This window comes from Roseateles sp. GW821-FHT09G09, from assembly GCF_059415965.1.
In genome coordinates, this window is record NZ_JBWKOG010000008.1 from 1 (window position 1) to 55,669 (window position 55,669).

51 protein-coding genes are annotated in these 55,669 nt (G+C 68.4%); 20 read left to right on the forward strand and 31 right to left on the reverse strand.

Annotated elements, in window-relative coordinates:
• A partial coding sequence (locus tag AC07O8_RS20940; RefSeq protein WP_495049867.1) for a hypothetical protein occupies positions 1-180 on the forward strand: 180 nt, incomplete at its 5' end.
• Positions 181-450: 270 nt separating this feature from the next.
• Here AC07O8_RS20940 and AC07O8_RS20945 read toward each other — a convergent pair.
• From AC07O8_RS20945 to polA, 10 genes are all read right to left on the reverse strand, one after another.
• The gene (locus AC07O8_RS20945) at positions 451-1,959 is read right to left on the reverse strand and encodes a tripartite tricarboxylate transporter permease (RefSeq protein ID WP_495049868.1); all 1,509 of its coding nucleotides are present in this window, start codon (positions 1,957-1,959) and stop codon (positions 451-453) included.
• A 10-nt stretch (positions 1,960-1,969) separates the two neighbouring features.
• A complete protein-coding gene (locus AC07O8_RS20950; protein ID WP_495049869.1) occupies positions 1,970-2,437 on the reverse strand; it encodes a tripartite tricarboxylate transporter TctB family protein in 468 nt (155 codons plus the stop codon).
• Between the two features lie 213 nt (positions 2,438-2,650).
• Positions 2,651-4,540, reverse strand: a complete 1,890-nt coding sequence (gene tfpB, locus AC07O8_RS20955) for a type IV pilus assembly ATPase TfpB (protein WP_495049870.1) — start codon at positions 4,538-4,540, stop codon at positions 2,651-2,653.
• A gap of 2 nt (positions 4,541-4,542) precedes the next feature.
• Entirely contained in the window at positions 4,543-5,394 is an 852-nt protein-coding gene (locus AC07O8_RS20960; RefSeq protein WP_495049871.1) for a spermine/spermidine synthase domain-containing protein, read from the reverse strand.
• Between the two features lie 40 nt (positions 5,395-5,434).
• Entirely contained in the window at positions 5,435-5,971 is a 537-nt protein-coding gene (locus AC07O8_RS20965; protein ID WP_495049872.1) for a DNA-deoxyinosine glycosylase, read from the reverse strand.
• Positions 5,964-6,797 carry a TatD family hydrolase gene (locus tag AC07O8_RS20970; RefSeq protein WP_495049873.1) on the reverse strand — a complete coding sequence of 278 codons (834 nt, stop codon included), beginning with the start codon at positions 6,795-6,797 and terminating at the stop codon, positions 5,964-5,966. The genes AC07O8_RS20965 and AC07O8_RS20970 overlap by 8 nt, the downstream gene beginning before the upstream one ends.
• 61 nt (positions 6,798-6,858) lie before the next feature.
• Entirely contained in the window at positions 6,859-7,749 is an 891-nt protein-coding gene (gene purU, locus AC07O8_RS20975) for a formyltetrahydrofolate deformylase (RefSeq protein WP_495049874.1), read from the reverse strand.
• A 92-nt stretch (positions 7,750-7,841) separates the two neighbouring features.
• Positions 7,842-8,558: an ABC transporter ATP-binding protein gene (locus AC07O8_RS20980; RefSeq protein ID WP_495049875.1), complete on the reverse strand. Its 717-nt coding sequence runs from the start codon at positions 8,556-8,558 to the stop codon at positions 7,842-7,844.
• Between the two features lie 10 nt (positions 8,559-8,568).
• Positions 8,569-9,837, reverse strand: a complete 1,269-nt coding sequence (locus AC07O8_RS20985; protein ID WP_495049876.1) for a lipoprotein-releasing ABC transporter permease subunit — start codon at positions 9,835-9,837, stop codon at positions 8,569-8,571.
• 315 nt (positions 9,838-10,152) lie between these two features.
• Positions 10,153-12,930: a DNA polymerase I gene (gene polA, locus AC07O8_RS20990; protein ID WP_495049877.1), complete on the reverse strand. Its 2,778-nt coding sequence runs from the start codon at positions 12,928-12,930 to the stop codon at positions 10,153-10,155.
• Positions 12,931-13,042: 112 nt separating this feature from the next.
• On the opposite strand from polA, the gene AC07O8_RS20995 reads away from it, so the two are divergent.
• The 4 genes from AC07O8_RS20995 to AC07O8_RS21010 all read left to right on the forward strand — a co-directional run bounded on the left by AC07O8_RS20995 (position 13,043) and on the right by AC07O8_RS21010 (position 17,737).
• Positions 13,043-13,393 carry a hypothetical protein gene (locus AC07O8_RS20995; protein WP_495049878.1) on the forward strand — a complete coding sequence of 117 codons (351 nt, stop codon included), beginning with the start codon at positions 13,043-13,045 and terminating at the stop codon, positions 13,391-13,393.
• Positions 13,394-13,447: 54 nt separating this feature from the next.
• On the forward strand, positions 13,448-14,431 hold the full coding sequence (locus tag AC07O8_RS21000) for a homoserine kinase (protein WP_495049879.1): 984 nt from the start codon (positions 13,448-13,450) through the stop codon (positions 14,429-14,431).
• Complete coding sequence (locus AC07O8_RS21005) at positions 14,428-15,273, forward strand: BPSS1780 family membrane protein (protein WP_495049880.1); 846 nt, start codon at positions 14,428-14,430, stop codon at positions 15,271-15,273. The genes AC07O8_RS21000 and AC07O8_RS21005 overlap by 4 nt, the downstream gene beginning before the upstream one ends.
• Positions 15,274-15,511: 238 nt before the next feature.
• The gene (locus AC07O8_RS21010; RefSeq protein ID WP_495049881.1) at positions 15,512-17,737 is read left to right on the forward strand and encodes a PhoX family protein; all 2,226 of its coding nucleotides are present in this window, start codon (positions 15,512-15,514) and stop codon (positions 17,735-17,737) included.
• 129 nt (positions 17,738-17,866) lie between these two features.
• On the opposite strand, the gene AC07O8_RS21015 is transcribed toward AC07O8_RS21010, so the two are convergent.
• The 3 genes from AC07O8_RS21015 to AC07O8_RS21025 all read right to left on the reverse strand — a co-directional run bounded on the left by AC07O8_RS21015 (position 17,867) and on the right by AC07O8_RS21025 (position 22,002).
• Positions 17,867-19,117 carry a HipA domain-containing protein gene (locus AC07O8_RS21015; protein WP_495049882.1) on the reverse strand — a complete coding sequence of 417 codons (1,251 nt, stop codon included), beginning with the start codon at positions 19,115-19,117 and terminating at the stop codon, positions 17,867-17,869.
• Positions 19,114-19,431: a helix-turn-helix transcriptional regulator gene (locus AC07O8_RS21020; RefSeq protein ID WP_088408724.1), complete on the reverse strand. Its 318-nt coding sequence runs from the start codon at positions 19,429-19,431 to the stop codon at positions 19,114-19,116. Before AC07O8_RS21020 ends, AC07O8_RS21015 begins: the two co-directional genes overlap by 4 nt.
• A 138-nt stretch (positions 19,432-19,569) precedes the next feature.
• Entirely contained in the window at positions 19,570-22,002 is a 2,433-nt protein-coding gene (locus tag AC07O8_RS21025) for a UvrD-helicase domain-containing protein (RefSeq protein ID WP_495049883.1), read from the reverse strand.
• A 37-nt stretch (positions 22,003-22,039) separates the two neighbouring features.
• Between AC07O8_RS21025 and AC07O8_RS21030 the strand changes: the two genes are divergently transcribed.
• Together AC07O8_RS21030 and AC07O8_RS21035 are read left to right on the forward strand one after the other, a co-directional pair.
• The gene (locus tag AC07O8_RS21030) at positions 22,040-22,498 is read left to right on the forward strand and encodes a YchJ family protein (protein WP_495049884.1); all 459 of its coding nucleotides are present in this window, start codon (positions 22,040-22,042) and stop codon (positions 22,496-22,498) included.
• A 301-nt stretch (positions 22,499-22,799) separates the two neighbouring features.
• Positions 22,800-23,495 (forward strand): pseudouridine synthase, encoded by a 696-nt coding sequence (locus AC07O8_RS21035; RefSeq protein ID WP_495049885.1) that lies wholly within the window; start codon positions 22,800-22,802, stop codon positions 23,493-23,495.
• A 119-nt stretch (positions 23,496-23,614) separates the two neighbouring features.
• Here the strand turns inward: AC07O8_RS21035 and AC07O8_RS21040 are convergent, their stop codons facing one another.
• Positions 23,615-24,697 carry a WD40/YVTN/BNR-like repeat-containing protein gene (locus AC07O8_RS21040; RefSeq protein ID WP_495049886.1) on the reverse strand — a complete coding sequence of 361 codons (1,083 nt, stop codon included), beginning with the start codon at positions 24,695-24,697 and terminating at the stop codon, positions 23,615-23,617.
• A gap of 99 nt (positions 24,698-24,796) precedes the next feature.
• Positions 24,797-25,066 carry a ubiquitin family protein gene (locus AC07O8_RS21045; protein WP_495049887.1) on the reverse strand — a complete coding sequence of 90 codons (270 nt, stop codon included), beginning with the start codon at positions 25,064-25,066 and terminating at the stop codon, positions 24,797-24,799.
• 71 nt (positions 25,067-25,137) lie between these two features.
• On the opposite strand from AC07O8_RS21045, the gene rarD reads away from it, so the two are divergent.
• Positions 25,138-26,043: an EamA family transporter RarD gene (rarD, locus tag AC07O8_RS21050; protein ID WP_495049888.1), complete on the forward strand. Its 906-nt coding sequence runs from the start codon at positions 25,138-25,140 to the stop codon at positions 26,041-26,043.
• 210 nt (positions 26,044-26,253) lie between these two features.
• On the opposite strand, the gene ahpF is transcribed toward rarD, so the two are convergent.
• From ahpF to lysA, 3 genes are all read right to left on the reverse strand, one after another.
• Positions 26,254-27,807, reverse strand: a complete 1,554-nt coding sequence (gene ahpF / locus AC07O8_RS21055; RefSeq protein WP_495049889.1) for an alkyl hydroperoxide reductase subunit F — start codon at positions 27,805-27,807, stop codon at positions 26,254-26,256.
• A gap of 205 nt (positions 27,808-28,012) precedes the next feature.
• Positions 28,013-28,576, reverse strand: a complete 564-nt coding sequence (gene ahpC / locus AC07O8_RS21060; RefSeq protein WP_067283909.1) for an alkyl hydroperoxide reductase subunit C — start codon at positions 28,574-28,576, stop codon at positions 28,013-28,015.
• Positions 28,577-28,799: 223 nt separating this feature from the next.
• Positions 28,800-30,071 carry a diaminopimelate decarboxylase gene (gene lysA / locus AC07O8_RS21065; protein ID WP_495049890.1) on the reverse strand — a complete coding sequence of 424 codons (1,272 nt, stop codon included), beginning with the start codon at positions 30,069-30,071 and terminating at the stop codon, positions 28,800-28,802.
• A 142-nt stretch (positions 30,072-30,213) separates the two neighbouring features.
• Between lysA and AC07O8_RS21070 the strand changes: the two genes are divergently transcribed.
• Positions 30,214-31,158 (forward strand): LysR family transcriptional regulator, encoded by a 945-nt coding sequence (locus tag AC07O8_RS21070; protein WP_495049891.1) that lies wholly within the window; start codon positions 30,214-30,216, stop codon positions 31,156-31,158.
• Between the two features lie 39 nt (positions 31,159-31,197).
• Here the strand turns inward: AC07O8_RS21070 and dxs are convergent, their stop codons facing one another.
• From dxs to xseB, 3 genes are read right to left on the reverse strand one after another with little or no spacing between them, the layout of a single operon-like run.
• Positions 31,198-33,153 (reverse strand): 1-deoxy-D-xylulose-5-phosphate synthase, encoded by a 1,956-nt coding sequence (gene dxs, locus AC07O8_RS21075; RefSeq protein ID WP_495049892.1) that lies wholly within the window; start codon positions 33,151-33,153, stop codon positions 31,198-31,200.
• Between the two features lie 60 nt (positions 33,154-33,213).
• Positions 33,214-34,074: a polyprenyl synthetase family protein gene (locus AC07O8_RS21080; protein WP_495049893.1), complete on the reverse strand. Its 861-nt coding sequence runs from the start codon at positions 34,072-34,074 to the stop codon at positions 33,214-33,216.
• A gap of 27 nt (positions 34,075-34,101) precedes the next feature.
• A complete protein-coding gene (xseB, locus tag AC07O8_RS21085; RefSeq protein WP_495049894.1) occupies positions 34,102-34,362 on the reverse strand; it encodes an exodeoxyribonuclease VII small subunit in 261 nt (86 codons plus the stop codon).
• 298 nt (positions 34,363-34,660) lie between these two features.
• On the opposite strand from xseB, the gene AC07O8_RS21090 reads away from it, so the two are divergent.
• From AC07O8_RS21090 to AC07O8_RS21105, 4 genes are all read left to right on the forward strand, one after another.
• Entirely contained in the window at positions 34,661-35,791 is a 1,131-nt protein-coding gene (locus AC07O8_RS21090) for an aromatic ring-hydroxylating oxygenase subunit alpha (protein ID WP_495049895.1), read from the forward strand.
• Between the two features lie 119 nt (positions 35,792-35,910).
• Positions 35,911-36,807, forward strand: a complete 897-nt coding sequence (locus AC07O8_RS21095; protein ID WP_297529793.1) for a DMT family transporter — start codon at positions 35,911-35,913, stop codon at positions 36,805-36,807.
• Between the two features lie 6 nt (positions 36,808-36,813).
• Positions 36,814-37,770 (forward strand): sulfurtransferase, encoded by a 957-nt coding sequence (locus AC07O8_RS21100; protein ID WP_495049896.1) that lies wholly within the window; start codon positions 36,814-36,816, stop codon positions 37,768-37,770.
• A gap of 178 nt (positions 37,771-37,948) precedes the next feature.
• Positions 37,949-38,401, forward strand: a complete 453-nt coding sequence (locus AC07O8_RS21105) for a universal stress protein (RefSeq protein ID WP_495049897.1) — start codon at positions 37,949-37,951, stop codon at positions 38,399-38,401.
• 24 nt (positions 38,402-38,425) lie between these two features.
• Here AC07O8_RS21105 and AC07O8_RS21110 read toward each other — a convergent pair whose 3' ends face one another.
• A complete protein-coding gene (locus AC07O8_RS21110) occupies positions 38,426-39,202 on the reverse strand; it encodes a ZIP family metal transporter (protein WP_331617335.1) in 777 nt (258 codons plus the stop codon).
• An 88-nt stretch (positions 39,203-39,290) separates the two neighbouring features.
• Positions 39,291-40,220: a dienelactone hydrolase family protein gene (locus tag AC07O8_RS21115; RefSeq protein ID WP_495049898.1), complete on the reverse strand. Its 930-nt coding sequence runs from the start codon at positions 40,218-40,220 to the stop codon at positions 39,291-39,293.
• 114 nt (positions 40,221-40,334) lie between these two features.
• On the opposite strand from AC07O8_RS21115, the gene AC07O8_RS21120 reads away from it, so the two are divergent.
• Positions 40,335-41,849 carry a Ppx/GppA phosphatase family protein gene (locus AC07O8_RS21120; protein WP_495049899.1) on the forward strand — a complete coding sequence of 505 codons (1,515 nt, stop codon included), beginning with the start codon at positions 40,335-40,337 and terminating at the stop codon, positions 41,847-41,849.
• Positions 41,850-42,025: 176 nt separating this feature from the next.
• On the opposite strand, the gene ppk1 is transcribed toward AC07O8_RS21120, so the two are convergent.
• Positions 42,026-44,086, reverse strand: a complete 2,061-nt coding sequence (gene ppk1 / locus AC07O8_RS21125; RefSeq protein ID WP_495049900.1) for a polyphosphate kinase 1 — start codon at positions 44,084-44,086, stop codon at positions 42,026-42,028.
• A 157-nt stretch (positions 44,087-44,243) separates the two neighbouring features.
• Entirely contained in the window at positions 44,244-45,131 is an 888-nt protein-coding gene (locus AC07O8_RS21130; RefSeq protein ID WP_495049901.1) for a UDP-2,3-diacylglucosamine diphosphatase, read from the reverse strand.
• 63 nt (positions 45,132-45,194) lie between these two features.
• Between AC07O8_RS21130 and AC07O8_RS21135 the strand changes: the two genes are divergently transcribed.
• Together AC07O8_RS21135 and recJ are read left to right on the forward strand one after the other, a co-directional pair.
• The gene (locus AC07O8_RS21135) at positions 45,195-46,127 is read left to right on the forward strand and encodes a hypothetical protein (RefSeq protein WP_495049902.1); all 933 of its coding nucleotides are present in this window, start codon (positions 45,195-45,197) and stop codon (positions 46,125-46,127) included.
• Positions 46,124-47,872, forward strand: a complete 1,749-nt coding sequence (recJ, locus tag AC07O8_RS21140; RefSeq protein ID WP_495049903.1) for a single-stranded-DNA-specific exonuclease RecJ — start codon at positions 46,124-46,126, stop codon at positions 47,870-47,872. Before AC07O8_RS21135 ends, recJ begins: the two co-directional genes overlap by 4 nt.
• 60 nt (positions 47,873-47,932) lie before the next feature.
• Here recJ and trxC read toward each other — a convergent pair whose 3' ends face one another.
• Positions 47,933-48,391 carry a thioredoxin TrxC gene (gene trxC, locus AC07O8_RS21145; protein ID WP_495049904.1) on the reverse strand — a complete coding sequence of 153 codons (459 nt, stop codon included), beginning with the start codon at positions 48,389-48,391 and terminating at the stop codon, positions 47,933-47,935.
• A 212-nt stretch (positions 48,392-48,603) separates the two neighbouring features.
• Between trxC and AC07O8_RS21150 the strand changes: the two genes are divergently transcribed.
• Positions 48,604-49,065, forward strand: a complete 462-nt coding sequence (locus tag AC07O8_RS21150; protein ID WP_297531017.1) for a host attachment protein — start codon at positions 48,604-48,606, stop codon at positions 49,063-49,065.
• 33 nt (positions 49,066-49,098) lie between these two features.
• Here the strand turns inward: AC07O8_RS21150 and AC07O8_RS21155 are convergent, their stop codons facing one another.
• Positions 49,099-49,668 carry a type II toxin-antitoxin system MqsA family antitoxin gene (locus AC07O8_RS21155; protein ID WP_495049905.1) on the reverse strand — a complete coding sequence of 190 codons (570 nt, stop codon included), beginning with the start codon at positions 49,666-49,668 and terminating at the stop codon, positions 49,099-49,101.
• Positions 49,669-49,676: 8 nt separating this feature from the next.
• Positions 49,677-50,090 carry a hypothetical protein gene (locus AC07O8_RS21160; protein WP_495049906.1) on the reverse strand — a complete coding sequence of 138 codons (414 nt, stop codon included), beginning with the start codon at positions 50,088-50,090 and terminating at the stop codon, positions 49,677-49,679.
• A gap of 291 nt (positions 50,091-50,381) precedes the next feature.
• Here AC07O8_RS21160 and AC07O8_RS21165 point away from each other — a divergent pair, with 291 nt between their 5' ends.
• The 3 genes from AC07O8_RS21165 to AC07O8_RS21175 all read left to right on the forward strand — a co-directional run bounded on the left by AC07O8_RS21165 (position 50,382) and on the right by AC07O8_RS21175 (position 53,926).
• The gene (locus AC07O8_RS21165) at positions 50,382-52,220 is read left to right on the forward strand and encodes a bifunctional diguanylate cyclase/phosphodiesterase (protein WP_495049907.1); all 1,839 of its coding nucleotides are present in this window, start codon (positions 50,382-50,384) and stop codon (positions 52,218-52,220) included.
• 101 nt (positions 52,221-52,321) lie between these two features.
• Positions 52,322-53,188, forward strand: a complete 867-nt coding sequence (locus AC07O8_RS21170) for a 3',5'-nucleoside bisphosphate phosphatase (RefSeq protein ID WP_495050137.1) — start codon at positions 52,322-52,324, stop codon at positions 53,186-53,188.
• 87 nt (positions 53,189-53,275) lie between these two features.
• Positions 53,276-53,926 carry an L-threonylcarbamoyladenylate synthase gene (locus tag AC07O8_RS21175; protein ID WP_495049908.1) on the forward strand — a complete coding sequence of 217 codons (651 nt, stop codon included), beginning with the start codon at positions 53,276-53,278 and terminating at the stop codon, positions 53,924-53,926.
• Positions 53,927-54,030: 104 nt separating this feature from the next.
• Here the strand turns inward: AC07O8_RS21175 and AC07O8_RS21180 are convergent, their stop codons facing one another.
• Genes AC07O8_RS21180 through AC07O8_RS21190 form a run of 3 tightly spaced genes read right to left on the reverse strand, consistent with a single transcriptional unit; the run spans position 54,031 to position 55,664 of the window.
• Positions 54,031-54,381 (reverse strand): RidA family protein, encoded by a 351-nt coding sequence (locus AC07O8_RS21180; RefSeq protein ID WP_495049909.1) that lies wholly within the window; start codon positions 54,379-54,381, stop codon positions 54,031-54,033.
• Positions 54,378-55,154, reverse strand: coding sequence for a glycerol-3-phosphate 1-O-acyltransferase PlsY (plsY, locus tag AC07O8_RS21185; protein WP_495049910.1), 777 nt, complete (start codon positions 55,152-55,154; stop codon positions 54,378-54,380). The genes AC07O8_RS21180 and plsY overlap by 4 nt, the downstream gene beginning before the upstream one ends.
• A gap of 6 nt (positions 55,155-55,160) precedes the next feature.
• The gene (locus AC07O8_RS21190; protein WP_495049911.1) at positions 55,161-55,664 is read right to left on the reverse strand and encodes an aminoacyl-tRNA deacylase; all 504 of its coding nucleotides are present in this window, start codon (positions 55,662-55,664) and stop codon (positions 55,161-55,163) included.
• Positions 55,665-55,669: the final 5 nt, after the last annotated feature.

The window sequence follows — 55,669 nt, forward strand, 5'->3', positions numbered from 1 at the left end:
CTTAAAGAACATCGAAGCAACTCTTCGCCTCAGGCTCTTCGCCTTCCGCCTTGCTTCGTCGCGTCGCTGATTTGTCGCCAGCAGCGCAGAAGCGAGATTATGAACGATTTCTTTCGAATCCGTCAAGCAGTCAGTGAAATTATTTTCTTCGTCGACTGCGAGAATCTCGCCGCCAAATGAGAATCGGGTCGAGCCCGGTTAGTCATTTGACATCCCCGACAGTTCCTTCGGGGACCGCTGCAAGACAGATGTCTGTGCAGCGAAGACAGCGACTGTAGCACGGCTGCGGAAAGGCTCGCAAGAACTACGAGAGAAAAGTACCTGACAGCCGGCCGCCCTTCGCACGGAGCAACGCTAAGCCCTTGTTCCTGTTCAAAGCACGGCCACGGTACGCAAAGAAAAAGACCCGCCGAGGCGGGTCTTCGATGAGGCTAGGACCTTGAGCTCTGGTCAGTCCGCGTCCTGGAACGCTTCCTCGCGCTTGTTCTTGATGGAGGGCAGCATGACCACCACCACCATGAGTGCTGCGGCGATCAACAGGCCAGCCGACAGCGGCCGGGAAAGGAAGGTGCTCCAGTCGCCACGCGACAGCAGCAACGCTCGGCGCAGGTTCTCTTCCATCATCGGACCCAGGATGAAGCCGAGCAGCAACGGCGCCGCCTCGCAGCTCAACTTGTAGAAGATGTAGCCCACCACCGCGAACGCCGCCGTCATGAACACGTCGAAGTTGTTGTTGTTCAGCGTGTAGGTACCGATGCAGCAGAACACGACGATCGCCGGGAACAGGAAGCGGTAGGGCACTGTCAGCAGCTTGATCCAGATGCCGATCAGCGGCAGGTTCAGGATCACCAGCATCAGGTTGCCGACCCACATCGAGGCGATCAGCCCCCAGAACAGCTCTGGGTTGCTGGTCATCACCTGAGGACCGGGCTGGATGCCCTTGATCGTCATCGCGCCCACCATCAGCGCCATCACCGCGTTGGGCGGGATGCCCAGCGTCAACATCGGGATGAAGGAGGTCTGCGCGCCGGCGTTGTTGGCCGATTCGGGACCCGCCACGCCCTGGATGGCGCCCTTGCCGAACTTCTCCGGCGTCTTGGAGATCTTCTTCTCCAGCGTGTAGGCGGCGAACGAGGCCAGCAGCGCGCCGCCGCCAGGCAGCACGCCCAGCACCGAACCGAGCGCCGTACCGCGCACCACCGCCGGCCAGGCGTCGTGGAAGTCCTGCTTGGTCGGCCACAGGCCCTTCACGCTCTTGGTGAAGACCTCGCGATGCTCCGCCGGCTGGCCGAGGTTCGCGATGATCTCGCCGAAGCCGAAGATCCCCATCGCGATCACGACGAAGTTGATGCCGTCGGTCAGCTCTGGAATGTCGAACGAGAACCGTGGCGTCCCCGAGATCACGTCGGTGTTGACCTGTCCGAGCAGCAACCCCAGCAGGATCATCGAGATCGCCTTGACCAGCGAGCCCGAGGCCAGCACCACGGCGCCGATCAGGCCCAGCACCATCAGCGAGAAGTACTCGGCGGGGCCGAACTTGAAGGCCAGCTCGGTCAGCGGCGGCGCGAAGGCCGCGATGATGATGGTGCCCACGCAGCCGGCGAAGAACGAGCCCAGGCCCGCGGCCGCCAGGGCGGCGCCGGCGCGGCCTTGACGAGCCATCTGGTAGCCGTCGATCGCGGTCACGACCGACGAGGACTCGCCAGGCACGTTGATCAGGATGGCGGTCGTCGAGCCGCCGTACTGCGCGCCGTAATAGATGCCGGCGAGCATGATCAGCGCCGGCGTCGCGTCCAGCGAGTAGATCGACGGCAGCAGCATCGCGATCGTCGCGACCGGGCCCAGGCCTGGCAGCACGCCGATCAGGGTGCCGAGCACCGCGCCGCCGAAGGCGTACAGGAGGTTCTCCGGCGTGAACGCCGTGCCGAACCCCATCATCAGGTTGTTGATCAGATCCATGCGTGACTCCTCAGCCGCCCAGGAAGGTCGGCCAGATGGGGATCACGAGATTCAGACCCCAGATGAAGATCGCGTAGCTGCCCGCGGTCAGGACGACGCTGCTGAGCAGCGCATCGCGCCAGCGGAACTCGTCGCTGGCCAACGAGGAGATGGTGATCAGCAGCGGCAGCGTGATGATCATGCCCAGTCGCGGCAAGGCGAAGCCGAACACGATGATCGCGCCGACGACGATGAGCAGCGGCTTCCAGGCGAAGGCGCCGACAGGCTGGCCGCCCTCCGACTCGATCGTCAGTGCCTTGAACAGCACCACCGCGCCCAGCACGGCGAGCAGCACGCCCAGCCCGAAGGGAAAGTAACCAGGCCCGGGGCGGGCCGAGGAGCCAAAGCTGTAGTTCACTGCCGAGCCCCACGCGAACGCGACGCCAACGACCACGAACATCAGCCCTGACCAGAAGTCGCGTTGACTCTTGATCTTCATCGAGGGAACCTCTATCGGCTTGAATTGGCGCGATTCTAGGAATCGGGTCCCCGTCAGGGTCTGTGGTTATCACGTAAGGGGAGACGCCGCGCATCGCACGGGGCGTATGGCGATCTTCACGCGCCCCGTGGGCACGGGCTCCGCGCGCTGTCTGCACGGGCTTACCCGCCCCCGCGAGCCTGGGGGGCGGTCCACGGACAGCGCCGGCTGGGCTCAGGTTTCCCAGGTCGGGGTGCTGCGCAGCACCTCATCCATGGTCGTGAGGCCTTCGGCGACCTTCATCGCGCCGCCCAGACGGAGCGGACGCAAGCCTTCCTGCACCGCCTGGCGGCGCAGTGCCGTCATGTCCGTGTTCGGGTGCAGGTGCTTTCGGATGCTGTCCGTCAGCAGGAGCAGTTCATACAGCCCGGCGCGCCCCCGGAAGCCGGTGTTGCGGCAATCCAGGCAACCCACGGGCCGGTAGGGCTTGACGCCGCCGTTCAGTCGCCACGGTTTGAGCATCTCGTTGAGCGACTCGCGCGTGACGTCCGGATCCGGTTCCTTGCAGTTCGGGCACAAGGTGCGCACGAGCCGTTGAGCCAGCACGCCGATCACCGTCGCGTCGATCAGGTAGTTGGGCACGCCCAGGTCCACCATCCGCGTGATCGCCGAAGCGGAATCGTTCGTGTGCAGCGTCGAGAACACCAGGTGACCGGTCAGCGAGGCCTGGATCGCCATCTCGGCGGTTTCCAGGTCGCGGATCTCGCCGACCATGATGATGTCCGGGTCCTGCCGCATCAGCGCCCGCAAGCCCTCGGCGAAGTTGAAGTCGATGGCCGGCTGCACCTGCGACTGGTTGAACGCGGGCTCGATCATCTCGATCGGATCCTCGACGGTGCAGACGTTGACCTCGTCGGTGGCCAGGCGCTTGAGCGTCGAATACAGCGTCGACGTCTTGCCGCTGCCGGTCGGACCGGTCACGAGGATGATCCCGTGGGGCCGCGCCGTCAGGCGGTTCCAGCGTTCGGCGTCATGGGTGGAGAACCCCAGCTGCGACAGATCCTTGACGGCGGTGTCGGGGTCGAAGATCCGCATCACCATCTTTTCGCCGAAGGCGGTCGGCAGCGTCGACAGCCGCATTTCCACCTCTTCGCCGGCCGGGTTGCGCGTCTTGATGCGACCGTCGAGCGGCCGGCGTTTCTCGACCACGTCCATGCGCCCCAGCAGCTTGATGCGCGCGGTCATCGCGCCCATCACCGTGGGCGGCAACTGGTAGACCGTGTGGAGCACGCCGTCGATGCGGAACCGGATCACGCCCATCTCACGACGCGGCTCCAGGTGGATGTCGCTGGCGCGCTGGTCGAAGGCGTACTGCCAAAGCCAGTCCACCACCTGCACCACGCCCTGGTCGTTGGCGTCGAGCTGGCGGTTGCTGCGGCCCAGCTCGACGAGTTGCTCGAAGCTCGCCTGCTGGCTCGACTCGCCGGATTTCGTCGCCGCACGCACCGACCGCGCCAACGTGAAGAACTCGGTCGTGAAACGCGCGATCTCCTGCGGATTCGCCAGCGCGAGCTTCACACGCTTGCGGGTGTGCGACTCGATCTGCGGCACCCAGCCGGTGTCGTTCGGCTCGGCGACCGCGATGGTCACCTCGTTCAGGCCGACCTGGATCGGCAGACATCGACGTGCCTCGGCGTAGCTGGCGGACATCACGTCGGCGACACGGCCGACGTCGACCTTGAGCGGATCGATCCGGACGTAGGGCAATTTCAGACGGCCCGCGAGCCATTCGGTCAGCGTCTCGGCATCCAGCACGCGGCCATTCGCGACGCGCACCAGTCCCGCGGCGCCCAGCCGCGTGAGCGGATGCTGGGCGCTGTGGCTGGTGCCGAAGCGGGCTTCGGTGCGCTGGACCTGTTCCTGGTCGATGACACCATCCTCGGCAAGCCAGTGCAGCAGTTGGCGCCATTCCAGGCGTGCGCCGCCTTCCGCGGCCTTGGGCTTGGCGGCCGCGGCGGAAGGCACCGGGGCAGGCACGCTCGACTTGGCCGCGGTCGCGGCCACGGGAGCGGACGCGGCAGCACCGCTCTTGTCCTTCGAAGGCGTCGACGTGTTGGGTTTCATGGTCACTCGTCGGAGTCTTGTGCCGCGCCGGCCGCAGCCGCGTGGAGCTGGTGGATCACGTTCATCGGCAGGGGCCGGACCAGCTTGAGCCATTTGGTGGCCGGCAGATCATGGCGGGATTCGATGTGGGCGGCGCGCTGCTCGAGCACTTCGCGCGCCGGCACGGCCACGCCGCGTCCTGCGACGACGATGGTATTGCCCTCGCGGGTCGGCGTCAGGTGCCACACCTGGTCAGAACCGAACACCTTCGCGATCCGCGCCGCGCTGCGCGTGAAGCTGGCGCTGCGGCCGAAGAGGTTGACCGTCATCAGCCCGCCGTCGGCGAGCACGCGATGGCAGTCGGCGTAGAAGGCCTCGTCATCGAGGACCGGCGCGGCCGCCTCATGGTCGTAGAGGTCGACGTTGAGCACCTGCGCACTGCCCCAGTGGTCCGCGTCGGCCACCCACGCGCCGGCATCCTCGTTGATCACGCGCAGCCGGTCGTCGTCGTCGGGCAGATGGAACCAGTGCCGGTTGGCGCTGATGACGGTCGGGTTGATCTCGACCGCCGTGGTCTTCATCTTCAACTGCTTGCGGCAGAAGCGCGTCAGAGCGCCGGCGCCCAGGCCGAGCTGCACCGCCTGCCCGCTGGTCATCTCGCCGGCATCGCGCCACAGCATCCAGACCATCATGCGCTGGACGTACTCCAGCTCCAGCTTCTCGGGCTTCTTGAGCCGCATCGCGCCCTGCACCCAGATCGAGTCGAGGTGGAGGAAGCGCACGCCGTCGAATTCGCTCAGCGTGGCCTCGACCCATTCCGCCGATTCGGCCCTTCTGCCGCTTTTGTTGCCCTTCGAGTCCCGTTGCTTGCTCACGGCTGCCGTTCCCATGCCGGGTCCGCGGGGCCCGGTCTCGTCATCTGTCGATCGAAGGCCCGGCAAGCTCTCGCCAGGCGCGAAGCTTGTCATCGTAGGGCATCGTGTAGGCGGGACTGGAGCTGGGCAGTCCCAGCACGCGGTAACGGGCTGCAAGCGGTCCGAGCTGCTTCAGCCCCAACCGCAACGCCGTGCCGCCATTGAAGCCGATCGTGTGCAGCGCCGGCAGTTGCTGGATGAGACGGCCCAGGTCGCTGGCGAAGGGATTGCGGATCGCGCTGTCGAGGCTGCCCTCGCGCTCGGTCTCGGTGATCACGTCCCAGACGGCGACCCGGTGGGCGCGCAGCGCGGCGAGGCGTTCGGCATAGGCCATCGCGACCAGATCGACGCCGAAGACTTCGCCGACCAGCCGCCAGAACTGGTTGCGCGGATGGCCGTAATACTGCTGTGCGCGCAGCGAGGCGACGCCGGGGAAGCTCCCCAGCAGCAGCCAGTGCGCATCCGGCGCGTGGACCGGCGCCAGCCCCTGCCAGCGGGCCGGCTCGACGGCCTCGTGAGAATCCGGCGTGTCAGCCATGCGGCCGCAAGGCGTCCAGCGCACCCAGTCGCGGCAACGCCGCACGCGCATTGCGGCCGGTGATCGCCGCGGCTTCTTCCACCGTCCAGCCACGCAATCCGGCGAGCACCGCGCCGATGCGCGGCAGCTCGCCGGGCTCGTTGCGCGAGGTGGCCCCGGCGGCGCGCTCCTCGGCGCTGCGGTACAGCCAGTGCGGCGGGATGTCCGGCGCATCCGTCTCCAGGACCAGCGCCTCGGCCGGCAGCTCCGCGGCGAGGCGGCGGATCTGCAGCGACCGGTCGAAGGTCAGCGTGCCGCCGAAGCCCAGCTTGAAGCCAAGCTTGAGGAAAGCATCCGCCTGCTGGCGGCTGCCATTGAAGGCATGCCCGATGCCGCCGGTCCGCAGCCCGATGCGGCGCAGGCCGCCCAGCAACGGGTCGGCGCTGCGGCGCACATGGAGGATCACCGGCAGCTGATGCCGCTTCGCGAGCTTGAGTTGCTCGACATAGAAATGCTGCTGCGTGGCCGCGTCGAGGCCCTTGACGAAGAAATCGAGGCCGATCTCGCCGATGCCGACCAGGCGCGGATCGTCGCGGCACTCGGCCAGCATCCGGTCGAGGCGGCCGAGGTCCTCGTCGCGCGCGTGCATGACGTACAGCGGATGAATGCCCAGCGCATAGCTGAAGCCATGCGCATGCGCGAGCGCCCGCACCTGCTCGAAGTTCCCCGCGACGACGGCCGGGATCACGACCTGCGACACGCCCGCCGCCAGCGCGCGCGCGACGACGGCGTCGCGGTCGACGTCGAACTCCGAGGCGTCGAGGTGGCAGTGCGTGTCAGTCCACATGGCGACCGCTGGAGAGGTGAAAAGGTGGAACGGTGGAAAGGTCGACGGACGCTCGCGGCGCTCAGCGGAAGACGACCGTGCGATGGCCGTTCAGCAGCACGCGGTGCTCGGCATGCCACTGGATCGCGCGGGCGAGCGTCACGCACTCGACGTCACGGCCGATCGCCACGAGCTGGTCGGGCGTCATCGAATGGTCGATGCGGGCCACGTCCTGCTCGACGATCGGTCCTTCGTCGAGGTCCGAGGTCACATAGTGCGCCGTCGCGCCGATCAGCTTGACGCCGCGCTCGTGCGCCTGGTGATAGGGCCGCGCGCCCTTGAAGCTGGGCAGGAAGCTGTGATGGATGTTGATCGCGCGCCCTTCCAGAAAACGGCACATCTCCGGCGACAGGATCTGCATGTAGCGCGCGAGCACGACGAGGTCGATCTGCTGTTCCTCGATCAGCTCGCGGAGCTTGCGTTCCTGGGCCTGCTTCTGTTCCTCGGTCGCCTGCAGCAGCGGCAGGTGGTGGAAGGGAATGTCGTGCGAGGCGGCCAGTTGATAGAAGTCGCGATGGTTCGAGACGATCGCGGGAATCTCGATGGCCAGGTGGCCGGTCTGGACGCGGAACAGCAGGTCATTCAGGCAGTGCCCGAGCTTGGACACCAGCAGCAGCACACGCGTCTTGCGCTGCGCGTCGACCAGTTCCCAATCCATCGCCAGCCGCGCGGCCAGCGGCGCGAACGCTTCGCGCAACACGGCCGCCGGGCGGGCTTCGGCGCACTCGAACTCGATGCGCATGAAGAAACGGCGGTGATCCGCGTCGCCGTGCTGGGCCGAGGTGAGGATGTTGGCGCCCTGCTCGAGCAGGACGCCGGTCACGGCGTGGACGATGCCGGCCTGGTCGGGGCAGCTGAGCTTCAGGATGAAGCGGGTGGACGGGGATTCCGGGGAAGGCTTCGAGGCGGTCATGATGACCTGCATCGTAATCGAGCGGTCACGCCGCGCCGGACCAGACCCGAGCGCAACGGCCGCCCGCGGCCTCGCGATCGGGCAACCCTGCCTCAGCCGCCCAACGGCTGCAAGGCGCCACCGACCAGCCGGCGCTGGTGCTCGCAGCGCGCGGCCAGCTCCTGGTCGTGCGTCACCATGACGAAGGCGGTCCCCAGCTCGCGCGCCATCTCCAGCATCAGGTCGAAGACCGTCGCGGCGGTCGAGCGGTCGAGGTTGCCGGTGGGCTCGTCCGCCAGGACGCAGGCGGGTCCCGTGACCAGGGCGCGGGCGATCGCCACGCGCTGGCGCTCGCCGCCGGAGAGTTCACCGGGACGATGCAGCACCCGCGGGCCAAGGCCAACGCGCGCCAGCACGCGCTCGGCCTGTTCCCGGGCCTGCGCCTGCGGAACGCGACGGATGCGCAGCGGCATCGCCACGTTGTCCAGCGCGCTGAATTCCGGCAGCAGGTGGTGGAACTGGTAGATGAACCCGAGGTGCTGGTTGCGCCAGTCGCCGCGGGCCTTCTCGCCCAGCTCGCCGAGGTCGCGCCCCATCAGTTCGACGCGTCCGGCGGACGGCTTGTCCAGGCCGCCGAGCAGATGCAGCAGCGTGCTTTTCCCCGATCCCGAGGCGCCGAGCACCGCCAGCGTCTCGCCGGCCTTCACGCTGACGTCGAGGTTGTGGAAGACCTGCACGTCCAGCGGTCCTTCGACGAAGCGCTTGCCCAGGCCCTGGCCTTGCAGCACGACCTGTCCGGCGGGCATGCGGGTGCCCGTGGGCGGGACCATGTTCTTGGCCTCATTCATAACGCAGCGCCTCCGCGGGCTGGACGCGGCTGGCGCGCCAGCTCGGATAGACCGTCGCGACGAACGCCAGGATCAGCGAGGTCACGGTGATGGGCACGATATCGGACCACTGCGGATCGCTGGGCATGTGGCTGATGACGTAGATGCTGGCCGGCAGGAAGGTCGTGTGAAGCAGTTTCTCGATGAACGGCACGATCACGTCCAGGTGGTGGGCGACGACCAGCCCCAGACCCAGCCCCCCGAGCGTGCCGATCACGCCGGCCAGCGCGCCCTGGATCATGAACACGCCCATGATCGAGCGCGGACTCGCGCCCAGCGTGCGCAGGATCGCGATGTCGGCCTGCTTGTCGGTGACCGTCATCACCAGCGTCGACACCAGGTTGAACGCAGCGACCGCGACGATCAGCGTCAGGATGATGCCCATCATCCGCTTCTCGACCTGGACCGCGTCGTACCAGTTGGCATTGGTGCGGGTCCAGTCGCGGACGTAGATCGCCTGCCCCGCCTGCAGCAGGTCGCGCTGCAATTGGGCGCCGACCTGGCGGGCCTGTTGCACGTCGCGCAACTTCAGCTGCACGCCGCTCGGCGTGCCGGTGCGGAACAGCCTCGCGGCATCGCCCACATGGATGAGCGCCAGGCCGCTGTCGTACTCGTAATGGCCGGCTTCGAAGACGCCCACCAGCGTGAACTGCCGCAGCGTCGGCTGCACGCCCAGCGGCGTCACCTGCCCCGACGGGATCGCCAGCGTGATCTTGTCGCCTCGCTGCACGCCCAGCTGGCGCGCCAACTCGACGCCCAGGATGATGTTCCATTGACCCGCCTGCAGACGCTCGAGCAGGCCGTCCTTGGCGAGCTTCTCGGCGATCGGCGTCACCGTCGGCTCCAGCGCCGGATCGATGCCCCGCACGATCGTGCCCCGCATGTCCGAGCCCCGCGCGATCAGCGCCTGGCCCGACACGAACGGCGCGGCAGCGGCGACCTCGGGATTCTTCTTCGCCAGGTCCGCCACCACGCGCCAGTCGGGCAGGCCCTCACCGGTGTCGTTCAGCAGCTCCACGTGGGCGACGACGGACAGCATCCGCTCGCGCACCTCCTTCTGGAAACCGTTCATCACCGACAGCACGATGATCAACGCAGCGACACCCAGCGCGATGCCGAACATCGACACGCCGGAGATGAAGGAGATGAAGCGGTTGCGGCGCCCTCCACGCCCGGCTCGCGTGTAACGCCAGCCGATCTGCAACTCATAGGGCCAATTCATAGGGGGTGGATGCTAACCGCTCGCCTTGGGGGAGAGGCTTAGGGCCGGCTGATGGTTCTTCAAGACGCTGGACACCTCAGCACTTCCACCGCCGCTGGCCCTCACCCCTACCCTCTCCCGCAAGCGGGAGAGGGAGCAAGAAGGGCGCCTCGCGCACGCAGGAGAAAGGTGCCCCGCGCAAGCAGGAGAGAGGTGACTCGCGCAAGCAGGAGAGAGGTGCCTCGCGCAAGCAGGAGGAGAGTCGGAAGGACGCCGGTCGGACTCCCTCTCCCGCTTGCGGGAGAGGGCGGGGGTGAGGGCCAGCGGCGGTGGCAGTCAGTGGGCCTCGTCCCAATTGGCACCGACACCGACTTCCGCCAGCAACGGCACCTTGAGCGCGGCAACGCCAGCCATCAAGGTCGGGATTTCAGCCTTCACCCAATCGAGCTCCTCGTCCGGGACCTCGAACACCAGTTCGTCGTGCACCTGCATGACGATCTTCGTCTTCTTGCCCTGCTCGTCCAGCGCCTGCTGGACGGCGATCATCGCCAGCTTGATCAGGTCGGCCGCCGTGCCCTGCATGGGCGCATTGATCGCCTGACGCTCCGCGCCGCTGCGACGCGGACCATTGCCCGAATTGATCTCCGGCAGCCACAGGCGCCGTCCGAAGACCGTCTCGACGTAACCCTTCTCCTTGGCGAACTGCTTCGTGTCGTCCATGTAGGTGCGCACACCGGCGAAGCGCGTGAAGTAGCGGTCGATGTAGTCCTTCGCCGCCTTCTGCTCGATGCCCAGCGATTGCGCCAGTCCGAACGCGCCCATGCCGTAGATCAGGCCGAAGTTGATCGTCTTGGCGTAGCGGCGCTGCTCCGGCGTGACCGCGTCCAGGCCGCCGCCGAAGACCTCGGCCGCCGTCGCGCGGTGCACGTCCTGGCCCTCCTGGAAGGCCTTCAGCAGGCCCGGATCCCCGCTCATGTGCGCCATGATCCGCAGCTCGATCTGCGAATAGTCCGCCGACACGATGTGATGCCCCGCTGGCGCGATGAAGGCCTCGCGCACGCGGCGGCCGTCGGCCGTGCGGATGGGGATGTTCTGCAGGTTGGGCTCGTTGCTGGACAAGCGGCCGGTCACCGCCACGGCCTGCGAATAGGTCGTGTGCACCCGGCCCGTCTTCGCGTTGACCATCAGCGGCAGCTTGTCCGTGTAGGTGCTCTTGAGCTTGGACAGCGAGCGGTACTCCAGGATCTTGGCCGGCAGCGGGAAGTCGGCCGACAGTTTCTCCAGCACCTCCTCGTCCGTCGACGGCGCGCCGGTCGCGGTGCGCTTCACCACCGGCAGGCCGAGCCGGTTGAACAGGATCTCGCCGATCTGCTTGGGCGAGCCGATGTTGAAGGGCTGGCCCGCGATCTCATAGGCCGCCTGCTCCGCCGCCACCATGCGCTGGCCGAGATCGGCGCTCTGCGCCTGCAGCCGGCCCGCGTCGATCAGCACGCCGGTGCGCTCGATGCGCGCCAGCAGCGCCGACACCGGCATCTCGATCTGCTCGTAGATGAACTTCAGTCCGGCATCGGCCTCCAGGCGGGGCATCAGCGTCTGGTGCACGTGCAGGCACATCTCGGAGTCCTCGCAGGAATACTCCGACGCCTTGGCCACTTCCACCTGCGCGAACGGGATCTGGTGCGCGCCCTTGCCGCACAGGTCCTCGTAGCTCAGGCCCTTGCGGCCCAGCACGCGGTCGGCCAGGGCCTCCAGGCCGTGGCCGCGATGCGCCTCCAGCACGTAGCTCTCCAGCATCGTGTCGAAGGCCGTGCCCTGGACCGCGATGCCATGGTTGGCCAGCACATGGGTGTCGTACTTGACGTTCTGCGCGACCTTCTTCTTCAGCGGGTCCTCGAGCCAGGGCTTCAGCTTCGCGAGCACCTCGTCCATCGGCAGCTGTTCAGGCGCGTCCGGGCCGTCGTGACGGATCGGGATGTAGGCGGCCTCGCCCGGCTTCACGCTGAAGCTGATGCCGACGATGCGCGCCTGCATCGGATCGAGCGAATCCGTCTCGGTGTCGAAGGCCGCCAGCTCGGCGGCGTTCAACTGCTCGATCCAGGCGTCGAGCCGGGTCATGTCGACGATGGTCTCGTAGCGCTTGTCGACGGGGATCGCCGGATGCTCGACCGTCGCGGACGGATCGGTCGGGCTCGCCGCGCCGACGTCGGGCTCGGGCCTGGCGCGCTTGGGCGCGTCGCCGCCGAGCTTGCCTTCCAGGTCGCGCTTCCAGGTCTTGAAGCCGTTGCGCGTGTAGAAATCGAGCAGGCCCGCCTCGTCGACCGGATTGAAGGCCAGCGCCTCCAGCGCGGGCCAGCCCGCGACGTGCGTGCACAGGTCGCAGTCGACCTTGACCGTCACCAGCTTGCGGCCCATGGGCAGCCAGTCCAGCGCCTTGCGCAGGTTCTCGCCGGCGACGCCCTTGATCTGGTCCGCGTTGGCGATCACGCCGTCCAGCGAGCCGTGCTCGCCGATCCACTTGGCCGCGGTCTTGGGCCCCACCTTCTCGACGCCGGGGACGTTGTCCACGGTGTCGCCCATCAGGGTCAGGTAGTCGATGATGCGGTCCGGCGGCACGCCGAACTTGGCCAGCACGCCGGCCTCGTCCAGCTTCTCGTTGCTCATCGTGTTGATCAGCGAGACGTCCGGCGTCACCAGTTGCGCCAGGTCCTTGTCGCCGGTGGAGATCACCACCTGGTGTCCCGCCTGCGCCGCCACCCGCGACAGCGTGCCGATGCAGTCGTCGGCCTCGACGCCGGGCACCGTCAGCACCGGCCAGCCCAGCAGCTTCACCACCTCATGGATCGGGTCGATCTGCTCGCGCAGCGCGTCGGGCATGGGCGCGCGCTGGGCCTTGTACTCGGGATACCACTCGTCGCGGAAGGTCGGACCGGACGCGTCGAAGACGCAGGCCGCATGCTCGGCGCCGTAGTCGTCGCGCAGCTTCTTCAGCATGGCCACCATGCCGTGGATGGCGCCGGTGGGCTGCCCACCCGGACCGCGCAGGTCGGGCATGGCGTGGTACGCACGATAGAGGTAGCTGGACCCGTCGACCAGCAGCATCAGAGGTTTGCTCATCCCGACATTGTTGCAGGCGCGCGGCGTCCGGATTGACAGCAGGCCGGGCCGCCGGCCGGCCCCCGCCCGGGGGGCGGGGTTTTCCTGGGGCCCGGCATAGAATGGGCTCACCATGAAAACCACCCGCCTCGCCCCGCTGCTGGCCGTCCTGGCCGCCTTTGCGTTCCAGGCCCACGCAGCCGGCGCGTCCACGCCGACCCCGACGCCGATCCCCGCCGAGTCGCTGAAATTCCGCGACGTGCCGGAGGTGAAGATCGAGCAGCTCGTCAGCGAGGACGACAAGGTCCGGATCGAGGAGACGCGGGTACGGGGCCTGACCCAAAAGGTCGTGGTCAAGAACAAGGACAGCAAGGCGCCCGAGTACGAGATCCTGCTCGGCGACACCGGCCGTGACATCCCCACCCGCCAGGGCGACGACCGCGGCAGCGCGGGCGCGCGGGTCTGGCGTCTCTTCAATTTCTGACCCGTCGAGGCTGACCCGCTCCGGTCGGCCCCCGGTCCGTTCTTTTTCCTTTTCATGGCCGTATTCACCGACGTCTCGACCGCGCAGGCGCAAGCGCTGCTGGACACCCTGGCCCTGGGCGAACTCCAATCGCTCAAGGGCATCACTGCCGGCATCGAGAACACCAACTACTTCGTCACCACCACGCGCGACGGCCAGCAGCACGACTACGTGCTGACGATCTTCGAGCGCCTGAGCTTCGAGCAGCTGCCGTTCTACCTGGAGCTGATGCGCCACCTCGCGCGCCGGGGCGTGCCGGTCCCGGCGCCGCAGCCCGACGCGCAGGACCGCATCCTGCACACCGTGGCCGGCAAGCCGGCGGCGGTGGTGGACAAGCTGCTCGGCGGCCATCAGCTGGCCCCGGACGTGTTCCATTGCGAACAGGTCGGCGCCGGCCTGGCCCGCATGCACCTGGCCGGCCAGGACTTCCCGCTGCACCAGGACAACCTGCGCGGCCTGCCCTGGTGGCGCGAGACGGTGCCGGTCGTGCTGCCGCACGTGACGCCGGAACAGGCCCGACTGCTGAGCGCCGAACTGGCCTTCCAGGAGCAGCTCGCCCCCGGCGCCGCCTCGCTGCCGCGCGGCCCCGTCCATGCGGACCTGTTCCGCGACAACGTCATGTTCGACGGCCTGCCCGGTCGCGAGCGGCTCAGCGGCTTCTTCGACTTCTATTTCGCCGGCGTCGACAGCTTCCTGTTCGACCTCTGCGTCTGCCTGAACGACTGGTGCATCGACCTGGACAGCGGCCGCCTCGACGAGCAGCGCGCCGGCGCCTTCGTCAAGGCCTACGAGTCGGTGCGCCCGCTCTCCGGCGCCGAGCACCGCCTGCTGCCCGGCCTGCTGCGCGCGGCGGCGCTGCGCTTCTGGATCTCGCGGCTGTGGGACTTCCACCTGCCCCGCGAGGCCAGCCTCCTCCAGCCCCACGATCCCACCCATTTCGAGCGCGTCCTGCGCGAGCGCATCGCCAGGCCCTGGCATGCGCTGGAGTCCTTGCCATGATCCTGCACCTGCAAACGGTCCCGCCGCGCAACGGCCTGCTCTGGGTGCGCCACGGGCTGAAGGTGCTGCGGCGCAAGCCGATCGCGCTGATCGGCCTGTTCGCCACCGCCATGCTCGTGTCCGCGGTCCTTCAACTGGTGCCGTTCCTGGGGCAGCTGGTCGTGATGAGCGCACTGCCGCTGATCTCCCTGGCCTTCATGCTGGCGGCGCATCAGGTGCTGCAATCCCACACGCCGACCGCTGCCGTCTTCCTGCAGCCGCTGCAGTTGACCAAGGAACGCCGACGCGCGCAGATCGGGCTGGGGCTGCTCTACACGGGCTCGACGATCCTCGCCATGCTGCTGGCCCATCTGCTGGACGGGGGCGCGCTCGTGCAGGCCATGGACCAGGTGGCGGCCGCCAAGGGCGACACCAAGACCATCGAGGCCATTGCCGCCCAAGGCAACCTGCTGCCGGCGATCGCGCTGCGGGTGGGACTGCTGAGCCTGCTGTCCGTCCCGTTCTGGCATGCGCCGGCGCTGATCCACTGGGGCGGCCAGGGGGTGCTGCAGGCGCTGTTCTCCAGCACGCTGGGCGTGTGGCGCAACAAGGGGGCGTTCACGCTGTCCGCGCTGGTGTGGATGGGGTTGAGCGCGGCCGTCGTGATGGTCATCATGGTGCTGGGACTGCTGCTGGGCATCGTCAACCTGCTGCCCTTCCTGCTGCTGCCCACGACGATGGCGCTGATGACGGGCTTCTACTGCTCGCTGTACTTCACCTTCATCGACTGCTTCATGTTCGGCGCGCCGAAGGACCTGCCCGACACGCCTCCTGCGCCACCCACGCCGCCCACGCCGGTCTGATGCGGATCTGACGCGGATCGGAGGCCGGTCCAGGGCCCGTCTGAGGCCCGTCCGAGGCTGAACTGCATCGCCGGCGTCACCTCGAATCAGGTGCCGGGTCTTGCCCCGGTGTTGCCCTCGCGTTGATCCGCCATTCGCACCGTGATGACAGGACGTAATTCCTAACGACTTTTTCACGTCCTCGTCACTTGCCCTTCGCAGAATCCGCCCGCCTTTCCATTGAGCGGAGCCTTCACGAATGAGCAAGCAGCACGACATCGTTGCCAGCCAAGACAGCGCCAACGAATACGACGAGGACGTGGTGGTCAACCCGTCCGCCAACCCGCACTTCGAAGACATCCTCGCCGCGCGCCTGTCGCGCCGCGTCGCCCTGAAGGGCGGGATCACCACGGCGGCCTCCGCGTTGCTCGGCGGGTCGATCCTGAGCGCCTGCGGCAGCAGCGACGATTCGCCAGCGCCAGCGCCCGCGCCCGCCCCGGCACCGCAGCCGGCCCCGCTGAAGATCGGCTTCACCGCCGTCGCCAAGAACAAGAACGACCTGGTGACCGTGGCCGACGGCTACAACGTCAGCATCCTGCACGCGCTGGGCGACCCGCTGCACTTCGGCGACGAGTCCTGGAAGGACGACGGTTCCGAATCGGCCGAGTCCTACAACCGCCGCGTCGGCGACGGCCATGACGGCATGTACTGGTTCGGCATGAGCGACGCCGGCGCGTTCGACGCCAAGCGCTCGGACCGCGGCCTGCTGGCGGTCAACCACGAGTACGTCGTCGCCCCGTACGGCCTGCACCCGGCCGGTCGCGCCACCGGCGCCGCGCGCAACGCCACCGAGGTCGAGAAGGAGATCTACGCCCACGGCATCTCCGTCTGCGAAGTCAAGCGCGACGCCACGGGCACCGGCATGAGCATGGTGCGCGGCTCGCGCTACAACCGTCGCGTGACCTCGGCGACGACGATGGACTTCACCGGCCCGGCCAAGGGCAACGCGCAGTTGCAGACGCTGTTCAGCCCGACCGCGGCCCAGACCCGCGGCACCAACAACAACTGCGCCAACGGCTACACCCCGTGGGGCACCTACCTGACCTGCGAGGAGAACTACCTCAACGTGATCAGCCGCGCCGCCGGCGACGACGCGCTGCGCGCAGGCGCCAAGGAAGTGGCCAGCCTGAACCGCTACGGCCTGCCGCAGAACCGCAAGAGCCCCTACCTGTGGGAAACGGCCGGCACGACCGACCTGTTCGCCCGCTGGAACTCGTCGGTCACCGGCGCCGCCGCGACCGCCGACTACCGCAACACGATCAACACCTTCGGCTGGGTGGTCGAGATCGATCCGTTCGCGCCGGACTCGGTGCCCGCCAAGCGCACCGCGCTGGGCCGCTTCAACCATGAAGGCGCCTGGCCCGCCGAGGCGGTCGCCGGCAAGCCCATCGTCATCTACATGGGCGACGACTCGCGCAACGAGTACATCTACAAGTTCGTCTCCAAGGCCAACTGGGATGCGGCGGACGTCGGCAAGGGCATGGCCGCCGGCGCCAAGTACCTGGACGAGGGCACGCTCTACGTCGCGAAGTTCAACGCCGACGGCACCGGCACCTGGATGCCGCTGACCTTCGGCGCCAACGGCCTGACCGCGTCGAACGCGACCTACGCCTTCGCCGACCAGGGCGACGTCGTCATCAACGCGCGCATCGCGGGCGACATCCTCGGCGCGACCAAGATGGACCGCCCGGAGTGGGGCGCGGTGCACCCGACCAACGGCGAGGTCTACATGACCTTGACCAACAACAGCAACCGCGTGTCTCCCACCGCGACGCCGACCGGCAGCCAGCTCAAGCCGGACGCCGCGAATCCGCGCTACTACGTGGACATGAAGGGCACGACCTCGCAGCCGGGCAACCCGAACGGCCACATCATCCGCTGGAAGGAAGACGCGGCCGACGTCACCAAGCTGACCTGGGACGTCTACCTCTTCGGCGCCCAGGCCGACGCGGCGGCGGACGTCAACCTGTCGGCGCTGGCGGACAGCAACGACTTCTCGAGCCCGGACGGCCTGTACTTCGACAAGCGCGGCATGCTGTGGATCCAGACCGACGACGGCGCCTACACCGACATCACCAACTGCATGATGCTGGCGGCCCTGCCGGGCAAGGTCGGCGACGGCGGCGTGGTGAACGCGGCGGGCGGCACGCAGACCCGCGCGGGCGCCAAGGCGACCTCGGACACGCTGCGCCGTTTCCTGGTCGGTCCGAAGGAATGCGAGATCACCGGCATCGCGATGACGCCGGACTACAAGACGCTGTTCTTCAACGTGCAGCACCCGGGCGAGGAAACCACCCCGGACTGGAACGCGAAGACCTTCGGCAGCTACTGGCCGGCCAACCAGGCCGATGCCAACGTCAAGAAGCGTCCGCGTTCCGCGACCGTCATCATCACCCGCAAGGACGGCGGCGAGATCGGTATCTAAGCAGACCGGGCCAAGTCCCGACGACCCCGGTCTCACTGGGGCCGGAATGATTCGGGGGGTTCCCGGACGGGACGCCCCCCGAGTCGTGGAGAGCCCGCGCCAGGCGATGGCAGGACTCTTCGAGGGCCGCTACTTCGAGATCTCCGAAGCCAGCGCGGCCTGGCGGTCGCTCTCGCCGAGGAAGCGTTCGAGCAGGCGCTCGATCACCGGCTGTGGCACTTCGCCTGCGAGTTCACCGGCCAACACTTCCGCCTGTGCGCGCACCAGCTCGCACAGGCGTTTCAATTCCAGCGTGACGCTGCGGGGCGCGATGTCGCAGTCGCGTGCGAAGTCGGCCCACGCCTGCGCATCGAACGCGGGCCGCTCGCCGCTTCCGCTCCCCCTCCCGCTGCCGAATCCATGTGCCGGCGCCACGCGCAGACCGCCGTGGTCGACGAAGAAGGACAGGTCCTTCGCGCCCGCGCCCTCGCGGCCGATGAGCTGACGGAACATCGTCCAACGCAGCAGCGCGCGGGTGTCGACCAGCGGCGTGGGGCTGTGCGCGAGCAGCGAGAACAGCTGCGCGTGCGTGACCGCGTCCTGATCGGCCGTCGGCACGCCCAGCGCCTGGCAGGCGTTGATCGCGTGCAGGCGCCGCACGCGGCCGTCCTCGAGCCGTTGCCGGTCGAAGCGCTCGACCAGCAGCACCGGCTCCGGCACGCGATGCAGCTGCACCGGCGCGACGTCCAGGCCCACGCGCGCGGCCAGCCGCATGCAGAAGAATTCGTCGAAGGGCTGATCGGGGGATCCGCCAACGCCGGACGCCGGCTTCAACACGTGGGTCGAGGCCATCTGCGGCCCGTCGACGAGGTGCCATCCGCCGTCCCGCTCGACATAGACCGCGAGCTTGTCCCGCGTCCCGCCAAGCGCGCCGCGCACCTGACCGTCCCACACCGCGAAGGGCGTCGCATCGCGATGGCGGAGGCGCTCCGACAGCTCATCACGCGCGATCGCGCGCTGCACCGGACCGGCGGGCCTTTGAAGTCCGTCCGCGATCAGCCGGACGGCGCCGCCCAGATCCCGGCCCATCAGGCGCAGCGCGCCGTAGCCGTCCTCGGCCTGCAAGCCCGACGCGGCGAAGATCCGCCGCCGGGCATCGCCGATGGGCAGCAGATGGTCGAAGAACGCGAGCACCGCGTCCGTCGCGGACTCGCTGCCCGGTCCGCCGCGTGGCGGCATCGGCACGGAGGGCGCCAGCGGAAAAGCCAGCACCTCCGACGTCCATCGTTCGAGATAGGCCAGCGCGAACCTGCGCGGTGCACCCGCGCCGCCAGACGCGGCGTCCGTCGGCTTCAGCCAGCCGACCTCATGCTCGTCGAGCCAGACCTCCACACCGTTCATGCATCGTCCAGGTCGGAGAACTTCGAGTCGCGCGCGGTGCGGATCGCGCGTCTGACGACCTCGCGCTGCTGCGACGGCACGGCGAAGAGACTCACGCCGAGCGCCCTCGCCGCCTTGAGCACGGTGGACAGGCTCACGCCGCCCTGGCCCGTCTCGATGTTGATCAGCGTCTGGCGCGACATGCCCAGCGCCTCGGCGGCCTCGACCAGCGGCAGCCGGGCGGTGGTGCGGGCGGCGCGGACAGCGGCGCCCAGCGCCAGGGCGTCCTCGACCATCGGGTCGTCGGGCGGATCGATCGGTACAACAGTGCGCATGGAGATTCCAGAATCAAGACGTCTTCGTCGGATCTCCCTCCCGGGCAATCGTGATTCCTGTTTGCTGGAATCTTTATCGCCCAGCGCCCATTCTGCGCCCGGAGGCGCGCGTCACCGCGTGCTCCGTACGATATCCGCTCAATCGATCGGGGTCAGCTTGGCGACGCTGAGCGCCAGCCACTTCGTGCCGTGCCGGCCGAAGTTGACCTGCGCGCGCGCGTCCGGCCCGCTGCCTTCCAGCGTGAGCAGCACGCCCTCGCCGAACTTGTTGTGGAACACGCCCTTGCCGACGCGCAGGCCGCCGTGCTCGTTGCCGGTCTTCTCGGCCGCCGACTGCGTCATCGCCTTGGGTACCGACGCCTGCGGGAGACCGCCCGGATTGAATCGACCCGCGCCCACCATCGACTTCAGTCCCGAGCCGCGCTGCCAGGCCTGCTGGTAGTCCTTCGCGAAGCCCGAGCCGAAGCCCTGGTTGCGCGGCGTCAGCCACTTCAGCGTCTCCTCGGGGAGCTCCTCCATGAAGCGGCTCTTGATGTTGTAGCGGGTCTGGCCGTGCAGCATCCGCGTCTGACAGAAGCTGATGTAGAGCCGCTGGCGCGCCCGCGTGATCGCGACGTACATCAGCCGGCGCTCCTCCTCCAGCCCGTCGGAGTCGGACAGCGAGTTCTCGTGCGGGAACAGGCCCTCTTCCAGGCCGGTGATGAACACCGCGTCGAACTCCAGGCCCTTGGCCGAGTGCACCGTCATCAGCTGGATCGCGTCCTGCCCGGCCTGCGCCTGGTTGTCGCCGGCCTCGAGCGAGGCGTGCGTCAGGAAGGCCGCCAGCGGCGACATGATCTCGCCGGTCTCCGCATCCGGCGTCGCCGGCGCGGCCGGCGCGACCGCCGCCGGCAGTCCGTCGGCGATCGCGCCGGGCGAGTGCTCGTCCACCGGCAGCGCCACCGCGTCCTTGCCGAACCCCTCCTGCGTCACGAAGGCCTCGGCGGCGTTCACGAGTTCGCCCAGGTTCTCCAGCCGGTCCTCGCCTTCCTTCTCCGCGCGATAGAACGCGGTCAGGCCGGAGTGCTCGATGATGTGCTCGATGATCTCGCGCAGCGTCAATCCGGCCGTGGCCTCGCGCATCGCGTCGACCAGGCCGACGAAGCCCGCCAGGCTCGCGCCGCCGCGGCCGCCGACCGCGCCGATGCTCTGCACCAGCGAGCGCCCGCTCGGACGCGCCGCGTCCTGCAGCTGCTCGATGGTCCGCGCGCCGATGCCGCGCGCCGGGAAGTTGACGACGCGCAGGAAGCTGGTGTCGTCGTTGGGGTTCTCGATCAGGCGCAGGTAGGCCAGCGCGTGTTTCACCTCGGCGCGCTCGAAGAAGCGCAGGCCGCCGTACACGCGGTACGGGATGCCGGCGTTGAACAGCGCCGACTCGATCACCCGCGACTGCGCGTTGCTCCGGTAGAGCACCGCGATCTCCTTGCGCGCCAGGCCCTGGCGGTGCAGCGCCTGCGCCTCCTCGAGCAGCCATTGCGCCTCGGCGAAGTCGCTGCTGGCCTCGTGCACGCGCACCGGCTCGCCGGGACCGGCCTCGGTGCGCAGGTTCTTGCCCAGGCGATGGCTGTTGTTGCTGATCAGCGCGTTGGCCGCGTCCAGGATGTTGCCGAAGCTGCGATAGTTCTGCTCCAGCTTCACGACCTGGCGCACGCGGTACTCGCGCTCGAAGTCGGCCATGTTGCCCACCCGCGCGCCGCGGAACGCGTAGATGCTCTGGTCGTCGTCGCCGACCGCGAACACGCCCTGCCCGCGCCCCGGCGGCGCGAACATCTTCAGCCACGCGTACTGCAGCTTGTTGGTGTCCTGGAACTCGTCGACCAGCACGTACTGGAAGCGGCGCTGGTAGTGCTCGCGCACCGCCTGGTTGTCGCGCATCAGCTCGAACGAGCGCAGCATCAGCTCGGCGAAGTCGACGACGCCTTCGCGTTCGCACTGGTCCTGGTAGGCCTGGTAGATCTCGACCAGCTTGCGCGTCTGCTCGTCGCGCAGGTCGATGTCCTTGGGACGCATGCCGTCCTCTTTCGCGCCGGCGATGTACCAGGAGACCTGCTTGGGAACGAAGCGTTCCTCGTCGAGCTTCATGGCCTTGATGACGCGCTTGACGGCGGAGACCGTGTCGCCCGAATCCAGGATCTGGAAACCTTGCGGCAGGCCGGCCAGTTTCCAGTGCGCGCGCAGGAAGCGGTTGCACAGGCCGTGGAAGGTCCCGATCCACATGCCGCGCACGTTCACCGGCAGCATGGCGGAGAGGCGCGTGACCATCTCCTTGGCGGCCTTGTTGGTGAAGGTCACCGCCAGCACGGAAGCCGGCGTCGCGTGGCCCTGGCTCATCAGCCAGGCGATGCGCGTGGTGAGCACGCGCGTCTTGCCGGAGCCGGCGCCGGCCAGGATCAGCGCGGGCTCCTGCCCCAGCGTCACCGCGGCGTACTGCTCGGGGTTGAGGTTGTCCAGCAGACCGCGCGGCGCGCGCGGCGTGAACAGGTCCTCTTGCGGCGGGGTCGGGCGCTCGTCGCCAAAATCCTGGGAATTCATCCAGCCATTCTAGAGACGCTGGCATGATGCCGGCCCCATGAAGCCAGAAAAATCCAAGACCGCGGCGAACAGCGCGGTCGGCAAGACGAATCGCGCGGGTTCAGACGCGAGCTTGTGCGCCTGCGGCAGTGGCGGTTCGTATGCGTCGTGCTGCGGCGCCTTGCACCGTGCCTTCGCCGAAGACGGCGCGCTCGTCGCCGGGGACGCCCAGGCGTTGATGCGCTCCCGGTACACCGCCTACACGATGGACCTGATCGACTACCTGCTCGCGACCTGGCATCCGGGCACCCGGCCGGCATCGCTCGATCGGGGGGCGCAGGACCTGAAGTGGTTGGGCCTGGAGGTGCGCCGGCACACGCGCCAGGACGCGGACCACGAGCAAGTGGAGTTCATCGCGCGCAGCAAGGTGGGCGGACGCGCGCACCGCATGCACGAGCTCAGCCGGTTCGTGCGGGAGCGCGGGGTGTGGCTGTACCTGGACGGCCAGATCGACTGACCAGCCGCACGGCCGGCGTGCGACGCACCACCCTGCCCAAGACCAGGACGACGCGGTCCAGGAAGGACCGGTGACCGATGTGAAACTCCTGAGGCATGGCGAACTCCTGCTGCAACAACGACCGGGGGCTGCGGACCGGGGGGATCCCGCCACCGACATCGATGGCGCTCTGGCCTGCTGCGATGATGGGCAGGCCGCATGACAGGATTCTGGCGAACCATCCTGTGACTGTCCGCTCCCCCGAAACGGGGAAAAGAGGGCAAAAAGCGCTCCAGGCGTGCGCACACCGTCCCCTTCAGCGATGACATCTGCCCTGTCCCTCCTTCATCTGGATGACCACCTCGCGGTGATCGACAAACCCGCGGGACTCCTGGTCCATCGCACCGCGATCGACGCGCACGAGGAAGATGCCGCGCTGCAACGTCTGCGCGACCAGCTTGGCCGGCCCGTCTGGCCGGCGCATCGCCTGGACCGCGGCACCTCGGGCGTGCTCGTGTTCGCGCTGAGCGCCGAGGTCGCCAGCCTGCTCGGCCATGCGCTCGCGGAACGCCGCACGCACAAGCGCTATCTGGCGCTGGTGCGCGGCTGGCCCGCCGCCGATGCCGGCGTGATCGACCACCCGCTCGCCCGCGACCCGGAACTGCCGTCCGCCGGCCAGCCGCATCTGGAAGCGCAGACCGCGTGGTCCTGCCTGCGCCGGCACGAGGTGCCGGTCACGACCGATCCCCGCTTCCCGACGACGCGACTCGCGCTGCTCGCCTGCGAGCCGGTGCAGGGACGACGCCACCAGATCCGCCGGCATCTGAAGCACCTCGCGCATCCGATCGTCGGGGATGCCAACCACGGCAAGGGGCCGCTCAACCGCGCCCTGGCGGCGCACTTCGGCCTGCAGCGTCTGTGGCTGCACGCGCAACGACTGACCCTGGCGCATCCGATCACCGGAGCGGCGATGGAACTCGAAGCGGCGCCCGGACCGGAGTGGGAGCAATTCCTCTGAGTGGCGTCGCGGCACGGCCACCGCCGCTGGCCCTCACCCCCACCCTCTCCCGCAAGCGGGAGAGGGAGTAAGAACGGCGCTGCCCTCCCGCAAGCGGGAGCGGGAGCGGGAGCAAGGATTCAGTTGAACCGGACGGCGTAGATCGGCGGCAGGTGCCCGGATACGAGCGACCAGCGGTCGCCGGCATCGTCGGTCGCCCACAGGTTGCCGGTCGTGCTGCCCATCAGCAGGCGTCGGCCGTCGTCGTGCGCGGCCAGGCCGTGGCGATAGACGAGGTCGTAGCAATGCGCCTGCGGCAGGCCGTTGCGCAGGGTCTCGAAGGTCCTGCCGCCGTCGCGCGTGCGATTCACCACCAGCGCGCCGTCGACGGGCAGGCGCTTCTCGTCCTTGACGCCGGGGACGAACCACGCGGTCTCCGGATCGCCCGCATGCGCGGCCACGGCGAAGCCGAAGCCCGACAGCGGCGGCTTGATCTCGCCCCAGTGCGCGCCGCCGTCGACCGAGCGCCAGACGCCGTTGTGGTGCTGGCACCAGAGCACGTCCGGATCGGCCGCGCTGGCGACGATGCGGTGCGGGTCCTGGGTGTTCTCCTCGCCCTGCTGCTCCGGCGGCAGGAAGTCGGCGCGCATGCCCTTGGCGCTGATGTGCCAGGTCGCGCCGCCGTCCTCGCTGCGCCAGGCACCGCCGCAGGAGATGCCGAGCAGCAGCCGCTTCGGGTCGCGCGGATCGACATTGATCGAATGGATGCCCGGCGCGTCGTAGCCGCCGCCGAACCAGCCCAGGCGCTCGGGCTTGTCCCAGAGCGTGTCGACGAGCTGCCAGGTCTCCCCCTGGTCGTCGCTGACGAAGAGTCCGCCGGGAATGGTCCCGGCCCAGAGCCGCCCGTCGCCGCCGCGTTCCAGCGCCCAGATCTGCTGGAGCTTCCAGGGCGGACCTTCCGCGCCCGCCGGCTGCTCGGGAAACGCGGGGGCGGAGAGCTCGCGCCATGTCACGCCGCCATCGTCCGACGCCTGCAGCTTGGCGCCGAAGTGCCCCAGATTGAGCGCGGCGAACATCCGGCCACCTCCCGCCGGCGCGGGCAGCACCATGCTGATGGGGTCGCCCACGAAGCTGTGTCGCCCGATCGACCATCCGCCGTCGGCGGAATCGTTTCGAAGTTCGAACAGGCCCTTGCGGGTCGCGGCCCAGGCGGTGGTGGTCATCGGCGTCTCCTTGCGATGGCTGGCGTCACTGCTCACGACGTTCGAACGTCGCGGTTCTCGACACGGGATTGGCGGGAGATCGACGGGCGTCGTCGACGTTCAGCCGCCCGACAGCGCCTGCAGCACGTAGACCTTGGACTGCGAAGTCAGCGGATCGCTGAGCGCCTGTCGATCCCGCGCGCGGTGGCCGTCGATGAACACGGCGACATGCGTGCGCAGGTGACCCTGCTCGTCCAGGATGTAGCCGCGCAAGCGCGGATTGCAGTCGAAGGCGCGCGTCAGCGCCTCCCCCAAGGTGGCGGCGTCGCAGTCCAGTTGGGGGGTATCGACGTAGCGATGCAGTTGCGACGTGAATTCGACGTGGGCCATGGTGTCCATCCTGCGACGAAGCGGGCCACCTGAAAAGAGCAGAATCGCGGGCCCTCGCGCTTGCAGAACCCATGACCAACGACACCTCGACCGCCGCCGACGCCTCTCACGCCCGCACCGGCATGCTCTACGCCGCGCTGGCCTACATCGCGTGGGGCCTGTTCCCGCTGTACTTCAAGCGCCTGAGCGACGTCAGCGCGTTCGAAGTCATCGCGCACCGGACGCTGTGGTCGATGGTCTTCGTCGCCATCGTGCTGACGGTGCTGCGCCGCTGGGCGTGGCTCGGGCCGGTGCTGCGCTCGCCGAAGTTGCTGGGCACTTGCGCGGTGTCCGCGCTGCTGCTCTCGACCAACTGGCTGGTCTACGTGTGGGCGGTGCAGCAGGGCCACGTCGTCGAGGCCAGCCTGGGGTATTTCATCAACCCGCTGGTCAACGTGATGCTGGGCTTCGTGTTCCTGCGCGAGCGGCTGCGGCCGGTGCAGTGGCTGGCGATCGGGCTCGCCGCGGCCGGCGTGATCTGGCTGACGGTGACTGCCGGACGGCTGCCGTGGATCGCGCTGGTGCTGGCGCTGAGCTTCGGGATCTACGGCCTGATGCGCAAGACGGCGCATCTGGGCGCGCTCGAAGGGCTGACGCTGGAGACGCTGATCCTCTCGCCCTTCGCGGCCGTCGCGTTGTGCTGGTGGACGAGCCAGGGCACCAGCGCGTTCGCGACCGGCGACGCCGGCCACATCGCCTGGCTGCTGCTCGCCGGACCGCTGACGGCGGTGCCGCTGCTGCTGTTCGCCGCCGGCGCGCGCCGCATCACGCTGACGACGCTGGGCCTCGTGCAATACCTGTCCCCGACGATCCAGTTCCTGCTCGGGGTGTGGCTGTATCACGAGCCGCTTGCCGGCGCGCGGCTCGTCGGCTTCGTGCTCATCTGGTCGGCGCTCGCGGTCTACAGCGCGGAGAGCCTTTGGCGCAGTCGGCGGTGAGCCACGGCCGCTGGCCCTCACCCCTGCCCTCTCCCGCAAGCGGGAGAGGGGGCCACCCCAGTGCTCCTGCTCCGAATGGCTCGGTGCATTCTCACTCCCTCTCCCGCTTGCGGGAGAGGGCGGGGGTGAGGGCCAGCGGTCGATGCAGGAAGCCAGCCCCAAACGACTGACGCCCCTTTTGGGGCGTCAATCAGGTGAGTTGAACTGCGATCAGTTCCGAATGATGTGATCAAAGGCGCTCAACGCCGCCTTCGCGCCGTCGCCGGCCGCGATGATGATCTGCTTGAACGGCACGGTCGTCGCGTCACCCGCGGCGAACACGCCCGGCACCGAGGTCTGCCCCTTCGCGTCGACGATGATCTCGCCGTGCTTGGACAGCTCGATCGTGCCGCGCAGCCATTCGGTGTTGGGCACCAGGCCGATCTGCACGAACACGCCTTCGACCTCGACGCGCTTGCTCTCGCCGGTCGCGCGATCGATGTAGTTCAGCCCGTCGAGCTTGCCGGCCGTGCCGGTGAACTCGCTGGTCTGCGCCTGCTTCAGGATCACGACGTTCGGCAGGCTCTCCAGCTTCTTCACCAGCACCGCGTCAGCGCGCAGCTGATCGCCGAATTCCAGCAGCGTCACATGCGACACGATCCCGGCCAGGTCGATCGCCGCCTCGACGCCGGAGTTGCCGCCGCCGATCACCGCCACGCGCTTGCCCTTGAACAGCGGACCGTCACAGTGCGGGCAGTAGGCCACGCCCTTGTTCTTGTATTCCTGCTCGCCGGGGACGTTGACGTTCCTCCAGCGCGCGCCGGTCGAGATGATCACCGTCTTGCTCTTGAGCGAGCCGCCGTTGGCCAGCTTCAGCTCGACCAGCCCACCCGGCGTCGCGGCCGGAATCAGCGCATCCGCACGCTGCAGGTTCATGACGTCGACGCCGTAATCCTTGACGTGCGACTCCAGCGCCATCGAGAACTTCGGACCGTCGGTCGACAGCACGGAGATGTAGTTCTCGATCGCCAGCGTGTCGTTGACCTGGCCGCCGAAGCGTTCGGCCGCGATGCCGGTGCGGATGCCCTTGCGAGCGGCATAAACAGCCGCCGCCGCGCCGGCGGGACCGCCGCCGACGATCAGCACGTCGTACGGATCCTTGGCCGACAGCTTGGCCGCGTCCTTCTCCGCCGCGCCGGTGTCCAGCTTGGCGGCGATCTCTTCCACGGTCATGCGGCCCGAGCCGAATTCCTGGCCGTTCAGGTAGATCGTGGGCACGGCCATGATCTCGCGGGCATTGACCTCGTCCTGGAACAACGCGCCGTCCACCACCACCGTCTTGACGCGCGGGTTCAGCACCGACATCAGCGACAGCGCCTGCACGACGTCCGGGCAGTTGTGGCAGGTCAGGGACATGTAGACCTCGAAGAGGTAGTCCCCGTCCAGGCCCTTGATCTGGTCGATGGTGGACTGCTCCACCTTCGGGGGATGGCCGCCGGTCCACAGCAGGGCCAGCACCAGCGAGGTGAATTCATGGCCCAGCGGGATCGCGGCGAAGCGCAGGCTCTGTTCCGTACCCGTGCGCTTCAGGCTGAACGACGGCTTGCGCGCATCGTTGCCGTCCAGGTTCAGCGTGATCTTGTCGGACATCGCGGCGATGTCCTGCAGCAGCTGCTTGAGCTCTGCGGCGCTCTCGGAGTCGTTCAACGAGGCTTCGATCTCGAACGGCAGCGTGACCCGCTCCAGGTAGGCCTTGAGCTGCGCCTTCAGGTTGTCGTCCAACATCGTTGCTTCCTTTCAGTTTTTTCAAGCGACTTCGAGAACCGGCCTCCCTGTCAGATCAAAGGGGCGGCCACACACGCGCCCGCGGACCGGAACGGTCCACGCGCGGTGCTTCTGCAGTGAGGGGGAGAGGAAGGTCCTCATCCGGATCACCGGTCGGGCCGGAGACCCTCCGGAGAGGGGTCTCCCGCACCCGCGGGCGAGATCCTCAGATCTTGCCGACCAGGTCCAGCGACGGGGCGATGGTCTTGTCGCCTTCGTTCCACTTGGCCGGGCAGACCTGGCCCGGGTTCTTGGCGACGTACTGGGCAGCCTTCAGCTTGCGCAGCGTTTCCTTGACGTCGCGGGCGATCGCGTTGTCATGCACTTCCAGGGTCTTGATGACGCCGTCCGGATTGATCACGAAGGTGCCGCGCAGCGCCAGGCCTTCTTCCGGGATGTGCACGCCGAAGGCGTTCGTCAACGCGTGGGTCGGGTCGCCGACCAGCGGGAACTTGGCCTTGCCGACGGCCGGCGAGGTCTCGTGCCACACCTTGTGCGAGAAGTGCGTGTCGGTCGTGACGATGTAGACCTCGGCGCCCAGCTTCTGGAACTCGCCGTAGTTGTCCGCCGCGTCCTCGACTTCCGTCGGGCAGTTGAAAGTGAAGGCGGCCGGCATGAAGATCAGCACGGACCACTTGCCCTTGAGCGACTCTTCAGTGACCTCGATGAACTTGCCGTTGTGGAACGCCTGGGCCTTGAAGGGTTGGACTTGGGTGTTGATCAGGGACATTGCTTCGTTCTCGCTGTCTGGGGTTGATGGGATGGGAAGAATGATAGGGGGCGGCGGCTATCGGCGGGTTTGAATTCCCCAATGCGGCCTATTGGCTCAGTCTATTGAGCCAGACTATCAAAAATAGCTTGTGCGATAGCAAAAACGTCATATCGCCGTCAAATGGCGGCCAGATGGCCGCCAAATGGCCACCAAAACGGCTGCCCACCCCACCAGACCGCGTTCAAACGGCTTCCAGCGCCAGCAATTCCTCGACGGTCTGGCGGCGACGGATCAGCCGGTCCGCGGAGCCGTCGACCAGCACCTCGGCGATCAGCGGCCGGCTGTTGTAGTTGCTGGACATGGACGCGCCGTACGCGCCGGTGTCGTGGATGACCAGCAGGTCGCCGACCTTGGCTTGCGGCAATTTCCGCGCGAGCACGACGCCGCCTTCAGCCTGGGTGAACACGTCGCCGGATTCGCACAGCGGACCGGCCACCACGGTCTCCTGGATCGGCCGACGCTGGCCGTCCGCCGCGTCCGCAGGAATCAGGCTCATCGCATGGAAGCTGCCGTACATCGCCGGCCGCATCAGTTCATTGAAGCCGGCGTCGACGAGCAGGAAGTGCTGCCGCCCCTGCGCCTTGACCGCGCGCACCTCGGCCAGCAGCACGCCGGATTCCGCCACCAGGTAGCGCCCCGGTTCGATCTCCAGGGCCAGGTCGTGCCCGACCACCCGTTCCGCTTCCTTGCGGGCGGCATCCCACAGGCTGAAGTAGTGGGCCGTGTCGATGGGCTCGCCCCCCGCCTGGTAGGGGATGGACAAGCCGCCGCCGGCCGAGATCGCCTGCAGGTCCAGGCCCTGCGCCTTCACCGTCCGGACCAGGTCGACCATCGCGCCGCTGACGCGTCCGAGGTGGTCGTAGTCCACGCCCGAGCCGATGTGCATGTGCAGCCCGATCAGCGTCAGCCCGCGGCGCCCGATGACGGCCAGCGCGTCCGCCAGTTGCTCGTGCCAGATGCCGTGCTTGCTGTGTTCGCCGCCGGTGTTGGTCTTGTTGCTGTGGCCGTGGCCGAAGCCGGGATTCAGGCGCAGCCACACCGGGTGGCCGGGCGAGACGTCGCCGAGCTGCTCCAGCATGTCGATCGAACCGGCGTTCACCGGCACGCGGTGCTCGACGACCGTCTTGAGCGTCTCGCGATCCAGCAGGTCGGCGGTGAAGACGATGTCCGAATGGACGGCGTCCGCGCCGGTGCCGACGGTGAAGCCGGCGGCGAAGGCGCGCAACAGCTCGCCGCGCGACACCGAGTCGACCTTCACCCCCCGCTCCCGCATCAGCCGCAGGATGTGGGTGTTGGAACACGCCTTCTGGGCGAAACGGACCGTGTCGAACCCAGCGAGCGCGGCGATGCGCTCGCGGATGAGGGCAGCGTCGTACACCCACAGCGGGGTGCCGTACTTGGCGGTGAGCGCCTGGAGTTGCTGTTCGCGGGCGGGGGTCAGGGCTTGCGGCATGGGGGGGAATCCTTCGGATGGATGCAGATCGGCAGATCGGCAGATCGGAACTGCGGCAAGCATCCCTCTGGCGCTTCATTCAATCAAATGCTTTGTTTTTCCCACTGGATTCACTTTTGATATGCACTGATATCCTTCCGCGATGTCCCTGCCGATCACGCACCGCCACATCGAGGTCTTCCGCGCCGTCATGACCGCCGGCAGCGTGACCGGTGCCGCGCAATTGCTGTTCACCTCCCAGCCGACGGTCAGCCGGGAACTGGCGCGGATGGAATCGCTGCTTGGCTACGCGCTGTTCGAGCGCACGGCGGGACGGCTGCGGCCGACGGCGCGGGCGATGGCGCTGTTCGAGGAAGTCCAGCGCGCCTACCAGGGACTGGACCAGGTGGTCGCCCGCGCCCAGTCGCTGGGGCGCGCCGAGGACGAACGTCTGCGTGTTCTCACGCTGCCGGCGCTGGCACACGCGCTGCTGCCCGATGCCAGCGCCGACTGGCTGGCCCGGCACCCGCAGGCGGAGCTGACGCTGACGCCGCAGGAGTCGCCCCTGCTGGAGGAATGGATGGCCGCGCAGCGCTTCGACATCGGCCTGAGCGAGGTCTCCGCCACCGTGCCCGGAACGCGCAGCGAAACGCTGGCCGAACTCGACGAGGTCTGCGTCCTCCCCGCCGGCCACCGCTTGCTGGAACGCGCGGTGCTCACGCCGCAGGACTTCGAGGGCGAGCGCTTCGTGAGCCTGTCGGCCGAGGATCCCTACCGCCGCCAGTTCGACGCCATCTTTGCAAGTGCCGGCGTGCGGCGGCGTCTGCAATTGGAGACACACAGCGCGATCGCGGTCTGCGCGCTGGTTCAGAAAAACCTGGGCATCGCGCTCGTGAATCCGTTGACCGCGCGGGCGTGCGCCGGACCGGATCTGCACCTGCGGCCGTTCTCGGTGTCGGTGCCCTTCCGCATCCAGGCCTTGTGGCCGCTGCATCGCGCCGCCCATGCGCTGACGCAGGACTTCATCGATGCGGTGAAACGCGCGCTGGTGCCCGCGATGCCCGCGATGTCCGGTCCGCGCCCTGCCGGAAAAGCAAAACGGCGCTGACCGCGAGGCCAGCGCCGTTCGCAGGGATCCCTCGGCCGCTCAGGCGACCTTGATCGCCACCGGCGTCACGGTGGACAGGAAGCGCTCGCGGATCGAACGCTCGATGCCGGCGGCATCCAGGCCGCACTGGGCCATGAGCTTGCCGGGCTCGCCGTGCTCGACGTACTCGTCGGGCAGGCCCAACTGCAGCACCGGCAGCGACAGGCCTTCGGCCTGCAGCGCTTCCAGCACCGCGCTGCCGGCGCCGCCCATGACGCAGCCGTCCTCGACGGTCACCAGCGCGTCGTGCGTGAGGGCCAGTTCCCTGACCAGCGCGACGTCCAGCGGCTTCACGAAACGCATGTTGGCCACGCTCGCGTCGAGCGCCTCCGCCGCCTTCAGCGCGGGATGCAGCAGCGTGCCGAAGGCCAGGATCGCGACGCGGGGCGCATGCCCGGCGCCTCGGCTGCCGGTCGACGGCAGCGACGAGGTCCGGCGCATCTCGCCCTTGCCCCAGGGCAGCGCGACCATCTCCTTGCTGATCTCGGCGCCGATGCCCGCGCCGCGCGGATAACGGACCGTCACCGGGCCGTTGTGCACGTGGCCGGTGTACAGCGCCTGGCGGCACTCGTTCTCATCCGACGGCGTGATCACGCTCATGTTCGGAATGCAGCGAGTGAAGGCGATGTCGTAGTTGCCGGCATGCGTCGCACCGTCGGCGCCGACCAGGCCCGCGCGGTCCAGCGCGAACAGCACCGGCAGGTTCTGCAGCGCCACGTCGTGGACCAGTTGGTCGTAGCCGCGCTGCAGGAAGGTCGAATAGATCGCGACCACCGGACGCAGGCCCTCGCAGGCCAGGCCGCCGGCGAAGGTCACCGCATGCTGCTCGGCGATGCCGACGTCGTAGTAACGTGTCGGAAAGCGCTTGTGGAACTCGACCATGCCCGAGCCCTCGCGCATCGCCGGCGTGATGCCGACCAACGTCGGATCGGCCTCGGCCATGTCGCACAGCCAGTCGCCGAACACCGTCGTGAAGGTCTTCTTCACCGGCGCGGTCGACGGCTTGATGCCTTCGGCCGGATTGAACGGCGTCGGGCCGTGGTACTTGACCGGGTCCGCCTCCGCCAGCTTGTAGCCCTGGCCCTTGCGCGTGACCAGGTGCAGGAACTGCGGGCCCTTCCTGTCGCGCAGGTTCTCCAGCGTCGGGATCAGCGCGTCCAGGTCATGCCCGTCGATCGGGCCGACGTAGTTGAAGCCGAATTCCTCGAAGATCGTCCCGGGCACGAACATGCCCTTGGTGTGCTCCTCGAAGCGGCGGGCGAACTCGTACAGCGGCGTGTGCTTGAGCACCGACTTCGCGCCTTCGCGCGCGGCGGCGTAGAACTTGCCGCTCATCAGCCGGGTGAAGTACTTGTTCAGCGCGCCGACGGGCGGGCTGATCGACATGTCGTTGTCGTTCAGGATCACCAGCACGTCGCCCAGCAGGCCGCCATGGGCGACGCCGGCGTTGTTCAGCGCCTCGAAGGCCATGCCGGCGGTCATCGCGCCGTCGCCGATGATCGCGACCACGCGGCGCGCCTCGCCCTTGATCCGGGCCGCCATCGCCATGCCGTGGGCGGCCGAGATCGAGGTGCTCGAATGCGCGGTGCCGAAGGTGTCGTACTCGCTCTCGTCGCGGCGCGGGAAGCCGGAGATCCCGCCCTGCTGGCGCAGCGTCGCCATCGCGTCGCGACGGCCGGTCAGGATCTTGTGCGGGTAGGTCTGGTGGCCGACGTCCCACACCAGCCGGTCGCGCGGCGTGTCATAGACGTAGTGCAGCGCGACCGTCATCTCCACGGTGCCCAGGTTGGACGACAGATGGCCGCCGGTCTTGGACACGCTGTTGAGGATGTGCGCACGGACCTCGTCCGCCAGTTGCGGCAGTTGACCGCGCGACAGCCGGCGCACGTCCGCGGGGCTCTCGATGGTCGACAGCAGCGTCTGCGCGGCCGTCGCGTTCGATGGGTTCTCGCTCATGGCGTCGCCTCTCCTTGTCGTCGAATCCGGCTCGGACCCTTGCGGGATCCGGCCCGGATCTCAGTTGTCGCGCTCGACCACCTTGTCAGCCAGCAGGCTGAGCCAGGCGGTGTCGGCCAGGCCGCTGCCGGCGAGCGCCTGATGCGCCTCGTCCCGCAGGCGGAGCGCGTACGCGCGGGCGGGCGCCAGGCCCAGCACGCTGACGTAGGTCGGCTTGTTGTTGTCCTGATCCTTGCCGGCGGTCTTGCCCAGCACGTCGCTGTCCTGCGTCACGTCCAGGATGTCGTCGACGACCTGGAAGGCCAGGCCGATCGCCGCGCCGTAGCGGCTGAGCGATGCCCACGCGGACGGCGACAGCTCGCCGCAGGCGGCGCCCATCAGGACGCTGGCCTGCAGCAGCACGCCGGTCTTGCGGCGGTGCATGTCGCGCAGCTTGGCCTCGTCCAGCGGCTTGCCGATGCTGGCCAGGTCGATCGCCTGGCCGCCGGCCATGCCGTCGTAGCCGCTGGCGCGCGCCAGCAGGCGGCACAGCTTGGCCTGCAACGCGGGCGCGACGCCCTCGTCCGGCGTCAGCACGTCGAAGGCGAGCGCCTGCATCGCGTCGCCGGCGAGCATCGCCTGGGCCTCGCCGTACTGCACATGCAACGTCGGCTTGCCGCGGCGCAGCACGTCGTTGTCCATGCAGGGCATGTCGTCATGCGCCAGCGAGTACGCGTGGATCAGCTCCACCGCGCACGCCGCGCGCATCGCGGCCTCGCGCTGGCCGCCGGCGGCGTCGGCCGCGGCCAGCACCAGCAGCGGGCGCAGGCGCTTGCCCGCCCCGAGGACGGCATACCGCATGGCCTCGCCAAGACCCGCCGGCGCCGCCTCGGGCACCCAGGCCTCCAACGCGTGCTCGACTTCCTCGAGTGATTGCTTCACCCAACGTTCGAAAACCCCTGCATCCACTTATTCATCTCCCCAAGCCTGCGCGCCGCCACCTTCAATGACCTGTACTTGTTGTTCGACGGCCTGAAGCCGGGTGCGGCAGTATTTGAGCAAGGTGGCTCCCCGCTGGTAGCTGGCCAGCAGCTGGTCCAGCGGCAGTTGGCCGGCTTCCATGGCCTGCACCAGACGTTCCAACTCCTCGACCGCCAGCTCGTAGCTGGCAGGCTCCTGCTCGTGGATCGCGGGCGGCGCCGGTTTGGCGCTGGCGGAAGGCTTGCTCATTTCAAAACGCGAAAATGAGGATTGTAAGCACCGTCAACACCCCGCCCGTCTTCCAACCGTCGGGGGATGTGAGCGCGCCGCCACAGGCGTCAGCGGGTGTTTCGGGCGCTGGGTAAAGCTTGACACCCTCGCGTTTCCCCTCCAGTGGCGGCCCGGGTACAATCACCGGTTCCCTTGCCCGCTCCTATCCCCTAAAAGGGGTCCGCAGGCAGTCCCCCATCTCAGTCCCACGCATGCCCGTCCAACCTGGGGGCGGCCGTCACGGTTGACATTGGAGTCTTGGAGACCCTCTTGGATCATGTCCGACCTGAGCATCCCTCTCAGCGCGCTTGAACGCAACGGCACGGGCAGCACGACCCCCAGCCACCCTCAGCTACCGGTCACTTCCTACTTCGACGAGGACCTGTTCCGCCGCGAACAGGAACTGATCTTCCAGCACGGACCCCGCTATCTCGGCCACGCACTCGCCGTGCCCGAGGTCGGCGACTACTACGCCCTGCCCCAGGAGGGCGAGGGCCGCGCGATCGTGCGCAGCGCGCAAGGCCTGGAACTGATCTCCAACGTCTGCCGGCATCGGCAGGCGGTGATGCTGCGCGGCCGCGGCAACACGCGGAGCCACATCGTCTGCCCGCTGCATCGCTGGACCTACGACCTCCAGGGCGAACTGGTCGGCGCGCCCCACTTCAAGCAGGACCCCTGCCTGCACCTGAACCGCTACAAGATCCGCGAGTGGAACGGCCTGCTCTTCGAGGACAACGGCCGCGACATCGCCGCCGACCTGGCGAAGCTGGGCCCGCGCGGCGCGCTGGACTTCAGCGGCTACCAGCTCGACAAGGTCCACGTCCACGAGTGCGACTACAACTGGAAGACCTTCATCGAGGTCTATCTGGAGGACTACCACGTCGGCCCGTTCCACCCGGGACTGGGCCACTTCGTCACCTGCGACGACCTGGCGTGGGAGTTCGGCCGCGACTACTCGGTGCAGACGGTCGGCGTGAACAAGGCGCTCGAGAAGCCGGGCTCCGAGGTCTACGCCAAGTGGCACGACCAGGTGCTGGGCTTCTCCGGCGGCCAGTCCCCGGACCAGGGCGCCATCTGGCTGACCTACTACCCCAACATCATGGTGGAGTGGTACCCCAACGTGCTGGTGGTGTCGACGCTGTTCCCCAAGGGCCCGCAGAAGACGACCAACATCGTCGAGTTCTACTACCCGGAAGAGGTCATCGCCTTCGAACGCGACCTCATCGACGCCCAGCAGGCCGCCTACATGGAGACCTGCGTCGAGGACGACGAGATCGCGCTGCGCATGGACGCCGGCCGCAAGGCGCTGATGGAGCGCGGCGACAACGAGGTCGGCCCCTACCAGACGCCGATGGAAGACGGCATGAAGCACTTCCATGAGTGGTACCGCGGGCTGATGAAGCGCTGACGCCGCAGCGACGGCGCGCTCACGCGCATCGTCGGCGCCCCTCTTCGTACCAGCCAGGTGCGCACAACGCCCCGCTCTTGCGGGGCGTTCGTTTTTACGGCTGCGAGAATCCACCGCATATGTCTGCCCCCCTTCTGATGGTCCTGGCGACCTTGCTGTTCGCCACCATGGGTGTCTGCGTCAAGCTGGCTTCGGCCTACTACGGCGCGGGCGAGATCGTCATGTACCGCGGCCTGGTCGGCACGCTGTTCCTGTTTGCGCTGTCGCGGGCCAAGGGGCTGTCGCTGAAGACGTCCGTGCCGGCGATGCACTTCTGGCGCAGCCTGTCCGGCGTGATCGCGCTCTCGCTGTGGTTCTTCGCGATCAGCAAGCTGCCGCTCGCCACCGCCATGACGCTGAACTACATGTCCTCGGTGTGGATGGCGCTGTTCCTGATCGGCGGCGCGGTGCTCATGGGCGCGGCCAAGGTCGATCCGCGCCTGGTGGTCACCGTGCTGCTGGGTTTCGTCGGCGTCGGGCTGGTGCTGCAGCCGGCGATGGAGGATCAGCAGGTCTGGCACGGCCTGGCCGGGCTCGCGTCGGGCATGCTGTCGGCGATGGCCTACCTGCAGGTGACGTCGCTGGGCCGGGCGGGCGAGCCGGAATTCCGCATCGTCTTCTATTTCTCGATGGGCGGCGTGGTCGCCGGGGCGCTGACGACGATCGTGGCGCACGGCGGCTGGCACGGCCACACCTGGACCGGCGCGGCGCTGCTGCTGGCCGTCGGCGTGCTGGCCACCGCCGCGCAGTTGCTGATGACGCGCGCCTACGGCACCGGCAAGCCGCTGGTGAATGCGTCGCTGCAGTACCTGGGCATCGTGTTCTCGGCGTTGTATGGTGTGCTGATCTTCGGTGACCTGCTGGGCCTGCTCTCGTGGATCGGCATCCTGCTGATCGTCGTGGCCGGCCTGGGGGCGACGCTGCTGCGCGCCCGGACCACGCCCAAGGACGCCCAGCATTCTGTCCAGGAATCTTGAACGGCCATGACGACTTCAGCGACGCCTCCCCCGGTCTCTCCCCCGGTTCCTCCCGCGAAGTCCCCCGAGCCCGCCCCCGCCGGGGCAGGTCTTGACGGCCTGATCAGCGTCGGGCAACTGCAGGCGCTGAGGGACTCGTCGACGCCGCCGCTGATCGTGGACGTCCGCTTCGACCTGGCCGACACCGCCGCCGGCGAGCGCGCCTACGCGGCCGGCCATGTGCCCGGGGCGTCTTACCTGCACCTCGACCGAGACCTCAGCGGACCGAAGCAGGATGCCTTCGGCACCTTCCGCGGTCGCCACCCGTTGCCTGAGCGCGAGGCCTTCGCCACGCGGCTGCGGCAGCTGGGCATGACGCGAGGCCGGCAACTCGTGGCTTACGACGCCGCCGACGGCATGTACGCCGCGCGCGTGTGGTGGATGCTGCGCTGGCTGGGCCATGCGCAGGTGGCGGTGCTCGACGGCGGCTTCGCCGCCTGGCAACAGGCGGGCGGCGCGGTGACCTCGGACCTGCCTTCCGCCGCCTCAGCGACGCCGGCTTCCGTCGCCACGCCCTCTTTCGAACCTGCCGAGCCGCTTGAGACGCCCTGGTCCGCCCAGGAACTGCTCGCCGGCCTGGGCCGGGTGCGCCTGATCGACGCCCGCGCGGGCGAACGCTTCCGGGGCGAAGTCGAACCGCTGGACACCCAGGCCGGTCACATTCCGGGCGCGACCAACCGGTTCTTCAAATCCAACCTGACGCCCGAAGGCCGCTTCAAGCCCGCCGCCCAGCTGCGCGAGGAATTCACCGCGCTGCTCGGCCCGCAGGGCGCGGACGGGACGGTGCACCAATGCGGATCGGGCGTGACCGCCTGCCACAACCTGCTGGCGATGCACCACGCCGGGCTGCCGGGCAGCCGGCTGTACCCCGGATCGTGGAGCGAATGGAGCGCCAATCCGCGCTTCCCGCTCGCGAAGGGCTGACCGACGGGTTGCGCGCCGGGCCGTGCGACGGACTAACACCGGCCCTTATTGACATTGCGCATGGCGCGAGCACCATGAGAAGTGCAGACTGCCTCGGGCTGGAGGTCAAGCCCTGACCCCGACCGGGCTTGAGGTCGGGTCCACCAGCACCATTCCGTTCGCTCGAAGGAGGCTCGCCATGTTCCAGCGCATCCTGATTCCCACCGACGGTTCCGACATCACCGCCAAGGCGATCACCACCGCCATCCAGTTGGCGAAGTTCCACAACGCGCGGCTGTTCGCCCTCAGCGTGAAGGAGCCCTTCCCCTACAGCGCCGTGTCGGAGATGCAGCCGACGCCGCCGCAGGAATTCTTCGACGCCCAGGAGCGCATCTCCCAGGAACGTCTGGCCCACGTCCTCTCGCTGGCGCGCGCCGAAGGCCTGGAGGTCGACGCCCACAGCGTGGAGGCGCTCCACCCCTGGGAGGCCATCATCGATCACGCCAAGCGCGTCGACGCCGACCTGCTGGTGATGGCCACGCACGGCCGGCGCGGGCTGCAGGCGCTGCTGCTGGGCAGCGAGACGCAGAAGGTGCTGACGCACTGCGCGTTCCCGGTGCTTGTGGTGCACGGAGAAGGCGCGCCGCAGTAGGCGCCTCGCGCCTTTCGCGCCGTTTCAGTGGGCGTGCTTGCCGCCCACGACGATCAGCACGAACACGATCCCCACGCCCAGCCACAGCAGCTGCAGCGCCGTGTCCTTCCAGGGCAGCCGGCGCTGCAGCTGCGGGATCAGGTCGGCGACCGAGACATAGACGAAGCTGCTCGAGGCCGCCACCAGCAGGTAGGGGAACAGCTGCTGCCACGGGCCCACCACGTAATAGCCCACCAGCCCGCCGATCACCGCCGCCATCCCCGACACGGCATTGAAGAACAGCGCCTTCTTGCGCGTGAAGCCCGCGTTCAGCAGCACGATGTAGTCGCCGACCTCCTGCGGGATCTCATGGGCGACGATCGCCATCGCGGTGACCCAGCCCAGGTGGTGATCCGCCAGGAAAGCCGCGGCAATGATGATCCCGTCGCAGAAGTTGTGGATCGAATCCCCCACCAGCACCGACAAGCCCCCCCGGCCCGCCTGCTCCTGGTCGAAATGGTGATGATGGTGGTGCCCGTCCCCCTCATGGTGGTGGGTGTGACGGTAGAGCTCCGCCTTCTCCAGCAGGAAGAAGAACATCAACCCGCCCAGCAGCGCCAGGAACAGGTTGTGCGGATCCGCCCCGCTCTCGAACGCCTCCGGCAGCACATGCAGCAGCGCCGTCGACAGCAGCACGCCGGTGGACAGGCTCACGAGGTGCTTGACGATGCGGCTCAGCAGGCCGACCGTCAGCATCGCCGCGATCGTCACGGAGGCGAGACCGCCGGCGAAAGTCACCAGCAGGATGTAGGTCAGGGTCATGGATAAAAAAGGCGCACCACTGAGGGTGCGCCGGATGGGGTTCTCAAAATTGTCTCAGACTCGTCAAGCCCCCTGCTTCGGAGGACGTTCAAACCCCGTGCTGCTTGAACCAGGCCTGGCAGCGGGCCCACCCGTCCTTGGCCGGCTCGGGCTTGTAGCTGGGGCGGTAGTCGGCGTGGAAGGCGTGGCCGGTGTCCGGGTAGACGACGAACTCGCTCGCCTTGGCGGCGGCGCTGCCCTGCTTGAGCGCCTCCTGCATCGCGGCGACCGTCGACACCGGAATCCCGTTGTCCTGCGCGCCGTACAGGCCCAGCACCGGGGCGTTCAGTTGACCGACCACGTCGATCGGGTGCTTGGGCGTCATCGCATTCGTCTGGCCCTGGAGGCGGCCGTACCAGGCCACGCCGGCCTTCACGGCCTTGCTGTGCGCCGAATACAGCCACACGATCCGACCGCCCCAGCAGAAGCCGGTGATCGCCAGCTTCGAGGTGTCGCCGCCCTGCTGCTTGGCCCACGCGACTGCGGCGTCCAGGTCGTTCATGACCTGCGCATCGGGCGTGCGCTGGATGATCTCGCTCTGCAGCTTGGAGATGTCCGAGTACACGGTCGCGTTGCCCTGACGCGCGAACAGGTCGGGCGCGATCGCCAGATAGCCCAGCTTCGCGAAGCGGCGCGCGACGTCGGCGATGTGCTCATGCACGCCGAAGATCTCGCTGATCACCAGCACCACATGCGCGTTCTTCTTGCCCGCCGGTTGTGCGACGTACGCCGGCATCTTGAAGTCGCCGACGGGGATAGCCACCGGACCCGCATCCAGGCCTTGCGTGTCGGTGGTGATCGTCTGCGCGGACACCGGCAGCACCGCGGCCGCGAAACCGCTGCCCACCGCCGTGCCGACGAAGGCCCGGCGGCTGAAGGCCCGACCCGGGGTCAGCGTGTCGATGTCATCGCGGATCGCGTCGGCCTGTTCAGGGGACAGGCCGGCGGCGCCTTCGGCACGGGAATCGGAATTCGTCATCTGCGGCTCCTCGTTGGGGATGCGTGGTGGACGGAACGCCGGATGCTAGCGCGAGTGAAGATGAAAGCACTTCGTTCCCGATGGCGACCTCAAACACCGCGACAATCGCGACCCATGACGCAAGCGCAAGTTCCCCTGATCCTGGCCGCCATCGACATGGGCTCCAACAGCTTCCGTCTGGAACTCGCCCAGCTGCAGCACGGGCAGTACCGCCGCCTGGATTACCTGAAGGAAACGGTGCGCCTGGGCGCGGGCCTGGATGCGATGAGCATGCTGACCGAAGAGGCCACGGAACGCGGTCTCGCCTGCCTGCGGCGCTTCGCGGAAAGGCTGTCGGGACTGCCCGGCCGCCAGGTGCGCGCGGTCGCCACGCAGACGCTGCGCGAAGCACGCAACCGCAACGCCTTCCTGGCGCGGGCGCAGGAGGTGCTGGGGCATCCGATCGAGGTGATCTCCGGCCGCGAGGAAGCCCGCCTGATCTACGCCGGCGTGGCCCGCCTGCAGACGGCCGAGGACCCGCGCCTGGTGATCGACATCGGCGGCCGCTCGACCGAGATGATCCTCGGCCGCGGCGCGCAGCCGGTGAGCACCGAGTCCTTCCAGATCGGCAGCGTCAGCCTGTCGATGCGCTTCTTCCCGGACGGCCGCTTCACGGCCGAAGCGTTCCGCGCCGCGCAGGTCGCCGCCGGCGCCGAGCTTGAGGAAGCGATCACCCAGTTCTCCCGCCAGTCGGCGCAGCCGCGCTGGAGGCAGGCGCTGGGCTCGTCCGGCACGGTGGGCGCCGTCTCGCAGCTGCTGGCCGCCAGCGGCGTGAGCCCGGACGGCTCCATCACGCTGGACGGGCTGCGCTGGTGCATCGAACAGTGTCTGGCCGCCGGCCGCGTCGACGCGCTCAAGCTGCCCGGACTGAAAGAGGATCGCCGCGCCGTCGTGGGCGGCGGCCTGTGCATCCTCTACACGCTGCTCACGCACTTCGACATCGACCGCCTGCACCCCGCGAAGGGCGCGCTCCGCCAGGGCGTCATCTTCGACCTCGCGGAACGCCTCGATCCCCGCCTGCTCGCCGCCGGCCGCGACATGCGCGAACAGTCAGTCGCCGAGCTGCAGCGCCGCTTCGCCGTGGACCGCGAGCAGGCCGGTCGCGTCCAGTCGCTCGCGCAACGCCTGCACGCCCAGCTGTCGCCCAAGGCCGAGGAAGAACACCGCCGCGAACTCTCCTGGGCCGCCGCGCTCCACGAGATCGGCATGATGGTCTCGCACCACGACCACCATCGCCACAGCGCCTATCTGCTGTCGCATGTCGACGCGCCGGGCTTCTCGCAGAACCAGCTGCGGCGCCTCGGGGATCTCGCGCTCGGTCAGCGCGGCGGGCTGCGCAAGCTTGAGGAACAGTTGCAGGAGGAGCCCATGGTCTGGCAACTGCTGGCGCTCCGCCTGGCGGCCATCAAATGCCATGCGCGCAGCAACGTCGATCCGGCCGATATCAAGATCCGCCGCGACGGCATGGACGTGACCATCGAAATGCGCAAAGGCTGGGCAGACACGCATCCGCGGGCGCACTTCCTGCTCAGGGAAGAACTGGAGGCCTGGGCGAAGATCGGGAAGGTGCAGTTGGGCTTGGAAGCCTGAGCGCGACAGGCATGGCCCGGGCCGGCGACGGGCGTCGAGCGGGCGCCAACTCGCTTTGCTCACCTCCGGCTCGCGCCGCTCAGACAGACGGCGCCCCAGTCAGTTTTTGAAGCTCGACTTCGTCGCCGGCCCGGGCCATGCCCGTCCACCAGCAGCGAGGACTTCGTCGGCAAGGGTCAGAGCTCTTCGCGGTAGAGGCGCATCAGGGCCTGTTGCGCGCAGACGCGGGACGGGGTGTTCTCGGTGCCGATGCGCTGCGAGGTGCCGTCGGGGCCCAGTTGCCAGGCGTCCAGGCTGTCGTAGAGGTAAGGCGTCAGGCCTTCGTCGATCACACGTTGGCGCAGCTTCGCGTCCGTGATCGGCCACGCCACCTCGATGCGTCTCAGCATGTTGCGCGCCATCCAGTCGGCGCTCGACAGGTACAGCGCCTCCTGTTCGTCCTTGCCCCAGCGGAAATAGAAGATCCGCGAGTGCTCCAGGAATCGCCCGACCACCGAGCGCACCAGGATGTTGTCCGTCTCGCCCGGCAGGCCCGGGGGCAGCATGCAGGCGCCGCGCACGATGAGGTCGATCTTGGCGCCGGCCTTGCCAGCGCGGATCAAGCCATTGATCAGCTCGGCATCGGTCAGGGCATTGATCTTCAGGACCACGCGCGCCGGCTCGCCGCGCCTCGCGGCCTCCTCGACCTGCGTCAGCAGCTCGCACATCGTGCGGTGCAGGTTGAAGGGCGCCAGCAGCAGCTTCTTCGGCGCCTTGAATTTCGACAGCGACGCGAGCTGGCTGAAGACCAGGTCCATGTCGGCCGTGATCTCCGAGTCGGCCGTCAGGTAGCCGAGGTCGGTATAGAAGCGCGCCGTCTTCGGGTTGTAGTTGCCGGTCGACAGGTGCCCGTAGCGACGCAGCTTGCCGCCCTCGCGGCGCGTGATCAGCATCAGCTTCGCGTGCGTCTTCAGGCCGACGATGCCGTACACCACCTGCGCGCCGACGGCCTCGAGCCGCTCCGCCCAGTTGATGTTGGCCTCCTCGTCGAAACGCGCCTTGAGTTCGACGACCGCCAGCACTTCCTTGCCGCGTCGCGCCGCCTCGATCAGCAGGTCGGCCAGCACCGATTGGCTGCCGGTGCGGTAGATCGTCTGCTTGATCGCCAGCACGTCCGGATCCTCGACCGCCTCGCGCAGCAGCTGCACCACCGGATCGAAGCTCTCGAACGGGTGATGCAGCATCACGTCGCCCTTGGTCCGCAGCTTGTCGAAGATCGACTTGCCGCGCGGCAGCCGGCCCGTGGGCCAGCTCGGCTCGTAGGGCAGGAAGCGCAGGTCCTCGGCGTCGGTCTGGTCGATCAGCTCGTTCAGGCGCACCAGATTCACCGGCCCGTTGACGCGGTACAGCGCCGCTTCGGGCAGGTCGAACTGCTCGAGCAGGAAACGCGACAGCTCCTCGGGGCAGGTGTTGACCACTTCCAGCCGCACCGCGCGCCCGAAGTGGCGCGTGGTCAGGCCGGAGCGCAGCGCATGGCGCAGGTTGGCGATCTCTTCCTCGTCGACTTCCAGGTCCGAGTCGCGCGTGACGCGGAACTGCGAGAAGGCCTCGACGTGCCGGCCCGGGAACAGCTCTTCCAGATGCGCGCGGATGACGCTGGTCAGCAGCACGAAGCTCTGCTTGCCGCCGCTGAGCGCCGCCGGCACCTTGATCACGCGCGGCAGCACGCGCGGCACCTTGACGATGGCGATGCGGTTGTCGCGGCCCAGCGCGTCCTTGCCCGACAGCCGGGCGATGAAGTGCAGCGCCTTGTTGCCGACCTGCGGGAAGGGATGCGCCGGGTCCAGGCCCACGGGCACCAGCAGCGGACGCACTTCGCGCTCGAAGAACTTGGCGACCCACGCGCGGATCTCGTCGGTGCGGTCGGCGTGGTTCAGGATCTGGATGTTGTGCTCGCGCAGCGCGGGCATGACCTGGTCGTTGAAGATCGCGTACTGCTCGTCGATCAGGTCGTGGGCGGCGCGGCCGACGCGCTCGACGTCGCGCGGCGTCACCAGCCCGCTGCCGTCGCGCTGCACGTCCAGCATGTCGGCGAAGCGCACCTCGAAGAACTCGTCGAGGTTGCTGGACACGATGCAGATGTAGCGCAGCCGCTCCAGCAGCGGCACGTCGACGCGCTGGGCCTGGGCCAGGACGCGCCGGTTGAACTCGAGGATCGCGTTTTCGCGGTTGAGCAGCGGAACGTCAGGCAAAGTCATGGACTGATTCTATGAAGCTGGTGTGACAGTCAGGTGACCCTCTTTCGGGCGGGTCACCCCCGGTCATCCAGGGTCGCCCAGCGTCGGATCGAGGGCGCGGCCGACATGCATCCTCCCCCGTCGGAACGAGGGGGCGGTGTTCTGTCGGGGGCGCGGATCAGGCCGGCTGGCGCATCGCGGCGGCGAGTGCTTCGGCAGTGCCCTGCTCGGTGATCCGGCGCTGGCGCTCGGCCCAGTCGAGGATCTCGAGGTGGCCGTCCGCGTGCTCGACCAGCGCGGTGAGGCTCTCGACCCAGTCGCCGTCGTTGGCGTAGGTGATGCCGTCGATGTCGCGCAGCTCGGCGTGGTGGATGTGGCCGCAGACGACGCCCTGCACGCCGCGCTTGCGGGCCTCGCGGGCCAGCGCCTGCTCGAACTCGCCGATGAAGGAGACCGCGCGCTTGACCTTGAGTTTCAGGTACTTGCTGAGGCTCCAGTAGGGCAGGCCCATGCGCGCGCGCAGCGAGTTGAGGTGGCGGTTCAGCTTCAGCGTGAACTCATAGAGCGTGTCGCCCAGATGGGCCAGCCACTTCGCATGCTGGATGACGCCGTCGAACAGGTCGCCGTGGGTGACCCAGAACTTGCGGCCGTCGGCGGTCTCGTGGATCCACTCGTGCGCGACCTCGATGCCGCCGAAGCTGTGCTGCAGGTACTTGCGGGCGAATTCGTCGTGGTTGCCCGGCACGTAGATGACCCGCGTGCCCTTGCGCGCCTTGCGCAGCAGCTTCTGGACGACGTCGTTGTGTTCCTGCGGCCAGTACCAGCTGCGGCGCAGTTGCCAGCCGTCGACGATGTCGCCGACCAGGAAGAGCTGCTCGCACTCGACCTCGCGCAGGAACTCGAGCAGCGCCCGGGCCTGGCAGCCCGGCGTGCCCAGGTGCAGATCGGAGATCCACACGGTGCGCACGCGGAGGGAACCGCCGTCGTCGGGCTCCGCCGCCTCGGCCGCATCGGCCCCAGGCGGTTCGTTCGACATCGCGGCGGCCATGAGGGTGTCGGTCAGCATGGCCCCACAGGTTGCCGACCCTGGATGAAAGCTTGATGACCGGACCGCCGATAATCCCCCGCCATGCACCTGCTGATCCCCTTTGCCAGTTCGCTGGATCCTCATTTCGAGGGCGCCCTGCGCGAACTGGAGCTGCCGAACCTGAGCCACCTGCTCGGGTTGCTGGCCCCGGTGGAGGACGTCGGCGACGGCGACGAGACCGCCCTGCTCCCCCCGCACGAACACTTCCTGGCGCGCCGCCGCGGCGTCGCCGACGACCCTCCGCCGATCGCCGCCTGGCGCGTGCGCGCCGCCGGGCAGGATCCCGCCGACGCGGCCTGGGCGCTGCTGACGCCCGCCCATTTCGCGATCGGCACCGAGGGCGTGACCGCGCTCGGGCCGGAGACGCTCGACCTCGACGACGCGGAGTCGCGCGCCTTCCTCGAGGCCCTGTCGACGGCCCTGTTTCCCGCCGCCGAGGGTTGGCGGACCGCCTGGCTGTCGACCGGCGAATGGGCGATCGCGCACGAGGAGCTCGACGGCCTGGAGGCCGCCAGCGCGGACCGCGTGCTCAACCGCGGGGTCGAGACCTGGTACCCGCGTGCGCGCCGCCTGCGCACGCTGCTCAACGAGGCGCAGATGCTGCTGCACGATCACCCGCTCAACGAGGCGCGCGAGCAACGCCGGCAGCGCCCGCTGAACGCCGTCTGGATCGGCGGCGGCGCGCGTGAGCGCGGCCATGCCCTGCCGGCCGACCTCCTCGTCGACACCCGCCTGCGCATCCCGATGCTGACCGGCGACCTCTACGCCTGGAGCGAGGGCTGGAAGGCGCTGGACCAGGGCCCGATCGAGCAGCTGCTGAGCGCCGCGCGCGCGAACGAGCCCGTTTCGCTCACGCTGAGCGGCGAGCGCCTGGCCCGCACCTGGAGACGCCGGACCGCCAGCGGCTGGCAGCGTCTGAAGGAACGATTCGCGGCGCCGAGCGCGTCCGTCGCCACCGCCTTGGAGCCCTTGTGAGCAGCCCCCGCATCCTGACCCGCGACGTTCCGCCGGACTCCGCCCACGCGCTGCAGGAGGCCGGCTTCTCGCCGCTGCTGTCGCGCCTCTTCGCGGCGCGCGGCGTGCTGTCGCGCGACGAGCTCGATCCCGACCTGAAACACCTGCTGCCGCCCGAAGGTCCCCTGGGGATGCTGGGCATCGACAAGGCCGCGGTGCTGCTGGCCGACGCGATCGGCGCGGGCGACCGCATCTGCATCGTCGCGGACTACGACTGCGACGGCGCCACCGCCTGCGCGGTGATGCTGCGCGGGCTGGCGCTGCTGGGCGCGACGCCGGGCACGGTCCGCTACGTCGTGCCCGACCGCGCAGTGCACGGTTACGGTCTGACGCCCACCATCGTCGAGCTGGCGCTGAAGCACGAGCCGAAGCTGCTGGTGACCGTCGACAACGGCATCGCCAGCCATGCCGGCGTGGCCTTCGCGCGCGCGCTGGGCCTGAAGGTGCTGGTCACCGACCACCACCTCCCCGCGGTCACCGCCGACGGCCAGCCCACCGTGCCCGACGCCGACGCGCTGGTGAATCCCAACCAGCCGGGCTGCCCCTTCCCCGGCAAGAGCCTGGCCGGCGTCGGTGTCGCGTTCTACGTGTTGACGGTGCTGCGCGGCGAACTGCGCCGCCGCGGCGCCTTCGGCGAGACCCCGCCGCCGCGGCTCGACGGCCTGCTCGACCTGGTCGCGCTGGGCACCGTCGCCGACGTGGTGCGGCTGGACGCCAACAACCGCCGCCTGGTGGCGCAGGGCCTGCGACGGATGCGCGCCGGCCGCATGCAACCGGGCGTTCAAGCGCTGTTCACCGCGGCGAGCCGCGACGCCTCGCGCGCCAACAGCTTCGACCTCGGCTTCGCGCTCGGTCCGCGCATCAACGCCGCCGGCCGCCTCGACGACATGACGCTGGGCATCACCTGCCTGACGACGGACGACAGCGAACAGGCGCTCGCCCTGGCGCGCGAGCTCGACCGCATCAACCGCGAACGCCGCGAGATCGAAGCCGGCATGCAGGAGCAGGCGCTCGCGCTGCTCGAACGCCTGATGACGGACCCGCGCCTGAACGGCGCGCCGCCGCCCGCGCTGGCGCTGTTCGACGCCGACTTCCACGAAGGCGTCGTCGGCATCGTCGCCTCGCGGATCAAGGACCGGCTGCATCGCCCGGTCTTCGTCTTCGCCGAGGGCGCGGACGGCCAGCTCAAGGGCTCGGGCCGCTCCATCCCCGGCTTCCATCTGCGCGATGCGCTGGACCTGGTCTCCAAGCGCCACCCGGACCTGCTGCGCAAGTTCGGCGGTCACGCGATGGCGGCGGGCTGCACGCTCGCCCCTGGCGGCGTCGAGGCCTTCGCCGCGGCCTTCGAGGACGTCGCGCGCGAGTGGCTGGACGAGGCCTCGCTCACGCGCACGCTGCGCACCGACGGCCCGCTGCCGCCGGAAGCCTTCTGCGCCGAGACCGTCCAGGAACTGGAAGCGCAGGTCTGGGGCCAGGCCTTCGAGGCGCCGCTGTTCTGCGACCGCGTGCAGGTCGTGAACCAGCGCATCGTCGGCGAGCGCCACCTCAAGCTGCGCCTGCGCCAGGGCGCCTGGATCCGCGACGCCATCTGGTTCGGTCACACCGAGCAGTTGCCCGAGCAGGTGACGCTGGCCTACCGGCTCAGCCTCGACGAGTTCCAGGGCCAGCAGCGCGTGCAGATGGTCGTGGAAGCGATGGCCGAATAGCCCGGCTTTGCGACAACTGCAGCAATCTGCCTGGAAGTACGCAGCTGATCCTTCAGCCGGTCAGCCGAGCAACTGTTTCCGCACCCACTCCACGATCGCCGCTGCCGGCATCGCGCCGGATTCCCGGGCGATCTCCTGCCCATCGAGGAACAGCAGCATCGTGGGAATGCTGCGGATGCCGTAGCGCGCGCTCTGCTGCGGCGCGGCCTCGGTATCGAGCTTGACGAAGCGCACCTCGGGCAGGATCGCGGCGGCTTTCTCGAACTGCGGCGTCATCATCCTGCAAGGGCCGCACCACTCCGCCCAGCAATCGACGACGACCGGCAGTTCGGTGCCGGCGATGAACTTGTCGAACACCTCCGGCGTGAGGTCCACGGCCTGCGCCTGCATCAGCGGCGTGCTGCAACGTCCGCAGTCGGGCGATTCGCCCAGGCGCTCGCGCGGCACGCGGTTCTTCGCGCCGCAGGACGGGCAGACGATGTGGAGGCTGACGGCGGCGGAGGGGTGGTCGGTGTCCATGGCGATCTCGGGTCGGAAGAGCCGGTGCGATCTACCGGCGGGCAAGCCATGTTCCCTGCTTCGTGCCTGATCGCCAAGCGTGCCCGTACCGCCCCACCACCGGCCCTGACTCGCCCTCGCCTTGGCCTCCGTCGTCCTTGCCGCGCCGGCATGGGCCGAGGTACGACGATTGCCACCCTGCCTTCAACGACAACTCTGCTGAAGGAACCGGGATGACCGCATACAAGGACGATGGGAAGCTGTGGGTGCTGGTGGCCGACGAGGGCGTGGCCCGCCTGCTGAAGCTGCCGGAGGAAGGCGGCGACCTGGAGGACGTCACGACGCTGACCGACGCCGCCGCCCATGCGAACAATGCCGATCTGCGCCGCGATGCCGCGGGGCGTCGCGGCAACAACGTGACCGCGTCGGCGGGCGTCGACGAATCGCACCAGGAGGCGATGAGCTTCGCGGCCCGCGTGGCCAAGACGCTGGACGACGGCTACAACAACGGGGAGGTGACGCAGCTGCACGTCGTCGCCGCGCCGCGTTTCCTGGGCCTGCTGCGCAAGGCGCTGAGCCCGCAGATCACCAAGCTGGTCATCGCCGAGACCAACGTCGACGTCGTCCATGAAAGCCTGGGCGCACTGACGACGCGCCTGTTCCCGGAGCGGGACTTCAGCAAGCAGAAGCCGTAAACATGGCGACGGCCGCACGACGCGGCCGTCTGCTCATTTTTTCTTCCGCTTCAGCGCGCGGTCTTGTTCGGTGAGGCGGAATTCCTTCGGGTCATACAGGACCGTCGGATCCGGCACCCCACGCCTTGAGGGCCCCATTTCGTCCGAACTCCGTGCGACTTTCTCGGCTCGGTCTGCGAGTTCGGAACGCATGCCCTTCTCCAAGACCAAAGCCTCAAAGGCCTGCGCATCCGAGAGAACGCGCCGGAGCAGCGCGTCCATGGCTTCCGATTGAACGAGGTCGTCGTTCTCGTACTTGCTGAACGCCACGCCCTCGACGCCGAAGAGACGCGAAGCTTGGGTCTGAGTCAGGCCGTGGCGGTTTCGAATCTCTGCGATCTCCCGGCCCACAAGGAGCCCGTCGATCTGCTTGCGCCAGGCGAGCAGAGCCCGTCGACTCAAACGACCTTCCACCGACGTGGCGAAATCGGACTTGCAGTGGTCGCACACGACGAAATAAAGGGGAAGCATCGCCCGTTGCCCCTTGTATTCGTTTTCCATCTGCTCCACGTGTCGCTCGATGTGCCCCTCCGCGCAGATGGGGCAGCGCTTCTGCTCATTCATGCTTGACCTCAACTCGACAAGTGACAGGACACCAACAGGATCAGACTGCCAGCACGAGAAATCGCGAACTTCACGAAGTAGGCGACGCGAACGTCGCGACCCACCTGTGTTGTCTCCTCCCGCTCGATGGCATATGCGTCGCAGGCTGCGACAAAGCCTTCTCCGTTTTCGCACCACTCTGAGTGCAGATAGTGGCAGCCTTCGAGACTTCCCAACAGCGTCCCGACGGCCTCCCACTCGTTAGAGAACAACGCACGGATGTCGCGACGACATTTCACCGTCCACGCGACTATCGGTGACGTGCGAGCCGCCAACTCACGCACTCGTTTCAGGTCATAGATCGGCCCACCGCGGATCTTGACCCGAGCAGCGTCGTCGGGCGGTTCCACATCGTAGGCCGACACCACAGCGAGACTTGCCATCGGCAATCTCCAGATGCTCGGGGACCACTGATTTGAAGTCGCCTCGGGCTGCGAAAAACCGAAACTCCCGGCTTTGTCTCGCGAAGGCATCGACGACGCCGCACGTCTTTGACGGATTCGAAATCACGACGTCAATTCGTCGCCCTTAGAACAATCCAGACATTCGAGTTTGAGAAGACCGCGCCAGACTTCACACCTGACCCCTGCTGTAACAGTTTGTCAAATCGATGACATAGAGGCCACCCAGAATGGGGACACCACGCGGCGCTCCGTCCGCCGTGGTGCCTCCCCATGCCGACCACCCATCTGCAACCGCCCGACCCGCTGAGCATTGCCCTGTCCGCCATCATCCGCGACGGCGCGCTGGACATCCACTTCCAACCGCTGGTCGAGGTCGAGCGGGCCAACATCCTGGGCTACGAGGCGCTGACGCGCGGCCCGGCGGACACGCCCCTGCATTCGCCGCTGGTGCTGTTCGAGACCGCCGCGCGGCTCGGCCGGCTCGTGGAGCTGGAGCGCCTGGTCGTGCGCCGCGCGCTGCGCCGCTTCAAGGAGCTCAAGCTCCCCGGCCAGCTCTTCCTGAACCTCACCGCCGACACGCTGCTCGCCACCAGCGACCGCGGCGCACTGATCGCCCGCGAGTTCGCGCAGCTCGACCTGCCCGCCTCGCGCGTGGTCATCGAACTCACCGAGACCCGGCCCATCCTCGAGCCCGAACGCCTGCAGGACAGCATGCGCAGCCTGCGCGAGCTCGGCTTCGTCGTCGCGCTGGACGACCTGGGCGAAGGCTTCGCCAGCCTGAAGCGCTGGATGGACATCCGCCCGGACTTCGTCAAGATCGACCGGCACTTCATCGACGGCATCGCGCAGGACCCGCTCAAGCAGCAGTTCGTGCGCTCCATCCTCGAGATGGCCGCCACCTCCGGCTGCACCGTCGTCGCCGAAGGCCTCGAGCAGCTCAGCGACCTGACCGTGCTGCGCCGCCTGGGCGTGCCGGTCTGCCAGGGTTACCTGCTCGCCCGCCCGAGCGCCGCCCCGCGCGCCGCGCTGCGGGCCGAAGTGGACGCCCTGCTCGCGCCCGAGCACCGCCGCCGCAACGCCGACTGGATGCGGCTGCCGCCGGACGCGATCACCACCGCCGCGCAACTGGCCCGCCGCAGCCACACCGTCACGCCCAAGCTCAACTGCCAGGCGGTCGCCGACATGTTCCAGCGCGACGAGCAGCTGTTCTCGATGCCGGTGCTGGACGACGCGAACCGCCCGATCGGCATCCTGCGCTCGCTGCAGGTGCTCAAGCGCAGCGCGGAACGCTACTTCATGGACATCCACGAGAAGCGCTCCTGCACCGCGCTGATGGATCCGCAGCCCCTGATCTTCGACGCGGGCACCTCGCTGCGCGAGATGAGCGACGCGATCTCCAGCCTCGACGACCGGCTGATGGTCGACGGCTTCATCGTGACCCGCAACGGCGAATACTTCGGCACCGGCCGCAGCACCGACCTGCTCAAGGCCGTCTCCGACCTGCAGGTCCACAGCGCCCGCTACGCCAATCCGCTGACGCTGATGCCGGGCAACGTGCCGACCGACCAGCACCTCGACGCGTTGCTGCACGAGGCGCGCGAGTTCGTCGTCGTCGCCTGGGACATCGACCACTTCAAGCCCTTCAACGACGTCTACGGCTACGCCGCGGGCGACGACATCATCAAGCTCTGCGCGCAGATCCTGCAGGACGCCGCCGACCCGGCGCTGGATTTCGTGGGCCACATCGGCGGCGACGACTTCGTGATGGTGCTGGGCTCCCCCGACTGGATCGCCCGCGTCACCCGCGTCTGCCGCGAGTTCGACCGCCAGATCCGCCCCTTCTTCTCCGCCGAACACCAGGCGCTGGGCGGCTACGTGACGCTGAACCGCCAGAACCAGGAATCCTTCAACCCCCTGCCGACGCTGAGCGCCGGCGTGATCCAGGTGCAGCCCGGCGCCTTCGACAGCGTGCGCGCGCTGTCGGCCGCGCTGGCCGAGCCCAAGCACGTCGCCAAGTGCGGCACCGGACCGAGCCGCTACTTCGTCGACCGCCGTCGATCCAGCACCGGCGTCACGGACATGGCGCCGCTCCTAGAATCGACGGGGTGAATACCCCTTCCCCCGTTCCGCCGGTTCCTCCGGAATCTTCCGCCCCCACCGACACGCTGCCGGCCGGCGCCGCCGCGCCCGGCCGGGTGCCGGGGTCGGCGCTGCACGCGCAGACGAACGCCGACCTCCACTGCCACTCGACCGTCTCCGACGGCACGCTGTCGCCCGAGGCCCTGGCCGCGCGCGCCAAGGCCAACGGCGTCGAACTCTGGGCGCTGACGGACCACGACGAGGTCGGCGGCCAGCAGCGGGCGATGGCGGCGGCCAAGGCGGCGGGGCTGCCCTACCTGACCGGCGTCGAGATCTCCGTGACCTTCGCGGGCAAGGTCGTGCACATCGTGGGCCTGGGCTTCGACGCTGAAGACCCGCGCATCGTCGCCGGCCTGCGCGCCACGCGTGGCGGCCGCGGCGCGCGGGCGAAGGAGATGTCGGACGATCTCGCCAAGGCGGGCATCCCCGGCGCCTACGAGGGCGCGCTCAGGTTCGCCGGCAATCCGGAGCTGATCTCCCGCACCCACTTCGCGCGCTTCCTGGTGGAGACCGGCCAGTGCTCGGACGTGCCCGAGGTCTTCCGCCGCTTCCTCACCGAGGGCAAGCCCGGCTACGTACCGCACCGCTGGGCGGCGCTGCGCGACGCGGTCGGCTGGATCGTCGACGCGGGCGGCCTTGCCGTCATCGCGCACCCGGGCCGCTACGGCTTCACGCCGACCGAGGAATACGCCTTGATCACCGAGTTCATCGCGCACGGCGGTCGCGGCATCGAGGTCGTCACCGGCAGCCACACGGCCTCGGACATGGTCCAGTACACCGACACGGCGCTCGAATTCGACCTGCTCGCCTCCCGCGGCTCCGACTTCCACAGTCCGGAGGAAAGCCGCGTGGACGTCGGCAAGCTCGACCAGCACCTCTCCGGCCGCTTGAAACCGGTGTGGGGCGCGCTCGAGCATCGCATCCACTGGCCGGCCTGATCCTCGGGGATCGCGCCCGCCGGAACCATCGCCGGCGCAGACCGGCTCCCAGATCGGCTCGCATGCCGATTGCCCCAGGTGAGGACCATGGCCCAGATCTTCGAAGTCCATCCCGACAACCCGCAGGCCCGTTTCCTGCGCCAGGCGGCGCAGATCCTGAGCCAGGGCGGCATCGGCGCGATCCCGACCGACTCCAGCTACGCGCTGGTCTGCCAGCTCGACGACAAGGCCGCCGCCGAGGCGCTGCGTCGCATCCGCGGCGTCGACGACAAGCACCACATGACCCTGCTGTGCCGCGACCTCAGCGAGCTGGGCAGCTACGCCCGCGTCGACAACAAGCAGTACCGGATGATCAAGACGGCCACGCCGGGCCCGTTCACCTTCATCCTGGAGGCGACCAAGGAAGTGCCGCGGCGCCTGTCGCATCCGTCGCGCCGCACCATCGGCCTGCGCGTGCCGGACCATCGCGTCACGCAGGACCTGCTGGCGCTGATCGGCGGCCCGCTGCTGGCCACGACGCTGATCCCGCCCGGCGAGCACGAGCCGATCAACGACCCCGAAGAAATCACCGCCCGCTACGACAAGCTGATCCAGCTCATCATCGACGCCGGCGCCTGCCCGATGAAACCGACCACGGTCGTCGACCTGACGACCGAGCCGCCGGTCCTCGTGCGCCGCGGCTGCGGCGATCCGGCCTGTCTGGGCCTGGAACTCGAAGAGGCGGAAGCGGACGATTGAGGCCGGAGCGGGCGCGACGCCCGTTCGAGGCACCATGCAGAACGCTGGCGCGAAGCCTGCGTTCTGCATGAAGGGCATGAAGAGGCCCGCGGCCTCGCCGAGGCTCAGACCGCCGCGGTGATCACGATCTCGATCTTCCACTCCGGCTTGGCCAGCTTGGCCTCGACGGTGGCGCGCGGCGGCGTGTGACCAGCCGGCACCCAGGCGTCCCAGGCGGCGTTCATGCCGGCCAGGTCCTTGACGTCGGCGATGTAGAGCTGCGCGCGCAGGATCTTGGTCTTGTCGCTGCCGGCGCGGGCCAGCAGCTGGTCGATCATCGCCAGCACCTGCTCGGTCTGCCCCTTCACGTCGGCGGTGGCGTCCTCGGGGACTTGCCCGGCGAGGTAGACCACGCCGTTGTGGATGGCCATCTCGGAGAGACGCGGGCCGACGTCGAAGCGTTCGATGTTGCTCATTTGCTGTGCTGGTTGGACTTGTTGGAAGGCTTGCCGGACGGCTTGCTGGACGGCCTGCTGGAAGGCTTGTGATCACGCTTGTGGTCGTGCCGCTGCGCGCGCGATTCCTCGTGGCGATGGGACTTCGCGGCGGGCGCGACGGGGACCGGGGCCGACTTCTGGCCGAGCTTGCTTTCGGTGCCCGCCATCAGCTTCCTGATGTTGGGCGCATGGCGCCAGATCAGCAGCAGGCTCATCAGCGCGATGGCCGGCAGCTCGGGACCGACGTCCCAGATCAGCATCTGCAGCAGCGGCGCGGCGACGGCGGCGGCCAGCGACGCCAGCGACGAGTAGCGGAACACCACCGCCATCACGATCCACACGCCGAGCACGGCCAGGCCGAGCCACGGGTTGATCGCCAGCAGCACGCCGGCCGCGGTGGCGACGCCCTTGCCGCCGACAAACTTGAAGAAGACGGGCCACAGGTGGCCGACGAAGGCCGCCAGGCCGACCAGCGCGGCGGTGCCCTCCTCCAGGCCGTACGGGGCGCCGAACTTCAGCACCAGCAACACGGGGAGGTAGCCCTTGAGCGCGTCGAAGACCAGGGTCAGGATGGCGGCGGCCTTGTTGCCGGAGCGCAGCACGTTGGTGGCGCCCGGGTTGCCGCTGCCGTAGCTGCGCGGATCGGACAGGCCCATCAGCCGGCTGACGATCACCGCGAAGGACAGCGAGCCGATGAGATATCCGGCCAACACGGCGGATGCGGCCAACAAGGGGAACGGGACACTTTGCATGGGGCGCTATTCTGCCCCGGACTTCAGCGCGCACTCGACCGGGCGGGCCTCGAGCAGCTCCGTCAAAACCCGGGGTTCGATGCTGACGAGGTAGCCGCGGCGTCCGCCGTTGATCAGGATGCGAGGCAGCGCCAGCACGGTGGACTCGACGAACACGGGCATCGTCTTGCGCGTCCCGAACGGGGAGGTGCCGCCGACGAGGTAGCCGCTGTGGCGCTGGGCGACGTCGGGCTTGCAGGGCTCGACCTTCTTGCAGGGGATCTGCCGGGCGAGTTCCTTCAGGCTGACGGTGCAGTCGCCGTGCATCAGGACGATCAGCGGCTGCGCCTTCTCGTCCTGCATCACCAGCGTCTTGACGACTTCGTGCTCGGGCACGCCGAGCTGCTTGGAGGACTCGCCGGTGCCGCCGTGATCGACGTAGTCGTAGACGTGTTCCCCGAAGGCGACCTTGTGCTGGCGCAGCATCTGCGTCGCGAGCGTTTCGCTGACATGGGCGGATTTCTTGCTCATGGCGA

Excerpts from the sequence above, each read along its gene's own strand:
- AC07O8_RS20980 (WP_495049875.1), bottom strand. The coding sequence starts at position 8,558 with ATGGTCCCGCCCACGGGCACCCGCATGCCCGCCGGACAGGTCGTGCTG.
- AC07O8_RS21040 (WP_495049886.1), bottom strand. The coding sequence starts at position 24,697 with ATGACCACCACCGCCTGGGCCGCGACCCGCAAGGGCCTGTTCGAACTT.
- AC07O8_RS21010 (WP_495049881.1), top strand. The coding sequence starts at position 15,512 with ATGAGCAAGCAGCACGACATCGTTGCCAGCCAAGACAGCGCCAACGAA.
- AC07O8_RS21000 (WP_495049879.1), top strand. The coding sequence starts at position 13,448 with ATGGCCGTATTCACCGACGTCTCGACCGCGCAGGCGCAAGCGCTGCTG.
- ahpF (WP_495049889.1), bottom strand. The coding sequence starts at position 27,807 with ATGTTGGACGACAACCTGAAGGCGCAGCTCAAGGCCTACCTGGAGCGG.
- AC07O8_RS20995 (WP_495049878.1), top strand. The coding sequence starts at position 13,043 with ATGAAAACCACCCGCCTCGCCCCGCTGCTGGCCGTCCTGGCCGCCTTT.
- AC07O8_RS21120 (WP_495049899.1), top strand. The coding sequence starts at position 40,335 with ATGACGCAAGCGCAAGTTCCCCTGATCCTGGCCGCCATCGACATGGGC.
- AC07O8_RS21015 (WP_495049882.1), bottom strand. The coding sequence starts at position 19,117 with ATGAACGGTGTGGAGGTCTGGCTCGACGAGCATGAGGTCGGCTGGCTG.
- AC07O8_RS21020 (WP_088408724.1), bottom strand. The coding sequence starts at position 19,431 with ATGCGCACTGTTGTACCGATCGATCCGCCCGACGACCCGATGGTCGAG.
- AC07O8_RS20965 (WP_495049872.1), bottom strand. The coding sequence starts at position 5,971 with ATGGCTGACACGCCGGATTCTCACGAGGCCGTCGAGCCGGCCCGCTGG.
- AC07O8_RS20970 (WP_495049873.1), bottom strand. The coding sequence starts at position 6,797 with ATGTGGACTGACACGCACTGCCACCTCGACGCCTCGGAGTTCGACGTC.
- AC07O8_RS21190 (WP_495049911.1), bottom strand. The coding sequence starts at position 55,664 with ATGAGCAAGAAATCCGCCCATGTCAGCGAAACGCTCGCGACGCAGATG.
- rarD (WP_495049888.1), top strand. The coding sequence starts at position 25,138 with ATGACCAACGACACCTCGACCGCCGCCGACGCCTCTCACGCCCGCACC.
- lysA (WP_495049890.1), bottom strand. The coding sequence starts at position 30,071 with ATGCCGCAAGCCCTGACCCCCGCCCGCGAACAGCAACTCCAGGCGCTC.
- AC07O8_RS21105 (WP_495049897.1), top strand. The coding sequence starts at position 37,949 with ATGTTCCAGCGCATCCTGATTCCCACCGACGGTTCCGACATCACCGCC.
- tfpB (WP_495049870.1), bottom strand. The coding sequence starts at position 4,540 with ATGAAACCCAACACGTCGACGCCTTCGAAGGACAAGAGCGGTGCTGCC.
- AC07O8_RS21030 (WP_495049884.1), top strand. The coding sequence starts at position 22,040 with ATGAAGCCAGAAAAATCCAAGACCGCGGCGAACAGCGCGGTCGGCAAG.
- AC07O8_RS21070 (WP_495049891.1), top strand. The coding sequence starts at position 30,214 with ATGTCCCTGCCGATCACGCACCGCCACATCGAGGTCTTCCGCGCCGTC.
- AC07O8_RS20985 (WP_495049876.1), bottom strand. The coding sequence starts at position 9,837 with ATGAATTGGCCCTATGAGTTGCAGATCGGCTGGCGTTACACGCGAGCC.
- AC07O8_RS21115 (WP_495049898.1), bottom strand. The coding sequence starts at position 40,220 with ATGACGAATTCCGATTCCCGTGCCGAAGGCGCCGCCGGCCTGTCCCCT.
- dxs (WP_495049892.1), bottom strand. The coding sequence starts at position 33,153 with ATGAGCGAGAACCCATCGAACGCGACGGCCGCGCAGACGCTGCTGTCG.
- AC07O8_RS21155 (WP_495049905.1), bottom strand. The coding sequence starts at position 49,668 with ATGAATGAGCAGAAGCGCTGCCCCATCTGCGCGGAGGGGCACATCGAG.
- trxC (WP_495049904.1), bottom strand. The coding sequence starts at position 48,391 with ATGGACACCGACCACCCCTCCGCCGCCGTCAGCCTCCACATCGTCTGC.
- AC07O8_RS21090 (WP_495049895.1), top strand. The coding sequence starts at position 34,661 with ATGTCCGACCTGAGCATCCCTCTCAGCGCGCTTGAACGCAACGGCACG.
- purU (WP_495049874.1), bottom strand. The coding sequence starts at position 7,749 with ATGACCGCCTCGAAGCCTTCCCCGGAATCCCCGTCCACCCGCTTCATC.
- AC07O8_RS21045 (WP_495049887.1), bottom strand. The coding sequence starts at position 25,066 with ATGGCCCACGTCGAATTCACGTCGCAACTGCATCGCTACGTCGATACC.
- AC07O8_RS21130 (WP_495049901.1), bottom strand. The coding sequence starts at position 45,131 with ATGCTGACCGACACCCTCATGGCCGCCGCGATGTCGAACGAACCGCCT.
- AC07O8_RS21035 (WP_495049885.1), top strand. The coding sequence starts at position 22,800 with ATGACATCTGCCCTGTCCCTCCTTCATCTGGATGACCACCTCGCGGTG.
- AC07O8_RS21150 (WP_297531017.1), top strand. The coding sequence starts at position 48,604 with ATGACCGCATACAAGGACGATGGGAAGCTGTGGGTGCTGGTGGCCGAC.
- AC07O8_RS21135 (WP_495049902.1), top strand. The coding sequence starts at position 45,195 with ATGCACCTGCTGATCCCCTTTGCCAGTTCGCTGGATCCTCATTTCGAG.
- AC07O8_RS20950 (WP_495049869.1), bottom strand. The coding sequence starts at position 2,437 with ATGAAGATCAAGAGTCAACGCGACTTCTGGTCAGGGCTGATGTTCGTG.
- AC07O8_RS21165 (WP_495049907.1), top strand. The coding sequence starts at position 50,382 with ATGCCGACCACCCATCTGCAACCGCCCGACCCGCTGAGCATTGCCCTG.
- AC07O8_RS21110 (WP_331617335.1), bottom strand. The coding sequence starts at position 39,202 with ATGACCCTGACCTACATCCTGCTGGTGACTTTCGCCGGCGGTCTCGCC.
- AC07O8_RS21175 (WP_495049908.1), top strand. The coding sequence starts at position 53,276 with ATGGCCCAGATCTTCGAAGTCCATCCCGACAACCCGCAGGCCCGTTTC.
- polA (WP_495049877.1), bottom strand. The coding sequence starts at position 12,930 with ATGAGCAAACCTCTGATGCTGCTGGTCGACGGGTCCAGCTACCTCTAT.
- xseB (WP_495049894.1), bottom strand. The coding sequence starts at position 34,362 with ATGAGCAAGCCTTCCGCCAGCGCCAAACCGGCGCCGCCCGCGATCCAC.
- AC07O8_RS21025 (WP_495049883.1), bottom strand. The coding sequence starts at position 22,002 with ATGAATTCCCAGGATTTTGGCGACGAGCGCCCGACCCCGCCGCAAGAG.
- AC07O8_RS21180 (WP_495049909.1), bottom strand. The coding sequence starts at position 54,381 with ATGAGCAACATCGAACGCTTCGACGTCGGCCCGCGTCTCTCCGAGATG.
- ppk1 (WP_495049900.1), bottom strand. The coding sequence starts at position 44,086 with ATGACTTTGCCTGACGTTCCGCTGCTCAACCGCGAAAACGCGATCCTC.
- AC07O8_RS20945 (WP_495049868.1), bottom strand. The coding sequence starts at position 1,959 with ATGGATCTGATCAACAACCTGATGATGGGGTTCGGCACGGCGTTCACG.
- AC07O8_RS21100 (WP_495049896.1), top strand. The coding sequence starts at position 36,814 with ATGACGACTTCAGCGACGCCTCCCCCGGTCTCTCCCCCGGTTCCTCCC.
- plsY (WP_495049910.1), bottom strand. The coding sequence starts at position 55,154 with ATGCAAAGTGTCCCGTTCCCCTTGTTGGCCGCATCCGCCGTGTTGGCC.
- AC07O8_RS21005 (WP_495049880.1), top strand. The coding sequence starts at position 14,428 with ATGATCCTGCACCTGCAAACGGTCCCGCCGCGCAACGGCCTGCTCTGG.
- ahpC (WP_067283909.1), bottom strand. The coding sequence starts at position 28,576 with ATGTCCCTGATCAACACCCAAGTCCAACCCTTCAAGGCCCAGGCGTTC.
- AC07O8_RS21160 (WP_495049906.1), bottom strand. The coding sequence starts at position 50,090 with ATGGCAAGTCTCGCTGTGGTGTCGGCCTACGATGTGGAACCGCCCGAC.
- AC07O8_RS21095 (WP_297529793.1), top strand. The coding sequence starts at position 35,911 with ATGTCTGCCCCCCTTCTGATGGTCCTGGCGACCTTGCTGTTCGCCACC.